At 70.6% G+C, this 56,031-nt stretch carries 57 protein-coding genes and 2 pseudogenes (2 of these 59 only partly in view); 41 read left to right on the top strand and 18 right to left on the bottom strand.

Going from position 1 to position 56,031, the window contains the following annotated elements; all coding sequences use genetic code 11:
* Positions 1-194 carry the 3' portion of a ribonuclease J gene (locus tag EL493_RS25875; protein WP_019048072.1) on the top strand. The gene continues 1,840 nt to the left of window position 1, outside the view, so the window shows 194 of its 2,034 coding nt (coding positions 1,841-2,034); the start codon falls outside the window, past its left edge; the stop codon is at positions 192-194.
* A 52-nt stretch (positions 195-246) separates the two neighbouring features.
* Here the strand turns inward: EL493_RS25875 and EL493_RS25870 are convergent, their stop codons facing one another.
* Both EL493_RS25870 and EL493_RS32520 read right to left on the bottom strand, forming a co-directional pair.
* Positions 247-801, bottom strand: coding sequence for a hypothetical protein (locus EL493_RS25870; protein WP_019048071.1), 555 nt, complete (start codon positions 799-801; stop codon positions 247-249).
* Between the two features lie 29 nt (positions 802-830).
* Complete coding sequence (locus EL493_RS32520; RefSeq protein WP_170211472.1) at positions 831-1,277, bottom strand: DUF4189 domain-containing protein; 447 nt, start codon at positions 1,275-1,277, stop codon at positions 831-833.
* Positions 1,278-1,511: 234 nt separating this feature from the next.
* Here EL493_RS32520 and EL493_RS25860 point away from each other — a divergent pair, with 234 nt between their 5' ends.
* The gene (locus tag EL493_RS25860) at positions 1,512-4,073 is read left to right on the top strand and encodes a DNA translocase FtsK (RefSeq protein ID WP_036836336.1); all 2,562 of its coding nucleotides are present in this window, start codon (positions 1,512-1,514) and stop codon (positions 4,071-4,073) included.
* Between the two features lie 259 nt (positions 4,074-4,332).
* On the opposite strand, the gene EL493_RS25855 is transcribed toward EL493_RS25860, so the two are convergent.
* Positions 4,333-4,659 carry a hypothetical protein gene (locus EL493_RS25855; RefSeq protein WP_022565635.1) on the bottom strand — a complete coding sequence of 109 codons (327 nt, stop codon included), beginning with the start codon at positions 4,657-4,659 and terminating at the stop codon, positions 4,333-4,335.
* A 15-nt stretch (positions 4,660-4,674) separates the two neighbouring features.
* Here EL493_RS25855 and EL493_RS25850 point away from each other — a divergent pair, with 15 nt between their 5' ends.
* Positions 4,675-5,655: a TerC family protein gene (locus EL493_RS25850; protein WP_019048068.1), complete on the top strand. Its 981-nt coding sequence runs from the start codon at positions 4,675-4,677 to the stop codon at positions 5,653-5,655.
* A 55-nt stretch (positions 5,656-5,710) separates the two neighbouring features.
* Here the strand turns inward: EL493_RS25850 and EL493_RS25845 are convergent, their stop codons facing one another.
* A complete protein-coding gene (locus EL493_RS25845; protein WP_019048067.1) occupies positions 5,711-5,995 on the bottom strand; it encodes a YciI family protein in 285 nt (94 codons plus the stop codon).
* A gap of 56 nt (positions 5,996-6,051) precedes the next feature.
* Positions 6,052-6,618 (bottom strand): amino-acid N-acetyltransferase, encoded by a 567-nt coding sequence (locus EL493_RS25840; protein ID WP_019048066.1) that lies wholly within the window; start codon positions 6,616-6,618, stop codon positions 6,052-6,054.
* Positions 6,619-6,791: 173 nt separating this feature from the next.
* On the opposite strand from EL493_RS25840, the gene pgsA reads away from it, so the two are divergent.
* From pgsA to pspM, 5 genes are all read left to right on the top strand, one after another.
* A complete protein-coding gene (gene pgsA, locus EL493_RS25835) occupies positions 6,792-7,448 on the top strand; it encodes a CDP-diacylglycerol--glycerol-3-phosphate 3-phosphatidyltransferase (protein WP_019048065.1) in 657 nt (218 codons plus the stop codon).
* Complete coding sequence (locus EL493_RS25830; RefSeq protein WP_019048064.1) at positions 7,445-7,936, top strand: CinA family protein; 492 nt, start codon at positions 7,445-7,447, stop codon at positions 7,934-7,936. The genes pgsA and EL493_RS25830 overlap by 4 nt, the downstream gene beginning before the upstream one ends.
* 91 nt (positions 7,937-8,027) lie before the next feature.
* The gene (locus EL493_RS25825; RefSeq protein WP_030202849.1) at positions 8,028-8,480 is read left to right on the top strand and encodes a helix-turn-helix domain-containing protein; all 453 of its coding nucleotides are present in this window, start codon (positions 8,028-8,030) and stop codon (positions 8,478-8,480) included.
* 195 nt (positions 8,481-8,675) lie between these two features.
* Positions 8,676-9,500: a PspA/IM30 family protein gene (locus tag EL493_RS25820; protein WP_022566369.1), complete on the top strand. Its 825-nt coding sequence runs from the start codon at positions 8,676-8,678 to the stop codon at positions 9,498-9,500.
* 198 nt (positions 9,501-9,698) lie between these two features.
* Complete coding sequence (pspM, locus tag EL493_RS25815) at positions 9,699-10,553, top strand: phage shock envelope stress response protein PspM (protein ID WP_022566370.1); 855 nt, start codon at positions 9,699-9,701, stop codon at positions 10,551-10,553.
* 24 nt (positions 10,554-10,577) lie between these two features.
* Here the strand turns inward: pspM and EL493_RS25810 are convergent, their stop codons facing one another.
* Positions 10,578-12,065, bottom strand: a complete 1,488-nt coding sequence (locus tag EL493_RS25810) for a carboxylesterase/lipase family protein (RefSeq protein ID WP_019048060.1) — start codon at positions 12,063-12,065, stop codon at positions 10,578-10,580.
* Positions 12,066-12,263: 198 nt separating this feature from the next.
* Here EL493_RS25810 and EL493_RS32515 point away from each other — a divergent pair, with 198 nt between their 5' ends.
* The 5 genes from EL493_RS32515 (at position 12,264) to EL493_RS25790 (ending at position 15,912) form a co-directional block, all read left to right on the top strand.
* Complete coding sequence (locus EL493_RS32515; protein ID WP_019048059.1) at positions 12,264-12,440, top strand: hypothetical protein; 177 nt, start codon at positions 12,264-12,266, stop codon at positions 12,438-12,440.
* 25 nt (positions 12,441-12,465) lie between these two features.
* Positions 12,466-13,176, top strand: a complete 711-nt coding sequence (locus EL493_RS25805) for a PIG-L deacetylase family protein (RefSeq protein ID WP_030202847.1) — start codon at positions 12,466-12,468, stop codon at positions 13,174-13,176.
* Positions 13,177-13,242: 66 nt separating this feature from the next.
* Positions 13,243-14,394, top strand: coding sequence for a glycosyltransferase (locus tag EL493_RS25800; protein WP_022566371.1), 1,152 nt, complete (start codon positions 13,243-13,245; stop codon positions 14,392-14,394).
* Positions 14,395-14,483: 89 nt separating this feature from the next.
* Entirely contained in the window at positions 14,484-14,675 is a 192-nt protein-coding gene (locus EL493_RS25795) for a DUF3046 domain-containing protein (protein ID WP_030202846.1), read from the top strand.
* 7 nt (positions 14,676-14,682) lie between these two features.
* Positions 14,683-15,912 (top strand): aminoglycoside phosphotransferase APH(3'), encoded by a 1,230-nt coding sequence (locus EL493_RS25790; protein ID WP_019048055.1) that lies wholly within the window; start codon positions 14,683-14,685, stop codon positions 15,910-15,912.
* 19 nt (positions 15,913-15,931) lie between these two features.
* On the opposite strand, the gene EL493_RS25785 is transcribed toward EL493_RS25790, so the two are convergent.
* A complete protein-coding gene (locus tag EL493_RS25785; RefSeq protein ID WP_019048054.1) occupies positions 15,932-16,447 on the bottom strand; it encodes a CGNR zinc finger domain-containing protein in 516 nt (171 codons plus the stop codon).
* 126 nt (positions 16,448-16,573) lie between these two features.
* Between EL493_RS25785 and EL493_RS25780 the strand changes: the two genes are divergently transcribed.
* The 10 genes and pseudogenes from EL493_RS25780 to EL493_RS25740 all read left to right on the top strand — a co-directional run bounded on the left by EL493_RS25780 (position 16,574) and on the right by EL493_RS25740 (position 26,168).
* Positions 16,574-17,026 carry a nuclear transport factor 2 family protein gene (locus EL493_RS25780; protein ID WP_030202844.1) on the top strand — a complete coding sequence of 151 codons (453 nt, stop codon included), beginning with the start codon at positions 16,574-16,576 and terminating at the stop codon, positions 17,024-17,026.
* Between the two features lie 158 nt (positions 17,027-17,184).
* Positions 17,185-18,222, top strand: coding sequence for a recombinase RecA (recA, locus tag EL493_RS25775; RefSeq protein WP_019048052.1), 1,038 nt, complete (start codon positions 17,185-17,187; stop codon positions 18,220-18,222).
* A gap of 420 nt (positions 18,223-18,642) precedes the next feature.
* Positions 18,643-19,185: pseudogene (locus tag EL493_RS33330) on the top strand (regulatory protein RecX); the annotation flags it as partial.
* Positions 19,186-19,296: 111 nt separating this feature from the next.
* Positions 19,297-19,455: pseudogene (locus EL493_RS33925) on the top strand (recombination regulator RecX); the annotation flags it as partial.
* A gap of 329 nt (positions 19,456-19,784) precedes the next feature.
* On the top strand, positions 19,785-20,435 hold the full coding sequence (locus EL493_RS25765; protein ID WP_030202840.1) for an ABC transporter permease: 651 nt from the start codon (positions 19,785-19,787) through the stop codon (positions 20,433-20,435).
* A complete protein-coding gene (locus EL493_RS25760; protein ID WP_019048049.1) occupies positions 20,428-21,591 on the top strand; it encodes an ATP-binding cassette domain-containing protein in 1,164 nt (387 codons plus the stop codon). Before EL493_RS25765 ends, EL493_RS25760 begins: the two co-directional genes overlap by 8 nt.
* Complete coding sequence (locus tag EL493_RS25755; protein WP_019048048.1) at positions 21,588-22,352, top strand: ABC transporter permease; 765 nt, start codon at positions 21,588-21,590, stop codon at positions 22,350-22,352. Before EL493_RS25760 ends, EL493_RS25755 begins: the two co-directional genes overlap by 4 nt.
* Complete coding sequence (locus EL493_RS25750; protein ID WP_019048047.1) at positions 22,349-23,329, top strand: glycine betaine ABC transporter substrate-binding protein; 981 nt, start codon at positions 22,349-22,351, stop codon at positions 23,327-23,329. The genes EL493_RS25755 and EL493_RS25750 overlap by 4 nt, the downstream gene beginning before the upstream one ends.
* A 174-nt stretch (positions 23,330-23,503) precedes the next feature.
* Positions 23,504-24,364 (top strand): 3-hydroxyacyl-CoA dehydrogenase, encoded by an 861-nt coding sequence (locus EL493_RS25745; RefSeq protein WP_019048046.1) that lies wholly within the window; start codon positions 23,504-23,506, stop codon positions 24,362-24,364.
* A gap of 37 nt (positions 24,365-24,401) precedes the next feature.
* Positions 24,402-26,168, top strand: a complete 1,767-nt coding sequence (locus EL493_RS25740; RefSeq protein WP_019048045.1) for an oleate hydratase — start codon at positions 24,402-24,404, stop codon at positions 26,166-26,168.
* Between the two features lie 53 nt (positions 26,169-26,221).
* Here EL493_RS25740 and EL493_RS25735 read toward each other — a convergent pair whose 3' ends face one another.
* From EL493_RS25735 to EL493_RS25720, 4 genes are all read right to left on the bottom strand, one after another.
* Complete coding sequence (locus EL493_RS25735; protein WP_019048044.1) at positions 26,222-27,115, bottom strand: amino acid ABC transporter permease; 894 nt, start codon at positions 27,113-27,115, stop codon at positions 26,222-26,224.
* Positions 27,112-27,783, bottom strand: a complete 672-nt coding sequence (locus EL493_RS25730; RefSeq protein WP_019048043.1) for an amino acid ABC transporter permease — start codon at positions 27,781-27,783, stop codon at positions 27,112-27,114. Before EL493_RS25730 ends, EL493_RS25735 begins: the two co-directional genes overlap by 4 nt.
* Positions 27,784-27,874: 91 nt before the next feature.
* Entirely contained in the window at positions 27,875-28,711 is an 837-nt protein-coding gene (locus tag EL493_RS25725; protein WP_030202836.1) for a glutamate ABC transporter substrate-binding protein, read from the bottom strand.
* A 33-nt stretch (positions 28,712-28,744) separates the two neighbouring features.
* Positions 28,745-29,473, bottom strand: a complete 729-nt coding sequence (locus tag EL493_RS25720) for an amino acid ABC transporter ATP-binding protein (protein WP_126406511.1) — start codon at positions 29,471-29,473, stop codon at positions 28,745-28,747.
* A 303-nt stretch (positions 29,474-29,776) separates the two neighbouring features.
* Between EL493_RS25720 and miaB the strand changes: the two genes are divergently transcribed.
* Complete coding sequence (miaB, locus tag EL493_RS25715) at positions 29,777-31,240, top strand: tRNA (N6-isopentenyl adenosine(37)-C2)-methylthiotransferase MiaB (RefSeq protein ID WP_051719528.1); 1,464 nt, start codon at positions 29,777-29,779, stop codon at positions 31,238-31,240.
* Between the two features lie 137 nt (positions 31,241-31,377).
* On the top strand, positions 31,378-31,956 hold the full coding sequence (locus EL493_RS25710) for an Rv2732c family membrane protein (protein ID WP_019048039.1): 579 nt from the start codon (positions 31,378-31,380) through the stop codon (positions 31,954-31,956).
* A gap of 54 nt (positions 31,957-32,010) precedes the next feature.
* Here EL493_RS25710 and EL493_RS25705 read toward each other — a convergent pair whose 3' ends face one another.
* Positions 32,011-33,390: a DUF349 domain-containing protein gene (locus EL493_RS25705; RefSeq protein WP_019048038.1), complete on the bottom strand. Its 1,380-nt coding sequence runs from the start codon at positions 33,388-33,390 to the stop codon at positions 32,011-32,013.
* Positions 33,391-33,653: 263 nt separating this feature from the next.
* Here EL493_RS25705 and EL493_RS25700 point away from each other — a divergent pair, with 263 nt between their 5' ends.
* The 7 genes from EL493_RS25700 (at position 33,654) to EL493_RS25670 (ending at position 40,560) form a co-directional block, all read left to right on the top strand.
* Positions 33,654-34,427 (top strand): class III extradiol ring-cleavage dioxygenase family protein, encoded by a 774-nt coding sequence (locus EL493_RS25700; RefSeq protein WP_022566375.1) that lies wholly within the window; start codon positions 33,654-33,656, stop codon positions 34,425-34,427.
* Positions 34,424-35,359, top strand: coding sequence for a tRNA (adenosine(37)-N6)-dimethylallyltransferase MiaA (miaA, locus tag EL493_RS25695; protein WP_019048036.1), 936 nt, complete (start codon positions 34,424-34,426; stop codon positions 35,357-35,359). The genes EL493_RS25700 and miaA overlap by 4 nt, the downstream gene beginning before the upstream one ends.
* Positions 35,356-36,192 (top strand): TrmH family RNA methyltransferase, encoded by an 837-nt coding sequence (locus EL493_RS25690; protein WP_022566376.1) that lies wholly within the window; start codon positions 35,356-35,358, stop codon positions 36,190-36,192. The genes miaA and EL493_RS25690 overlap by 4 nt, the downstream gene beginning before the upstream one ends.
* 44 nt (positions 36,193-36,236) lie before the next feature.
* On the top strand, positions 36,237-37,127 hold the full coding sequence (gene dapF, locus EL493_RS25685) for a diaminopimelate epimerase (RefSeq protein WP_030202831.1): 891 nt from the start codon (positions 36,237-36,239) through the stop codon (positions 37,125-37,127).
* Between the two features lie 163 nt (positions 37,128-37,290).
* The gene (gene hflX / locus EL493_RS25680; protein WP_051719540.1) at positions 37,291-38,721 is read left to right on the top strand and encodes a GTPase HflX; all 1,431 of its coding nucleotides are present in this window, start codon (positions 37,291-37,293) and stop codon (positions 38,719-38,721) included.
* Positions 38,722-38,818: 97 nt separating this feature from the next.
* Entirely contained in the window at positions 38,819-39,721 is a 903-nt protein-coding gene (locus tag EL493_RS25675) for a lysophospholipid acyltransferase family protein (RefSeq protein ID WP_019048032.1), read from the top strand.
* A 95-nt stretch (positions 39,722-39,816) separates the two neighbouring features.
* The gene (locus tag EL493_RS25670; protein WP_022566377.1) at positions 39,817-40,560 is read left to right on the top strand and encodes a pirin family protein; all 744 of its coding nucleotides are present in this window, start codon (positions 39,817-39,819) and stop codon (positions 40,558-40,560) included.
* Positions 40,561-40,566: 6 nt separating this feature from the next.
* On the opposite strand, the gene lexA is transcribed toward EL493_RS25670, so the two are convergent.
* Positions 40,567-41,208 carry a transcriptional repressor LexA gene (lexA, locus tag EL493_RS25665; protein WP_378770441.1) on the bottom strand — a complete coding sequence of 214 codons (642 nt, stop codon included), beginning with the start codon at positions 41,206-41,208 and terminating at the stop codon, positions 40,567-40,569.
* 306 nt (positions 41,209-41,514) lie between these two features.
* On the opposite strand from lexA, the gene EL493_RS25660 reads away from it, so the two are divergent.
* The 3 genes from EL493_RS25660 (at position 41,515) to nrdR (ending at position 44,051) form a co-directional block, all read left to right on the top strand.
* Positions 41,515-42,153: a hypothetical protein gene (locus EL493_RS25660; RefSeq protein WP_022566379.1), complete on the top strand. Its 639-nt coding sequence runs from the start codon at positions 41,515-41,517 to the stop codon at positions 42,151-42,153.
* Positions 42,154-42,301: 148 nt separating this feature from the next.
* Positions 42,302-43,522, top strand: coding sequence for a hypothetical protein (locus tag EL493_RS25655; RefSeq protein ID WP_022566380.1), 1,221 nt, complete (start codon positions 42,302-42,304; stop codon positions 43,520-43,522).
* 58 nt (positions 43,523-43,580) lie between these two features.
* The gene (gene nrdR / locus EL493_RS25650; RefSeq protein ID WP_019048029.1) at positions 43,581-44,051 is read left to right on the top strand and encodes a transcriptional regulator NrdR; all 471 of its coding nucleotides are present in this window, start codon (positions 43,581-43,583) and stop codon (positions 44,049-44,051) included.
* Between the two features lie 27 nt (positions 44,052-44,078).
* Here nrdR and hrpA read toward each other — a convergent pair whose 3' ends face one another.
* Positions 44,079-48,266, bottom strand: a complete 4,188-nt coding sequence (gene hrpA / locus EL493_RS25645; RefSeq protein WP_019048028.1) for an ATP-dependent RNA helicase HrpA — start codon at positions 48,264-48,266, stop codon at positions 44,079-44,081.
* Positions 48,267-48,457: 191 nt separating this feature from the next.
* Between hrpA and EL493_RS25640 the strand changes: the two genes are divergently transcribed.
* Together EL493_RS25640 and EL493_RS25635 are read left to right on the top strand one after the other, a co-directional pair.
* Positions 48,458-49,099: a Pr6Pr family membrane protein gene (locus EL493_RS25640; RefSeq protein WP_019048027.1), complete on the top strand. Its 642-nt coding sequence runs from the start codon at positions 48,458-48,460 to the stop codon at positions 49,097-49,099.
* Between the two features lie 54 nt (positions 49,100-49,153).
* On the top strand, positions 49,154-50,377 hold the full coding sequence (locus EL493_RS25635; RefSeq protein ID WP_019048026.1) for an aminotransferase family protein: 1,224 nt from the start codon (positions 49,154-49,156) through the stop codon (positions 50,375-50,377).
* 34 nt (positions 50,378-50,411) lie between these two features.
* Here the strand turns inward: EL493_RS25635 and EL493_RS25630 are convergent, their stop codons facing one another.
* On the bottom strand, positions 50,412-50,906 hold the full coding sequence (locus EL493_RS25630) for a GNAT family N-acetyltransferase (RefSeq protein ID WP_051719527.1): 495 nt from the start codon (positions 50,904-50,906) through the stop codon (positions 50,412-50,414).
* Positions 50,907-51,022: 116 nt separating this feature from the next.
* On the opposite strand from EL493_RS25630, the gene EL493_RS25625 reads away from it, so the two are divergent.
* Together EL493_RS25625 and EL493_RS25620 are read left to right on the top strand one after the other, a co-directional pair.
* Entirely contained in the window at positions 51,023-51,613 is a 591-nt protein-coding gene (locus EL493_RS25625) for a DUF5134 domain-containing protein (RefSeq protein WP_019048024.1), read from the top strand.
* 58 nt (positions 51,614-51,671) lie between these two features.
* A complete protein-coding gene (locus EL493_RS25620) occupies positions 51,672-52,685 on the top strand; it encodes an RskA family anti-sigma factor (RefSeq protein WP_019048023.1) in 1,014 nt (337 codons plus the stop codon).
* 1 nt (position 52,686) lies between these two features.
* Here the strand turns inward: EL493_RS25620 and EL493_RS25615 are convergent, their stop codons facing one another.
* From EL493_RS25615 to EL493_RS25605, 3 genes are all read right to left on the bottom strand, one after another.
* On the bottom strand, positions 52,687-53,388 hold the full coding sequence (locus tag EL493_RS25615; protein WP_019048022.1) for a PhzF family phenazine biosynthesis protein: 702 nt from the start codon (positions 53,386-53,388) through the stop codon (positions 52,687-52,689).
* 118 nt (positions 53,389-53,506) lie between these two features.
* Complete coding sequence (locus tag EL493_RS25610; RefSeq protein WP_019048021.1) at positions 53,507-54,046, bottom strand: carboxymuconolactone decarboxylase family protein; 540 nt, start codon at positions 54,044-54,046, stop codon at positions 53,507-53,509.
* A 43-nt stretch (positions 54,047-54,089) separates the two neighbouring features.
* Complete coding sequence (locus tag EL493_RS25605) at positions 54,090-54,677, bottom strand: peroxiredoxin (protein WP_019048020.1); 588 nt, start codon at positions 54,675-54,677, stop codon at positions 54,090-54,092.
* Positions 54,678-54,783: 106 nt separating this feature from the next.
* Between EL493_RS25605 and EL493_RS25600 the strand changes: the two genes are divergently transcribed.
* Both EL493_RS25600 and EL493_RS25595 read left to right on the top strand, forming a co-directional pair.
* The gene (locus EL493_RS25600) at positions 54,784-55,692 is read left to right on the top strand and encodes a hydrogen peroxide-inducible genes activator (protein WP_022566382.1); all 909 of its coding nucleotides are present in this window, start codon (positions 54,784-54,786) and stop codon (positions 55,690-55,692) included.
* A 113-nt stretch (positions 55,693-55,805) separates the two neighbouring features.
* A protein-coding gene (locus tag EL493_RS25595) for a hypothetical protein (protein ID WP_126405887.1) crosses the window boundary here: on the top strand, positions 55,806-56,031 show its 5' portion. 5 nt of this gene lie beyond the right edge of the window; the window shows 226 of its 231 coding nt (coding positions 1-226); the start codon lies at positions 55,806-55,808; the stop codon falls past the right edge of the window.

The following is a 56,031-nucleotide window of genomic DNA, read 5'->3' as shown; positions in this document are numbered from 1 at the left end:
GTGGCTTCTCCGACGACCCGAACGCCATCAACGGCGCGAACGAGCTGGTCGAGGCCGAGCTGCTGCGCCTGGCCGGCGAGGGCATCACCGACACCCACCGCATCGCCCAGGGTGTGCGCCGGGTGGTCGGCCGCTGGGTCGCCGACACCTACCGCCGTCGCCCGATGATCGTGCCCACGGTCATCGGCGTCTGATCCGCTACGCGAGAACCGCCGGGAGACAAGGTCTCCCGGCGGTTTCGTCGTCTCAGGCCTGGCAGGCCGCGGAGTCGAGCTGGGCCGACTTCACGATATTGCAGGCGAAGGTGTGCGAGACCTTCCACGAATCGTCCTCGGCGACGAAGTCGACGAAGGCGTTCTGGACCGGCTTGCCGTCGATGGTGACGTCGGCGTCGGCCTTGAGCTTGCCGTCGGCGGGTTCCCCGACGGTGGTGATCGCGACGGTCACCTTGTTCTTCTTCGCGGCGTCGACGAACTTGTCGACCAGCATCGGGTCCTGGTCGGCGTCCTCGATGTAGGTCTTCTTCTCGTCCCCGGTGAGCTGACCGGCCAGCGCCTTGTTGATCCGGCTGTTCAGCTCGGCCGCGGTGGGCTTGGGCAGATTCGGCGGGGTGGTGGGCGCGGGCTCGCCACCCTCCTCCTTGCCCTGCTTGGTGTTGCCCGATTCGAACGCTCCGCCCGCGGCGGTCGTGCTCTGGCCACCGGTCGCGGTGGTGTCGGAGCCGGAACCGCAGGCGGTGAGCCCGAGTGCCGCGACGATCGCGACGAGGGCGGCGGCGGTCTTGAATGGACGGTTGTTCACTACAACTCCCCGGGTCGTGGTCGAAAGATTCACAGCTGGTAACCGCTCGTGCAGTTCCAGTGCTTGATGGAGGCGTTGCCCGGATTGCTGTTCAGTGCTTCACGTTTGGCGCCGCCGATGGTCGCGGCGTTGCCGTAGCTCCACCAGCCGCGCGAGATCGCGATGGCGCCGCAGCCGTTGCGATAGGACACCTTCACATCGCAGCCACCGCCGCCACCGCCGCGCCGGCAGGCCGCCATGGCGCCCGCCTCGGCATCGGCGTAACTGCCGTAATCGGTGGCGTACCCGTAGACCCCCGCCCGGACCGATGCCGCGATGGCACCGTAGTAGCTCGCTTGCGCGTTCGCCGGCGCGATGTGCCCCGCGAACAACGCCGCGGTCGTGGCACCGAACACGGCAGCGCTGGTGAGCAGTCTCTTCACTTGTAGGTTCCCCTTCACAAAACACGGGCCGTCGGCCCGATCGAGCGCAGTCAACGTACCGAGCCGATCGGCGCCCGCGCCAGCGCTGCGGCGGTCCAACGGCCGAAATACAGGCGTTCGCCAAGGTTTCGATAAGCCGACACCCGCGAAACGCGGTTCCGGGCGAGTTTTCCGCGCGCTGACCGGGGCCCCGCTACCTGCGACTCCGGGTGAGATCAGCGTCGCAACCGGGGTGGGGCCAGTGTTGCGGATGGTCCGGACGGTGCCCGAGCGGCTAGCCTGATGGTCATGGCAGGTAAGTCCCGCAGCACCACCACCTCTCGGGCGCGGGCGGGAACGAGCCGGGGGCAGACGCCGCCGGCGCGCTCCCGTGCGGCGGCTCCGCGAGCGTCGGCGGCGCCGCGTGGGCGCGCCACCCCCGCGCGCAAACCGGTCAAACGCGCGTCGAACACGGCGCCATTGGCGGTGATCGGACGCGGTGTCGGCAGCGGCTGGACCATGCTGGCCCGCGGTGTCGGCGCCACCACTCGCACGCTCAGCCGTGCCGGCGAGATCGAGCACGGGCACCGACGCGACGGCATCGGCCTGGCCCTCATCGCGCTGAGCGCGATCATCGCGGCCGCCATGTGGCTGTCGGCGGGCGGGCCGGTCGGCCGGTTCCTCGAAGACATCGTGCGCGCCGTCGCCGGTACCGCCGGTGGGCTCGCGCCGCTGCTGTTCATCGGCCTGGCCGTGGTCCTCATGCGCACCGAACCGCACCCCGAGATCCGGCCGCGCCTGGTCCTGGGCGGCCTGCTGGTGGTGCTGCCCGCGCTCGGCGTGTGGCACCTGGCGGCCGGTTCGCCCACCGACGCACACGGGCGCTCGCGGGCGGCGGGCGTGCTCGGCTACGCGATCGGCGGCCCGCTCGGCCAGGGCCTCACGCCCTGGCTGGCCTTGCCGATCCTGCTGCTGGCCATGATGTTCGGCGTGCTGCTGCTCACCGGCACCACCGTGCGCGAGGTCCCCTCGGCGCTGCGCGAGTACTTCGGCCTCGGCGAGCACCACGACGACGACCCGTACGATCCGGCGAACTACGACGAGGACGGATTCCCGGTCCACCGCAGCCGAACCCGCCGCCGTGGCCGCACCCCGGACGACAATTACCCACCCGACGAGTTCGCCGGCTCCGACGCGCTCACCGAGTCGCTGGGCGAACCGCCGCTGCGCGAGGCCAAGCAGCTGCAGTTCGACGAGCAGCCCCCCGCGCCCGAACCGGCGCCCAAGCCGGCCCGGAAACGCCCGCCCGCCAAGGCCGTCGACCAGACCCCGCCGCCGCCCGCGGAACCGGAGTTCGTCACCGACCGCGTCGTGGACGGCGACTACACACTGCCGCCGCTGACCCTGCTGCTCGACGGCGACCCGCCCAAGAAGCGTTCGGCCGCCAACGAATCGATGATCGAGGCGATCACCGAGGTGCTGGTGCAGTTCAAGATCGACGCCGCGGTCACCGGTTTCGTGCGCGGCCCGACCGTCACCCGCTACGAGGTGGAGCTCGGCCCCGGCGTGAAGGTCGAGAAGATCACCGCGCTGCACCGCAATCTGGCCTACGCGGTGGCCACCGAGAACGTGCGCCTGCTCGCGCCGATCCCGGGCAAGTCCGCGGTCGGCATCGAGGTGCCCAACTCCGATCGCGAGCTGGTCCGCCTGGCCGACGTGCTCAAATCGCCGCACACCCGCAACGACCACCATCCGCTGGTGATCGGGCTCGGCAAGAACATCGAGGGCGAGTTCGTCTCGGCGAACCTGGCCAAGATGCCGCACCTGCTGGTGGCCGGTTCCACCGGTTCCGGTAAGTCGAGTTTCGTCAACTCGATGCTGGTCTCGCTGCTGCACCGGGCCACCCCCGACGAGGTCAGGATGATCCTGATCGACCCGAAGATGGTGGAACTCACCCCGTACGAGGGCATTCCGCACCTGATCACGCCCATCATCACCCAGCCGAAGAAGGCCGCCGCCGCGCTGGCCTGGCTGGTGGAGGAGATGGAGCAGCGCTATCAGGACATGCAGGCCAACAAGGTCCGCCACATCGACGACTTCAACAAGAAGGTCAAGTCGGGCCAGATCACCGCGCCGCTGGGCAGCGAACGCGTGTACCGGCCGTACCCGTACATCCTGGCCATCGTCGACGAGCTCGCCGACCTGATGATGACCGCGCCGCGCGACGTCGAGGACGCGATCGTGCGGATCACCCAGAAGGCGCGCGCCGCGGGCATCCACCTGGTGCTGGCCACCCAGCGCCCCTCGGTCGACGTGGTCACCGGTCTGATCAAGACCAACGTGCCCTCCCGGCTGGCCTTCGCCACCTCCTCGCTCACCGACTCGCGCGTCATCCTGGATCAGCCGGGCGCGGAGAAGCTGATCGGCATGGGCGACGGCCTGTTCCTGCCGATGGGCGCCGGTAAGCCGACCCGGTTGCAGGGCGCGTTCATCTCCGACGAGGAGATCCACGCGGTCGTCGAGTTCAGCAAGACCCAGGCCGAACCGGAGTACCAGGAGGGCGTCACCGCCGCCAAGGCGGGCGAGGCCAAGGACGTCGATCCCGATATCGGCGACGACATGGACGTGCTGCTGCAGGCCGTGGAGCTGGTGGTCACCTCGCAGTTCGGGTCCACCTCGATGCTGCAGCGCAAGCTGCGCGTCGGCTTCGCCAAGGCGGGCCGGTTGATGGACCTGATGGAGACGCGCGGCGTCGTCGGCCCCAGCGAGGGCTCGAAGGCACGCGACGTGCTGGTCAAGCCCGACGAGCTGGACGGGCTGCTGTGGTCGATCCGGGGCGGCGACCCCGGCGCCGGTGCCGAGGACGAGTAGGTCTGCGCGCGCCGGGCGGCGCGCGTTGCTGGTTTGCTCTGACCGTGCCGGGAGCAGTCGGCGACGAACGAGGAGGGACCGTGGCTCACCGCGGAGTCGAACCGCGCGTCCGGGCCTTATGAGAGCCCGTCGGCACCTGCGTGAGCCGAGAAGGGATGGGTGATCGCCCCGGCCGCGGACACGAGTCGGGGGAGGGGTGGCCACGGCGGGCCGCAACGGGAAAAGGAACGGTGCCTGGGTCAGGCCGGGACGGTGCCGGTCAGCAGGCGTCGGCCGCGCGCGAAAGGCGCTGCGGCGGCACGGCACCCGGGGAGTGCCGGAACATGTCGACACGACGTTCGTTGTACGCGGTGGATCCGATCACGGCTCGCTCCTCTCGTGGTGCGGTGGTTGGTGTCTGGCGATGCGACGACGGTAGCAGCGCGCGGGCCCGCCGGTAAACGGCTTTTTTCGCGCCTGCCCTCGCGACGCGCCGACCGGCCCGTGCGCTGGTCAGCGGGCGTGTGTGTGAAATCATGACGGGCAAGCGTTCCGCAAAGCCGACTGAAACGGACATTTCGGGCATGATGGACGGCATGAACTTCATCGATCGGACCACCACATGCAGGTGACCACGCTCGAGTGGGTGATCACCGGACTGGTGATCCTCGGCTTGTTCGTCTTCGACTTCTTCGCCCATGTCCGCACGCCGCACGAACCCACCTTCAAGGAATCGGGTTTCTGGTCGGCGGTCTACATCGGCCTCGCCCTGCTGTTCGGCCTGTTCGTCGCCTGGAAGTGGGGCGGCACGTACGCGGGGGAGTACTACGCCGGCTTCGTCACCGAGAAAGCCCTCTCGGTGGACAACCTGTTCATCTTCCTGATCATCATGAGCACCTTCGCGGTGCCCCGGATCTACCAGCAGAAGGTGCTGCTGATCGGCATCGTGCTGGCGCTGGTGATGCGCGGTGTGTTCATCGCCGTCGGCGCGGCCGCGATCAGCGCGTTCAGCTGGGTGTTCTACCTGTTCGGCGCGTTCCTGATCTACACCGCGTTCAACCTGCTGCGCGAGAGCGGGCACGAGGTCGAGCACGAACAACAGCGCGACAGCCGCATCGTCGCGCTGGCCAAGCGGATCCTGCCCACCACCGACCAGTACGACGGTGACAAGCTCATCACCCGGATCGACGGCAAACGGGTGGTCACCCCGCTGCTGCTGGCGCTGCTGGCCATCGGCTTCGCCGACCTGCTGTTCGCGCTGGACTCGATCCCGGCCATCTACGGCCTCACCGAGCAGCCGTACCTGGTGTTCACCGCCAACGCCTTCGCCCTGATGGGTCTGCGCCAGCTGTACTTCCTCATCGGCGGCCTGCTCGACCGCCTGGTGTACCTGTCCTACGGCCTGGCGGCCATCCTCGCGTTCATCGGCATCAAGCTGGTGCTGCACGCGCTGCACGAGAACACGCTGCCGTTCATCAACGGCGGTGAGCACGTGAGCGTGCCGGAGATCTCCACCCCGGTCTCGCTGAGCGTCATCATCGGCATCCTGGTGGTGGCGACGGTGGCGAGCCTGCTGCGCACCCGCAACGCCGAGAAGGCCTGACCGCGCACTGCCCGGAACCGTTGAGGTTCCGGGCAGTGTCGTGTCCCTGGCTTCGCTACTCGGCGAAGGCGCCCATCACCGGCAGCCACTCCACCACGCGCACGGCCTCGATCAGGCCCTTCAGCGCGAACGGGTCCTCGCCGAGCAGTTCGGTGAGCGAGGCGGCATCCGCGGCGCGGAAGATCAGCAGCGCGCCGGTGCCGTCCGGGTAGGGGCCGCTGGTGAGCACCGTGCCCGCGTCGACCAGGGCGTGGAGCCAGCCACGATGCTCGGGGCGGTGCGTGGCGCGGTCGGCCGCGGTGGCGTCGGTGTAGGTGTAGTGGACGGCAAAAATCGGCACGGGCGTATCACTTTCTGGTGAGTGCCCGGTGACGCCGGGCGCGGTCGAGCGGAATCTCAGAGCGTCAGCAGCATGCGGGTGTTGCCGAGGGTGTTCGGCTTGACGTAGCTCAGGTCCAGGAATTCGGCGACGCCGGTGTCGTAGGACCGGCACATCTCCGCGTACACCTCGGCGGTGACCGGCGTGCCGTCGATCTCGACGAAACCGTGCCTGCCGAAGAAGTCGGTCTCGAAGGTCAGCACGAACAGCCGCTGCAGCTGCAACTCCCGCGCGACCGTGATCAGCCGGTCCACGACCGCGCCGCCCACCCCGCGGCCCTTCACGACCGGGTCGACGGCGACCGTGCGCACCTCGCCCAGATCGGCCCACAGCACGTGCAGCGCACCGCAACCGACGACCTGCCCGTCCAGCTCGGCCACCCAGAATTCCTGGACCGACTCGTACAGCGTGACCAGGTTCTTCTCCAGCAGGATGCGACCCGCGTACTCGTCGACCAGACGCTTGATCTCGGGGACGTCGGAGGTTCGCGCTCGTCGCACGATCACGCCGGGAACGTGCGCCGCGGTGGGCGCGGCGGATTGCGCGTCGCTGGTCGAACCACTCCGTGGTCCCCGTGAGGTCATGGGGTGCACAGTAGTCGGCCCGGTTACCGATAGTCTGAACATGTGCCGCACATCCTGTCGTTCCGCTCACCGCATCGCGCCGGGCTCGACGACCGGGTGGGGCGGTGTCCCCGGCGTGAGCAAACCGCGCGCGATCCGGGTCGATGTCGGCGCAGTGCCGGAGAGGGTGGGGCATGAGCGTGCGACCGGAAGAGATCGATCGTGGGTGGGAGGCCGCCGCGCCGCCGGGCGCGCTACCCGAGCGTGCCGAGGCGCACGTTCCCCTGCTCAACATCGCCAATGTGCTGACCATCGCGCGGATCGCGCTGGTCCCGCTGTTCGTCCTCGCGCTGTTCGCCGAGGGTGGGCACGACACCCGCTGGCGCTGGGCGGCCGCGGCCCTGTTCGGGCTGGCCGCGATCACCGATCGCTTCGACGGGCAACTGGCCCGCAAATACGGTCTGGTCACCGACTTCGGCAAGCTCGCCGACCCCATCGCCGACAAGGCGCTGATCGGTTCGGCCCTGATCGGGCTCTCGATCCTGGGCGATCTGCCCTGGTGGATCACCCTGGTCATCTGCGGCCGTGAGATCGGCGTGACGCTGCTGCGGCTGGTGGTCGTGCGCCGGGGCGTCATCCCGGCCGGGCGGGGCGGCAAGCTCAAGACGCTGGTGCAGTCGATCGCCATCGCGATGCTGCTGCTGCCGCTGTCGGGCGCCTTCGCCACCGCGGGCATGGTGCTGATGTACGTGGCCGTGGCGCTGACGGTGATCACCGGCCTGGACTATGTCGGGCAGGCGGCCCGGCTGTGGCTGGCCGGTGGACGCTCGCGGGGCGAGTCGCCCGCGTGAGCGATCCCCTCGTCGACGGCGCGCCGGTCGCCGAGCTGGTCAGGGCACTGAACGCGGCCGGGCAGACGGTCGCCACCGCCGAATCGCTCACCGCGGGCCTGCTGGCCGCCACCGTGGCCGGTGTGCCCGGGGCCAGCACGGTGCTGCGCGGGGGCCTGATCGTCTACGCCACGGACCTGAAGAACCGCCTGGCCTGCGTCGACGACGAGATCCTGCGGACCGATGGGCCGGTGGCCGCGTCGACCGCCGAACAGCTGGCCGTGGGAGCTCGGCAGTGCTGCGGCGCCGACTGGGGTGTCGGGTTGACCGGGGTCGCCGGACCCGATTCCCAGGACGGGCACCCGGTCGGGACGGTATACCTCGGATTGGCCGGTCCACAGCACAGTGAGGTGGTCCGGTTGAAACTGCACGGCGACCGGTGGACGATCAGGATCGGTGCCGCGCACTGCGCGGTGCGGGAGTTGCTGCGCTGTGTGACGACGAACTAGCCGCGGCCGGGAACCACCGGCCGATGCTCGACGTTGTGCCAGAAAGAGGTGAACACCGCTGCGGCGGTGACACGAGGTGGAGGAGAACGAGATGACGCTGCTGCGGGAGGCAATCGGGGACAGTCTGCGGCGTGCACGTCTCGCCCAGCATCGAACGCTGCGCGAGGTGTCCACCTCGGCGCGCGTGAGCCTCGGCTATCTGTCGGAAGTGGAGCGCGGCCGCAAGGAAGCCTCCAGTGAACTGCTCGCCGCCATCTGCGAGGCGCTGGACGTGCCGCTGTCGCGGGTGCTGTGGGACGTGAGCACCATCATGGCGGGCGCCGACGGTTCGGCGCCGCGCGAGCCCGCGCTGACCGGCCCCGCCGCCGAGCGCGAGGCACCCGCGGCCGAGCCCGCCGCCGCCGAGCCCGCCGCCACGCCGGAGCCCGCCGCCACGGCGAGCGCGTCGGCGGACCAGGGCGCCCGGATCGGCATCGCCGAGGACACCCGGATCGTCATCCCGGCGCCGAGGGCCGAGATGCTGGTACTGGTGAAGGGAATGTGACGCGGCGAACCACGCGCCCGGGGCGCGAGACGCTGCGCGCAGTTGGTGAGAACGGATAGATTCTCATCAGGCGTCGATCGGGCCGGTCGCACCGGCCCGGGTGCCGCATGGTGAAGGATAAGCACATATCTGGTGCGTGACGGTCGCGCACCACACGTCGCACACGCGACGCACAGATGGAGGCGGGATCAATCGATGGCTAATCCGTTCGTGAAGGCCTGGAAGTACATGATGGCCCTCTTCGACTCCAAGATCGAGGAGCATGCGGATCCGAAGGTCCAGATTCAGCAGGCTATCGAGGAGGCGCAGCGTCAGCACCAGGCGCTGTCGCAGCAGGCGGCGTCGGTGATCGGTAACCAGCGCCAGCTGGAGATGAAGCTGAACCGCCAGCTCGACGAGGTCGAGAAGCTCAACGCCAACGCCCGTCAGGCCGTCACCCTGGCCGATCAGGCGTCCGCCGCGGGCGACACCGAGAAGGCGATCCAGTACACCAACGCCGCCGAGGCGTTCGCCGCGCAGCTGGTCACCGCCGAGCAGTCGGTGGAAGACCTCAAGGTGCTGCACGACCAGTCCCTGCAGGCCGCCGCGCAGGCCAAGAAGGCGGTCGAGCAGAACGCGATGATGCTGCAGCAGAAGGTGGCCGAGCGCACCAAGCTGCTCAGCCAGCTCGAGCAGGCCAAGATGCAGGAGCAGGTCTCGGCCTCGCTGCAGCAGATGGACTCCACCCTGTCCGCACCCGGTTCCACCCCCAGCCTCGACGCGGTGCGCGACAAGATCGAGCGGCGCTACGCCAACGCGCTCGGTGCCGCCGAACTGGCACAGAACACCGTGCAGGGCCGCATGATGGAGGTCCAGCAGGCCAGCATCCAGATGGCGGGCCACAGCAAGCTCGAGCAGATCCGTGCCTCGATGCGCGGCGACGCCCTGCCCACCGGCAACAACGCCCAGGCGATCGACCCGGCCAAGCCGCAGCCCGCCCAGGCACCGCAGATCAACAAGGGCCAGACCGCGCAGCAGTGACCTGACCGTCGTGGCCCCCGGGTCCCGCCGAGCAGGCGCCGTCGTCCAGACCACGGCGCCCGGTCGGCGGGGTCACCGCGATCGCCGACCCGTCCGGGTCGTCGCCGGGGTCGTGCGGTCGGCCCGCGGTGGGTTGTCAGGGGTAGGTGGTAGACCTGGGCGCTGCGGAGCTTGTCGGTGCGACGGAAGAATGAGGGCATGAGCGGGAGAACACGGCGCGAGCGGGCCGAGATCGCCGAGTCGACGGGGCCTGCGCTGCCCGCCGCGCCCGGTGGGGTGCCCGCCACCCTGCGGGAGGTCGGTGAGCAGGCGATGGTCGCCGTGCGGCGCTGGGCCGACCCGCGCGAACGCGAACTGCGCCGGCGGCGCCGCGCCCGCCGGCGCAGCTTCCAGCTCGGCACCGCGTCGGGCATCACCACCGTCGGCGCGGTCGGGCTGGCCGTGGTCTCGGCGCCGGCCTGGGCGGTCGTCGTGATCGGCGGCGGCGCCGTCGCATTCGTCACCGGTACCGCGCTGAGTGCCCGCCGGTATCTGCAACTGCGCGGGCAGCCGCTGCCGCAGGCGGCGTTCGTCGCCCGGAAGTCACCGGGCCTGCGCTCGGTGGCCCGCGGTCCGGTCCAGCGCCTGATCCGCGCCGAACGCGCGCTGCACGGCCTGGGCGCCCAGATCGCCCGCACCCGGCGCCTGCCCGAGGACGAACTGCGCGACCTGCTCGAGACGGCCCGCTCGGGCTCGGCCGCCCTGCACGCGCTGGCCGCCGACATCGTCGCGATGGAACAGGCCGCCGACACCGTCGGGCGCGCCAATCCCGAGACCGTGACCGCACTGAAGACCACCGTCACCGGTGTGCTCGCTCGCCTGGAGACCGGCGTGCTGGAATACGAGCAGCTCGTCGCCGCGGCGGCGCGCATCCTGGCCGTGCCCGAGGACACCGTGGTCGCCTACCAGTTCAACGGGATCGTCGCCGACCTGCGCGAGGCCGCCGACCGGCTCGACGGCTGGGCCCAGGCACTGGCCGATCTGGCCGACGGAACCGTGCACCGGCCGCGATAGCCACGGCCGCACCGCCGGCGCGCGTCAGGCGATGGTCTGGCGCAGCGCGTCGAGTTCGGCGCCACGGGGATTCGCCACCGTCGACGATTCCGGCACGTCGAAGATCCGGACCCGCTTGTCCGCGCTGTCGAAGGCGGCCCAGCCCGGCTCGCCGTCGGTCGCGAAAGCTACCCAGGCCGCGTGGATCTCGTCGGCCAGCGCCTGTGGCGGATGCGGCCCGGTCAGCGAATGCGCCCCGGCGAGCGCGTCGAAGACGAACGGCACCTCCAGCACATGGCAGGCGCCCAGGCCGGGAAGTCCGGTGGGCCAGGCGAATTCGTAGACGTGAGTCGGCGCGCTCGCCGCGTTGGCCTCGGCGAAGTCCATGGTGCCCGCGCGGAAGCACCAGTCGGTGAGGATCGCGTTGAAGATCTCCGCCGGGGTCGCGTCGGGTCGCCCGGCCGAATAGGTCTGCGCCACCGCGGGATCGATGCCGTAGCGGGTGAGCACGAAGGGCAGGGTGTCGGCGGTGACGGCGGCGGCGATGCCGGTCGGCACGGTGAAGAACCGGAACTCGTCGGCGGTGGTGCCCGCGATGAGCGGCACCGCGCGTTCGGGATGGGCGGCCAGCACCGCGGCCGCGCCGCCGGGCACGATGTCGTCGTCGATCACCGGGAACAGGCTCATGATGCTCAGTCCCTGTGCGATCACCGACGGGCCCCAGCGCTGCGGGTCGGGATCGGTCATCAGCGCGAGCGCCACCGCGTTCTGCGCGGTCCGCAGCTGGTCGGGGCCGAGCTCGCCGAACGCGGCGGCCGTGGGTTCGATGCCGAGCTCGGCGGCCACCGCGGCCGCGACATTCCTGGCGTCGCGTGCGTCGGCGGCGACCGAGCCGTTGCCGCTCTGCATGATCGCGCGCCGGAACAGCCCGGTGGTCTGCGGTGCGGCGATGAGCGCGGCCACGCTCATCCCGCCCGCCGATTCCCCGAAGATGGTCACGTTGTCCGGATCGCCGCCGAAAGCCGCGATGTTCTCGCGCACCCACCGCAGCGCGAAGATCTGGTCGTGCAGGCCGCGATTGAGCGGCGCGCCGTCGATGACGGCGAACCCGGAGATGCCGAGCCGGTAGTTGATCGACACCAGCACCACACCGTCGCGGGCGAAGGCGGCGCCGTCGTAGATCGCGCGGGCGTTGGAGCCGCGCACGAACGCGCCGCCGTGGATCCACACCAGCACCGGCAGGCCGCTCGCGGCCGGATCCGGGGTCCACACGTTGGCATTGAGGTAGTCGTCGCCGGGGATGCCGTCACTGCCGATCAGGGCGTGGATCGGCGCGGGGTACGGCGACTGCGCGCAGGTCGCGCCCATGTCGGTGGCCTCGCGGACGCCGTCCCAGGCCGGGGCGGGCTCGGGCAGCTGGAAACGTTTCGCCCCGACCGGCGCCGCGGCGTAGGGCACTCCGAGGAACCGGGTGACGCCTGCCTCGGTCCGGCCGCGCACCGCGCCGCTGGTGGTCGTGACGATGGGTTCCATGGGTCCTCCTCGCGGTCGAGTCCCGATTATGGCCGTCGGCCCTGATCGCTGTCGGTCGTTTGCGGGCCGAAGGTCTCGGGGTGAACCCTGAGATCGTCCCCGATATCGGTGCTGACCTGGTGATTTATCGGATTCCGGGTGGGAGCATCGAAGGTGTCGGATCGCCGGAGGCGGTCGTGGAACGGACGAGGAGACATCATGGTCTGGAAAGTCATCGGCATCGTCGTGGTCGGACTGATCGCGTTCTGGATCATCGGGGCGCTGATCAAGGCGCTGCTGCCGGTCCTGGTGCTCGCGGCGCTCGGCGTCGGGGCCTACCTGCTGTTCAAGGCGGTGTCGGGGGCGAACGACCGGACCACGCTCACCAAGCCCTAGCCCCGCTGCGCCTAGCATGGGCCGGGTGGATCAGGTACCCGAGGACTGGCAGCGCGGCCTGGTGATCGTCGCGCATCCCGACGACATCGAATACGGTGCGGCCGCCGCCGTGGCGCGGTGGACGGCGCAGGGCAAGGACATCCGCTATCTGCTGGTCAGCCGGGGCGAAGCCGGGATCGCGGGGATGTCGCCCGCGGTGGCGGGGCCGCTGCGGGAGGTCGAGGAGATCGCCGGGGCGCGCGAGGTCGGGGTGCACACCGTGGAGTTCCTCGGCCACCCCGACGGCCGGATCGAAGGCGGGTTGGCGCTGCGGCAGGAACTGGCCGCCGCGCTGCGCAGGCACCGTCCGGAGCTGGTGGTGCTGTTCAACTTCGGTGACACCTGGGCGCCCGGGTTCGTCAACAGCGCCGACCATCGCGCGGTGGGCCGCTCGGCGCTGGACGCCATCTCCGACGCGGGCAACGAATGGATCTTCCCCGAGATCGCCGATCTGGAACCGTGGTCGGTGCGCTGGGCGGCCGTCGTCGGCCCGGTGATGACCCACGCCGTCGACGTCGGCGCGCAGTTGGACAAGGCGCGGGCCTCGCTCGCCGCGCACCGGCGCTACCTGCAGGTGCTCAGCGATGTGCCGGTCGAACAGCAGGTCGACGAGATCGTCACCCGTGCAACGGGTCCCAAGGACGGGTTCCCCGCCGAGCACGCGGTGGGCTTCGAATTGTTCACCTTCGCGGGCTGAGCCCGGCGGGCCGCCGCGGTTCGGCTGGGCGGCCCCCGGTGCCGAGGGGTATGGCAGTCTGGCCGCATGCGAGTAGCTGTGGTGGCCGGGCCCGATCCGGGGCATGCGTTTCCCGCGATCGCGTTGTGCCTGCGATTACTGGAAGCGGGAGACGAGCCGGTGCTGTTCACCGGTCCACGCTGGCTGGATCCGGCCAGAGACGCCGGAATCAGTGTGCGCAGACTCAAAGGGCTCGCGCCACGGCCCACCGACGACGACACCGACGCGGGCGCGCGCATCCACGAACGCGCCGCCCACATCGCGACCGAGAACCTGCCGGAGCTGAGCGCGATGCTCCCGGATCTGATCGTCTCCGACGTGCTCACCGCGGGCGGCGGCATGGCCGCCGAACGTCTCGAGCTGCCCTGGGTGGAACTGTCCCCGCATCCGCTGTACCTCCCGTCGAAAGCGTTGCCGCCCATCGGCAGCGGCCTCGCCCCCGGCGAGGGCGTGCGCGGTCGCATGCGCGACAACGTGCTGCGCACCATGACCGCGCGCGCGGTCCGCGCGGGCAACCGGCAGCGCGGCGCGGCCCGCGAGAGCATCGGCCTGCCCGCAGACGACCCCGGCCCCACCGCCCGGCTGGTGGCCACCCTGCCCGCCCTCGAGGTGGAGCGCCCGGACTGGCCCGCCGACACCCACGTCGTCGGGCCGCTGCTGTGGGAACCGACCGACGCGATCCTGCCGCGCCCGCCCGGCGCCGCGCCCCTGGTGATGGTGGCCCCCTCGACGGCGCACACCGGAGTGGCCGGCATGGTCGAGACGGTGCTGGCCGGCCTGGCGGGACAGGATGTGCGCGTGGCCGTCTCGATGCTCGACGCCCCACCGGCCGACCTGCCGGACTGGGCCACCGCGGGCCTGGGCCGCCAGGACGAACTGCTCACCCACGCCGCGGTCGTCGTCGGCGGCGGCGGGCACGGGCTGCTGGCCAAATCGCTGGCCGCGGGCGTGCCGGTGGTGACCGTGCCCGGCGGCGGCGACCAGTGGGAGCTGGCCAATCGCGCCGTCCGCCAGGGCAGTTCGGTGCTGGTGCGCCCGCTCACCGCGGAGGCGGTCGGCGCCGCGGTGCGGCAGGTCCTCGACGATCCCGCCTACGCCGCGGCGGCGGGCCGGGCGGCGGCGGGGCTGGCCGAAGTCGGGGACCCGGTCGAGGTCTGTCACGAGGCGGCCAAGCGGTAGCACCCCGCCGACGGCGTGTCGCCCGCGGCGCACCTGTGCGGGACCGGCGGCCCTGCCGGGGGTCGCCGAACGCGAGTATGTTGGGCAGCGTGCGGTTGACCGAATTCCAGGAGCTGATGCACACCGAGTTCGGCGTGGCGCGCGCCGACGCCATGCTGGCCGATCACGTGATCCCGGCCCTGGGCCGGACCGGCGCCGCCGCGATCGAGGCGGGCACCGACCCGCGTGACGTGTGGCGCGCCCTGTGCGCCGACTTCGATGTCCCCCGAAACCGATGGTGAGCAGGTCATGGCTGTGACAGCGCAGAACCCGGACACGCGTCCGTATCGGTTCGACGAGCGGTTGCGGATGATCCCGGTCGACCCCGAATCGCTCGCCGCCCGGGTCGCGGTCGCCGACCCGCGCGACTTCGGCGGGCTGCGCCGCCTCGGCATCGCCCTGATGCTGCTAGGCCGCCACGATGAGGCTCTGGACCGCCTCGACCAGGCGCTGGAACTGGCCGACACCGAACGCCGCCGGATCACCGTCTGGATCAATCTCGCCGACGTCTACCGCTATCAGGGCGAGCCGGCGCCCGCCGAGATCCTGTACCGCCGTGCCCTGGACGCCAGCCGGGCGCTGGACCCCGAACTCGTCTCCTTCGCCGCCCACCACCTGGGCAAGTCGCTCGCCGAGCAGCATCGTCCGGAAGAGGCGCAGGAACTGCTCAACGAGGCCATGCGGTTGCGGGTGGCCGACGGTGACGCCGAGCTGATCGAGTCGACCCGGGCCGCCCTCGAACACCTCGACGAACTGGCGCTCCCGCTGCCCCCGGCGGTCGCCGCCCTGCTCGGACCCGCGCCCGCGTGGTCGGGCGCGCACGCGGGCCGCGGCGGCAATCTCGTGCGGGCGGGCCGCTACTACGTCAAGCGCGGCCCGCGCGCCGTGGCCGAACACGACCGGCTGAACTGGCTGCGCGGCAGCGCGATTCCGGTGCCCGTGGTGGCCGCCTTCGCCGAGGACGTGCTCGTCCTGGCCGACGCGGACGCGGCGGCGCTCGCCGAGCGGACCACGGCCGAGGCCGCCGCGGTCGGGGAGCGGATGGGCCAGACGCTGCGGGCCCTGCACGCGCTGCCCGTCACCGGCTGCCCCTTCGACGGCAGGCTCGACGTGACGCTCGCGCAGGCCCGGCGCAATGTCGTCGAGGAACTCGTCGACGCCGCCGATTTCGACCCCGACCATCGCGATCTCACCCCGGCCGCGATCCTCGAACGCCTGCGGACCGAGCGCCCGGACCGCGAGGACACGGTGGTCGCGCACGGCGACTTCACGCCGGGCAATGTGCTCGACAATGGTGTGCTCCTCGACGTGGGCGCGCTGGGCACCGCGGATCGCTACCGCGACCTGGCCCTGGCCGAACGCGACCTGGCCGAGGATTTCGGTCCCGCCGCGGTGACGGCCTTCTTCACCGCCTACGGCCTGACCGCACCCGACCGCGCCAAGCTCGACTACTACCGCCTGCTCGACGAATTGTTCTGACGCCGGGACGGATTCGCGGTCAGCTGGTCCTGGCGTAGTGGCGCGCGGCCTTGGCGCGATTGCCGCAGGTGGCCATGGAATGCCAGCGGCGGGTGCCGTTCTTGGAGGTGTCGTAGAAGAACAGCACGCAGTCGGGGTGCGCGCACTGGCGGATCCGGTGCGGGGCCTCGCCGATCAGGCGCAGCAGATCGTCGGCGGCCAGCCAGCCGGGCAGCCAGGCCGGGTCGTCGACCTCGGGGATGTCGCGGGGGCCCTCGTCGGTGAGTTCGCGGCGGACGCGCCCGTGCGCGAGCACCCGGTTCAGCGCGGCGTGATCGGCGGCGGTGACCGCGGCGTGCACGGCGTCGCGGGCGGTGTGCAGCGCGGTGAGGGTGTGTTCGTCGGCGGGGACGCGGTCGGCGAGCCCGGTCAGCTCCAGCCACAGCCGCAGGCCGTCGAGATCGGTGAGCAGATCGCCGGGGGTGGCGCCGGCCCAACGGGTGTTGAGCAGGTCCAGAGCCGGTGGTTCGCCGGTGTGCGGCCGGGGATCGCGCATGCCTGAGGTTATCAACCCGACTCCTAACCACTGTGGTGACTTCACCGGTTGACGGCGGTGTGCCGTCGCTCTACTGTCTAACCTGTCAACGCGAGATAGATAGTTAACATTCCGGGAAGAGGTTCCATCGTGCGACCGCCACTGCCACCCTTCGACCTCGAGTCCGCGCGCGCCAAGGTGCTCGCCGCCGAAAACGCCTGGAACACCCGGGATCCCGAGCGGGTCGCCGCCGCCTACACCGAGGACTCGGTGTGGCGCAATCGCGACGAGTTCTTCACCGGCCACGCCGCGATCGTCGAGTTCCTCACCCGCAAATGGTCCACCGAGAACGGCTACGCCCTGCGCAAGGACCTGTGGGCGTTCCACGACAACCACATCGCCGTGCGCTTCCAGTACGAGTGGCACGACGAGACCGGGCAGTGGTGGCGCAGCTACGGCAACGAGCAGTGGGAGTTCGCCCCGGACGGGCGGATGGCCCGGCGCGAGGCCAGCATCAACGACGTCCGGATCGCCGAATCCGAGCGGCGGATCTTCGGTTCGCGCGCCGAGGGTGACGACTGGGTGCTGCCGCAGCGGTAGCCGGTGTGCGCCGGGATTGCCGGTCCTCGCGTGTTGCCGGGCGCGTCGCTTGACTCGAACAGGTGTTCGTCTAATCTGGTCGCCAGAACTTGTCGGTGCCGGCCTCTACTGTGGGCGCCAACCAGAGAGATACTCACCTCGAGAAGGGGACCAACATCATGGCACCGCAGGCCTACGATCGCGACAAAGCGCTGGAGCTGGCACTGGCGCAGGTGGAGAAGAGCTTCGGCAAGGGCGCGGTCATGCGTCTGGGCGAGGAGGCCCGCCAGCCCATCTCCGTCATCCCCACCGGCTCCATCGCCCTCGACGTCGCGCTCGGTATCGGCGGGTTGCCGCGCGGTCGCGTCGTCGAGATCTACGGTCCGGAATCCTCGGGTAAGACCACCGTCGCGCTGCACGCGGTGGCCAACGCCCAGGCCGCGGGCGGCGTCGCCGCCTTCATCGACGCCGAGCACGCGCTCGATCCGGACTACGCCCGCAAGCTCGGTGTCGACACCGACGCCCTGCTGGTCTCCCAGCCCGACACCGGTGAGCAGGCGCTCGAGATCGCCGACATGCTGGTGCGGTCCGGCGCCATCGACATCATCGTCATCGACTCCGTCGCGGCCCTGGTGCCGCGCGCCGAGATCGAGGGCGAGATGGGTGACAGCCACGTCGGTCTGCAGGCCCGCCTGATGAGCCAGGCGCTGCGCAAGATGACCGGTGCGCTCAACAGCTCGGGCACCACCGCCATCTTCATCAACCAGCTGCGCGAGAAGATCGGCGTGATGTTCGGCTCGCCGGAGACCACCACCGGTGGTAAGGCGCTGAAGTTCTACGCCTCCGTCCGCTTGGACGTGCGCCGTATCGAGACCCTCAAGGACGGCAGCGACGCGGTCGGCAACCGCACCCGCGTGAAGGTCGTCAAGAACAAGGTGAGCCCGCCGTTCAAGCAGGCCGAGTTCGACATCCTCTACGGCCAGGGCATCTCCAAGGAGGGCTCGCTGATCGACATGGGCGTCGAGCACGGCTTCATCCGCAAGTCGGGCTCCTGGTACACCTACGAGGGCGACCAGCTGGGCCAGGGCAAGGAGAACGCCCGCAAGTTCCTGCTGGAGAACACCGACGTGCGCGACGAGATCGAGAAGAAGATCAAGGAGAAGCTGGGCATCGGCGCCGACCTCACCGCCGAGGCCGACGCTCCCGCCGACTTCTAGCCGATGGGCTCGCCGACCTCCAGCGGCCGGGCGCCCCGCGACGCGGTGGATCCGGTCGAGGACATGCGCAGGCAGCTGGCCCGCCTCGGCATCGAGGTGGCGCCGGAGGCACCGGGTCGGCGGGACTCCGACCGCGGCGACGCGGACACCGAACTCGTCCGACCGGCTCGGGAACACCGAGCCGGCCCGGACGCCAGGGGAATTCGGTCGGGTGCGGGCGATCCGCAGCGCGCGCACCCGACCGGATTCGCCGATCATGATCAACCACACGATTCCGCTGCGCGGAGTGGGGTCGATCATGAAGAGTGGGGAAGCGGGGCACGGCCCCGTGGCGCCCGGCGCGGACGCAAGTCCGGCCGGCGCGCGACAGACTCCCTGTCGACCGGCGTCGGTGGTGACGACGGGCGACAGGTGGATCCGGTGGCGGCCGGATCCCAGCCGGGAGAGCCCGACAGGCGGGCCGGCACACGCCGGCTCGCCCCGGGCGACCGTCCGAAGGCGACCGTCGACCAGGCCAAGGACGCCTGCCTGAATCTGCTGGCCGTGCGCGCGCGCAGCCGGGCCGAGCTGGAGAAACGCCTCGGGGAAAAGGGCTTCCGGCTCGAGGTGACCGCAGCCGCGCTCGACCGCCTCGCCGAAGTCGGCCTCGTCGACGACGATTCCTTCGCCGAACAGTGGGTGCACGAGCGCCACACCTACTCCGGCCGGGGCAAGAAGGCACTGCACCGCGAACTCCGCGAGAAGGGCGTCGCCCCCGACGCCGCCGAGAACGCGCTCGCGATCGTCACCGACGACGCCGAGCGCGCCCGCGCCACCGACCTCGTCCGCCGCAAGCTGGCGACCCTGTCCCGGGACCTGGACCGCGACAAGGCCGTTCGCCGCCTCGTCGGCATGCTGGCTCGTCGCGGCTACGACCAGTCCACCGCCTTCGCCGTCGTCACGGCCGAACTCGCCGACGCCGGGTTCACCCAGGCGCCCGCCCTGGCCCCTCGAGCCGGCGAACCCGAGCCGGACCCGGGCGGAGAACCCGACCGGCGCTCACCGCGCCGCCCGGTCCCCGGTGACGAGGAGGCCGCTGCCGAGCTGGTCCGCCGCAAGCTCCGCGCGATGCCCGCCGACCTCGACCGCGCCAAGGCCACCCGCCGCCTGGTCGATCTGCTCGCCCGTCGCGGCTACAGCCCGTCGGTCGCCTACGCGGTGGTGAAAGCCGAACTGGCCGACGCCGATCGCTGACGTCACCGCCTGCTGTCTGCCGGCCAACGTGCTCGCGGAGGTGTGGCGGCGGCAAGGTGACCGGCTTTCGGCGACCCAGCCCTCCGAGCACCGAGCACCGAGCACCAAGCACCGGGCACCGGCGCGGGGGCCGAGTATGCGAACGGGTCCGCGCGGGATGCTCGAAGCGTAGGATGTGTCAGCGCCGGTGAAACGTGGTTTCGCGCAGGTTGTTTCATGCGTCGCCTGGTGCGGCGGGGGTGTGGGAACGGGGTGTTTCACCCGAGGTCGGGGTGGGCATCCCCGGGGACAGGGCCTGGTGTGGCCGCCGAGCTACGGGGAGGTGGACCCTGGACGCGTTGTGGTCGTTCGTGGTGAATCGGCGCGAGCAGTTGCTCATCGATTCGTATCTGCATGTGTCGGCGGTCGTGCAGTCGCTGGCGCTGGCGACGCTGGTCGCGGTGGCCGTCGGCATCCTGGTGTACCGCAGCCCGCTCGGCTCGGCGGCCGCGACCGCGACCGCGGGCGCCATTCTCACCGTGCCGTCGTTCGCCCTGCTCGGGTTGCTGATCCCGTTCCTCGGGCTCGGGGTGGGCCCGACCATCGTGGCGCTGGTGCTCTACGCCCTGCTGCCGATCCTGCGCAATACGGTGCTGGGCCTGTCGTCGGTGGATCCGGCGGTGGTCGACGCGGCGCGCGGGGTGGGGATGAACCGGCTGCGGCTGCTGACCGCGATCGAACTGCCGCTGGCGTGGCCGTCGATCCTGGCCGGGATGCGGGTCAGCACCCAGATGATCATGGGCATCCTGGCCCTGGCCGCGTACGCGAAAGGCCCCGGCCTGGGCAACCTCATCTTCTCCGGGCTCTCGCGCCTGGGCAGCCCGAACGCGGTGCCGCAGGCGCTGACCGGGACCGTGCTCATCGTCGTGCTCGCACTCGCCCTCGACGGCGTGCTGCTGCTGCTCGGCCGGCTCACCATCTCGAGGGGTATTCGTGACTGACATCGACACCAGCGCCACCGCGGTCTCCGGAGTCGAGATCGTGCTCGACCGGGTCACCAAACGCTATCCGGACCAGGCGGATCCGGCGGTCGAGGAGGTCAGCATGACCATCCCGGCCGGGGAGATCGTGGTGCTGGTCGGGCCGTCGGGGTGCGGCAAGACCACCACCATGCGGATGATCAACCGGCTCATCGAACCCACCTCCGGCACCGTCACGATCGGTGGCCGCGACGCCGCGGCCATCGACGCCGACGAATTGCGCCGCGGCATCGGCTATTCCATCCAGCAGGCGGGTCTGTTCCCGCACCTGACCGTCGCCAGGAACATCGCCACCGTCCCGGGTCTGCTCGGCTGGGACCGCAAACGCACCACCGCCCGGGTCGACGAGATGCTCAGCCTCGTCGGCCTCGACCCCGCCACCTACCGCGATCGCTATCCCCGCCAGCTCTCCGGCGGCCAGCAGCAGCGCGTCGGCGTGGCCAGGGCGTTGGCCGCCGACCCGCCGGTACTGCTGATGGACGAGCCGTTCGGCGCCGTCGACCCGATCACCCGCGCGCTGCTCCAGGACGAATTGCTGCGCCTGCAGGGCGAACTCGGCAAGACCATCGTCTTCGTCACCCACGACTTCGGCGAGGCCGTGAAACTCGGCGACCGGATCGCGGTGCTGGGCGACCGGTCCCGCATCCTCCAGTACGACACCCCGGCGGCGATCCTGGCCGCGCCCGCCGACGACACCGTCGCGGGCTTCGTCGGCGGCACCGCCACCATCGACCGCCTCGGCCTCGCCGTGCTCGCCGACCTCGACCTGGACCAGGGCATCGCCGTCACCGAGGACACCGCACCGGCCGACCTCGTCGACCGCCTGCACACCGCGCACCAGGACTGGGGCATCGTCCTGGCTCCCGACCGCACCCCGGCCCGCCGGATCACGGCAGGCGAACTCGCCCACGCGGATTCGCTGAGCGAACTCGGCACCCCCATCCAGACCACGCTGCCCACCGAAGCCACCCTGCAGGACGCGCTGGCCATCCTGCTGACCGAACGCACCGCCTCGGCGGTCGTCGTCGACGACACCGGCGCGTTCGCGGGCGTGGTCACCGTCGACACGCTGATCAGTCACCTGGCCGCCGGTCCCGCCGAGACGGTCCGGGCATGACCGCGGCCGTCGTCACGCCCGCCGCCCAGCGGCGGGCCGAGTTCCTGCGGTTGCTGGTCCAGCCGGTGATCGTGCTGATCCTCACCGTCGGCGTGCTGGTGTGGGCGTTCCGGCGCGATCTCACCCTCACCCAGCAGGCCAGCATCAGCGTCGGCAATATCGCCGAGGTCACCTGGCAGCACATCCTGATCACCGCGGCGGTGGTGATCATCGTCGTCGCGGTGGCCGTGCCGCTGGGGACGGTGCTCACCCGGCCCGGATTCCGCGGGCTCGCACCGATCTTCGTCGGCATCGCCAATATCGGCGCCGCCGCGCCCGCGATCGGCCTGATCGTGCTGTGCTATCTGGTCACCCGGACCACCGGGTTCTGGATCGGCGTCGCGCCCATCGCCTTCTGCTCGCTGCTGCCGGTGCTGCGCAACACGATCCTGGGCTACCAGGAGGTCGACCCCACCCTCGTCGACGCCGGGCGCGGACAGGGCATGTCGGCGCTGCAGGTGTTGCGGCGCATCGAGTTCCCCCTCGCGGTGCCCTACATCCTGGCCGGGCTGCGCACCTCGCTGGTGCTCGCCGTCGGCACGGCGACCCTGTCGTTCCTGGTGAGCGCGGGCGGGCTCGGCATCCTCATCGACACCGGCTACAAACTGCGCGACACCGTCACCCTCACCGTCGGTGCGGTGCTCGCCGTCGCGCTGGCCCTGCTCGTCGACTGGCTCGGCGCACTGGCCGAACAGTTCCTCGGACCGAGGGGGTTGCGATGAGGATCACCCGCTGGATGCGCGCGCTCGCGCCGGTGGCCGGGGTGCTGCTGCTCGCGAGTTGTGGTCTGCAGTCGGGCAGTTCGGTGCCGCTGCCGGTGGGACCGGGCAGCATCGTGGCCGTGCCCGCCCTCGACGGTGTCGCGGTCACGGTGGGCTCCAAGGACTTCACCGAGGCCAACATCCTCGGCTACCTCATCGAGTTCGCGCTCACCGCCGCCGGCGCGAACGTGCGCGACCTGACCAATATCCAGGGCTCCAACAGCCTGCGCGACGCCCAGCTGCACGGCCAGGTCGACATCGCCTACGACTACACCGGCACCGGCTGGATCAACTACCTGGGCAACGAGACACCCGAGCCGGACGAGGCGCGTCAGTTCGAACTGGTCCGCGACGCCGACCGCGCCGAACACGACATGGTGTGGGCCGCGATGGCGCCGATGAACAACACTTATGCCCTGGTCACCAGCAGGCGCACCGCCGAGGAGACCGGCGTGCGCACCCTGTCCGACTACGCCGCCCTGATCGCGAAGGACCCCGCCGCGGCGGCCACCTGCGTGGGCACCGAGTTCAATGTCCGCCAGGACGGCTACCCCGGAATGGCTCGCAAGTACGGCATCGATGTCGCCAGGGTGCCGAAGCAGATCGTCCAGGACGCGCTGGTCTACCAGGCCACCGCCGACGCGAAGCAGTGCCGGTTCGGCTCGGTCGCCGCGACCGACGGCCGCATCCCCGCCCTGGACCTGGTGCTGCTCGACGACGACCGTGGCTTCTTCCCGAAGTACAACGCCGCGCTCGTCCTGCACGGCCCGTTCGCCGACGCGCACCCCGAGGTCGTCTCGATCATGGCGCCCATCTCCGCGCGCCTGACCAACGCGGTGATCACCGAGCTCAACCGCCAGGTCGACATCGGCGGCCGCGAACCCGCCGACGTCGCTCGCGACTGGATGGTCGCCGAAGGACTGGTCACCGCGGGCTGATCTCCCCGGGGTGGTTTGCTGAACTGTTACCCCAGCCCGCCCGAGATGTCCGAAACGCGGGGCTCGTTCACACCATGGCCTCAGCTTCCCGGGCCATGATGGACGGCGGTGGTGACACCGGCAACCGCAACGCGGAGCGGCACGGGGGTCCGCTTCCCGACTGGGAGGAGACGCATGACCAGCGAATTCCGCAAGGTGACGGTCCTGGGGACGGGGGTGCTCGGATCCCAGATCGCCTTCCAGACGGCGTTCCACGGATTCGACGTGACCTCCTACGACATCGACGACAAGGCGATCACCGCCGCGCGCGCCCGCTTCGACGACCTCGCCAAGGTGTACCAGCGCGACGTCGACGGCGCCGACGCGAGCAACACCGCAGCGACCGCGCAGGGCATCGCCCTCACCACGGATCTGGCCGCCGCGGCCGCCGACGCCGACCTGATCATCGAGGCGGTGCCCGAGGTCCTCGACATCAAGCGCGACCTCTACGGCAAGCTCGGCGACCTCGCGCCCGAACGCACCGTGTTCGCCACGAACTCCTCGACCCTGCTGCCCAGCGACATGGTCGACTACACCGGCCGCCCGGACAGGTTCCTGGCGCTGCACTTCGCCAACCACGTCTGGCAGTTCAACACCGCCGAGGTGATGGGCACCGACCGCACCGACCCGGCGGTGTTCCAGGCGGTCGTGGCGTTCGCCAAGGACATCGGCATGGTGCCGATCGAACTGCACAAGGAGAAGGCGGGCTACGTCCTCAACTCGCTGCTGGTGCCGTTCCTGAACTCCGGGATCGAGCTCGCCGCCGGCGGCTACGCCGAACCCGCCGCGGTGGACGAGACCTGGCGCATCGCCACCGGCGCGCCCATGGGCCCGTTCCAGATCCTCGACATCGTCGGCCTCACCACCCCGTACAACATCCTGATCAACGGCAACGACGCGCACAAGAAGCTCGCGGCGTGGCTGAAGGAGAACTACATCGACAAGGGCAAGCTCGGCGCCGCCACCGGAGAGGGCTTCTACCGCTACACCGCCTAGGACGACTGGACCTTCCCGGATCGGACGAAGGAGACGGATGTACTACAGCAGTGGCAACTACGAAGCGTTCGCCCGTCCGCGCAAACCCGCGGGTGTCGACGGCAAGGCGGCCTGGTTCGTCGGCGCCGGTCTGGCCTCGCTGTCCGGCGCCGCGTTCCTGATCAGGGACGGGCAGCTGGCGGGGGACCGGATCACCGTGCTGGAACGGCTGAAGCTGCCCGGCGGCGCCCTCGACGGCATCAGGGAACCGAAGAAGGGATTCGTCATCCGCGGTGGCCGCGAGATGGAGAATCATTTCGAGTGCCTGTGGGACCTGTACCGCTCGGTGCCCTCGATCGAGATCGAGGGCGCCAGCGTGCTCGACGAGTTCTACTGGCTCAACAAGGACGACCCGAACTTCTCGTTGCAGCGGGCCACGGTGGAGCGCGGTCAGGACGCGCACACCGACGGCCTGTTCACCCTCACCGATCGCGCGCAGAAGGACATCGTGAAGGTGTTCCTGGCCACCCGGGAGCAGATGGAGAACAAGCGCATCGACGAGGTGTTCGGCAAGGACTTCCTGGCGAGCAACTTCTGGCTGTACTGGCGCACCATGTTCGCGTTCGAGGAATGGCACAGCGCGCTCGAGATGAAGCTGTACCTGCACCGGTTCATCCACCACATCGGTGGTCTGCCCGACTTCTCCGCGCTGAAGTTCACGAAATACAACCAGTACGAGTCACTGGTGCTGCCGCTGTACCGGTGGCTGCTCGACCAGGGCGTGAACTTCCGGTTCGGCACCGAGGTCACCGACGTCGACTTCGACCTCAGCGGCTCGCGCAAGCAGGCCACCCGGCTGCACTGGGTGTCCGAGGGCGTCGACGGCGGCGTCGACCTGAGCGCCGAGGACCTGCTGTTCGTCACCATCGGCTCGCTCACCGAGAACTCCGACGAGGGCGACCAGCACACCCCGGCGAAGCTGAACGAGGGCCCGGCGCCGGCCTGGGATCTGTGGCGGCGCATCGCGGCGAAGGATCCGGCGTTCGGTCATCCCGACGTCTTCGGCGGGCACATCCCGGAGACGAAATGGGAGTCGGCCACGGTCACCACCCTCGACGAACGGATACCGCGCTACATCCAGAAGATCTGCAAGCGGGACCCGTTCAGCGGCAAGGTGGTCACCGGCGGCATCGTCACGGTGGAGGACTCGTCCTGGCTGATGAGCTGGACCGTGAATCGGCAGCCCCATTTCAAGCAGCAACCCGCCGACCAGATCGTCGTGTGGGTGTACGCGCTGTTCGTCGACCGGCCCGGTGATTTCGTGCGGAAGCCGATGCAGGAGTGCACCGGTGCGGAGATCACCCAGGAGTGGCTCTACCACTTGGGCGTGCCCGAGGCCGAGATTCCGGAACTGGCCGCCGACGCCGCGACCTGTGTGCCGGTGATGATGCCGTACGTGACGGCGTTCTTCATGCCGCGCAAGGCGGGCGACCGCCCCGAGGTGGTGCCCGCGGGCGCGGTGAACTTCGCCTTCATCGGCCAGTTCGCCGAGACCACCCGCGACTGCATCTTCACCACCGAGTACTCGGTGCGCACCGGCATGGAGGCGGCCTACCGGCTGCTCGACATCGAACGCGGCGTACCGGAGGTGTTCGCCTCCACCTACGACATCCGCTCGCTGCTGGCCGCCACCAGCCGCCTGCGCGACGGCGCCGAGATGAGCCTGCCCGGACCGGAATTCGTCCGGCACCGGCTGCTGAACAAACTCGACGACACCGAGATCGGGCCGCTGCTGCGCGAATTCGGCCTCGTCGGCGAGGACTGAGAAACGATGATGGGCCCGATCCGCGCGGATCGGGCCCATCATCGTGGTCCGGACTACTTCTTGGTGATGTCGACGCCGGGCGCGGCATCGGTGACGATCGAATCGGCGGCCAGCACGGTACCGCCGCCCTTCTTGCGCCGCGAGCGCAGCCGCTTCTCGAGCGTGGTCGCGAGGAAGGTCAGCGCCAGGTTCAGCGAGATCATGATCAGCGCCACGACCATCAGCGCGGGGATGGTGTTCTGCTGCGCGGCGCCCTCCTGCTGACCGGCACGCACCAGTTCCACATAGGTGATCTGGTAACCCAGCGCGGTGTCCTTGAGCACCACCACCATCTGCGAGACCAGCGCGGGCAGCATCGCGGTGATCGCCTGCGGCAGCAGGATCAGCCGCATCAGCTGGGTCTTGCGCAGGCCCAGCGCCACCGCGGCCTCGGTCTGGCCCTTGGGCAGCGACCGGATTCCAGCGCGCACGATCTCGGCGATGACCGAGGCGTTGTAGATGGTCAGCGCGATGACCACTGCGGCCAGCGCCAGATCGTCGGAGCGGAAGACCTTGTACTCGCCGAATACGGCGAACAGGAAGATCATCAGGATCAGCACCGGGATGGCCCTGGCCAGCTCGACGATCGCACCCGCGGTCCAGCGGATCCACCGGTGATCCGACAACCGCAGGATGCCGAAGATCATGCCGAAGATCAGCGCGAAGACGATCGAGATGGCCGCCGCGGTCAGGGTGCCTCGCAGACCGGGCAGCAGGTAGGTCTCCCAGACGCCCGCCTCCAGGAACGGCTTCCACTTGGCGGCGGTGAACTGGCCCTGCTCGGCGAACGCGTCGTACAGCAGCCAGCCGAAGAAGGCCAGCGCTACGACGACCAGGACCGAGTAGAAATGATGCCGGACGCGCGCGCGGGGGCCCGGCGCGTCGAACAGGACCGACGCTGCGCTCATCGGGCTACCTCGAATCGCTTGGCCAGCCAGCCGAAGAACAGGCCGGTCGGCAGGGTCAGAATGACGAAGCCGAGGGCGAAGATCGCGCCGATCGCCAGCAGTGCGGCCTCGTTCTCGTTCATCTCGCTCATCAGGAACGCGGCCTCGCCGACGCCGATCACCGAGGCGATGGTCGAGTTCTTCGTCAACGCGATCAGCACGCTGCCCAGCGGGGCGATGACCGCGCGGAACGCCTGCGGCAGCACCACCAGGCGCAGGTTCTGGGAGAAACCGAAGCCGAGCGAGCGGCCCGCCTCGGACTGGCCCAGCGGCACCGTGTTGATGCCCGCGCGCAGCGACTCGCAGACGAACGCGGCGGTGTACACGCTCAGGCCGACGATCGCCCAGCGATAGTTGTTGTCCGACAGCGAATCGCCGGCCAGCTTCCAGCCCAGGGTGGTGTACAGGCCGAGCGAGCAGAACACGATGATCAGCGTCAGCGGGGTGTTGCGGAAGATCGAGACATAGGCGGAGCCGACCCAGCGCGCGACCGGGATCGGGGACACGCGCATGCCGGCGACGAGGGTGCCGAGGACCAGGGCGCCGATCGCGGAGAAGAACGTCAGCTTGATGGTCACCCAGAAGGCGTCGAGGATTTCGGAGTCGTACCTCGAGATCAGGTCGAACACGGACGCGCGTCCTCCGATCGATGTGGAAGGGCCAGCGGGACTTCACCCGCGATGGCGGCCCGGGAGTCCCGGGCCGCCATCGCGGTGGTGATCAGTAGCGGTCGACGGTCGGCGGCTGCGGGATCGCGAAACCGGTACCGGCGAAGGACTTCTCCAGTGCGGCCTTCCACGAACCGTCGGCGATCATCGCCTCGATCGCGTCGTTGATCTTGGTGCGGCCCTCGGTCTCGCCCTTCTTGATACCGATGCCGTACTTCTCGGTGGTGAAGGGCTTGTTCACGAGCTTGTAGGTGCCCGGCGACTGCGCGGCGTAACCGGCCAGGATCACGTTGTCGGTGGTGACCGCGTCCATCGCGCCGCCACGCAGCGCCTCGATGCACAGCGAGTACGTGTCGTAGGTCTGCAGCTGCGCCTGCGGGTACTTGTCCTTGATGGTCTGGGCCGGGGTGGAACCCTTCACCGAGCAGACCTTCTTGCCCGCGAGCGAGTCCGGGCCGGTGATGTCGGTGTTGTCGGCGCGCACCAGCAGGTCCTGACCCGCCACGTAGTACGGGCCGGCGAAGTCGACCTTCTCCTTGCGCTTGTCGGTGATCGAGTAGGTCGCGACGACATAGTCGACCTGACCGTTCTCGAGCAGCGTCTCGCGCTGGGCCGACGGCGCTTCCTTGAAGGTGATGTTCTCCGGCTTCACGCCCAGCTTGTCGCCGACGTACTTGGCCACCTCGACGTCGAAACCGCTGTAGGTGCCGTCGGTGTTGCGCAGGCCCAGGCCCGGCTGGTCGAACTTGATGCCGACGGTGAGCTTGCCGTCCTGCGCGTGGTCGAGCACCGACCCTTCGTCACCGCCGCCGCAGCCCGCGGTGAGCGTGGCAGCCAATGCCAGTGCCGCGGCGCCGATTCCGACCCGCATCGCACGATTGATCCTCATCGAGTGTCCTTCTCCTGGTGATGGGTGGGTGGGTCAGTGACTGAGAATTTTGCCGAGGAAGTCCTTGGCGCGATCGGAGGCGGGCGCGGTGAAGAACGTCTCCGGCGCGGTGTCCTCGACGATCTCGCCGTCGGCCATGAACAGCACCCGGTCGCCTGCCCGGCGGGCGAAGCCCATCTCGTGGGTCACCACCAGCATCGTCATGCCCTCCTTCGCGAGGGAGACCATCACCTCGAGCACTTCGTTGACCATCTCCGGGTCCAGCGCCGAGGTGGGCTCGTCGAAGAGCATGACCTTCGGGTCCATCGCCAGCGAGCGGGCGATGGCGACGCGCTGCTGCTGGCCGCCGGAGAGCTGGGCGGGGTACTTTTCGGCCTGGTTGGCGATGCCGACCCGGTCGAGCAGGGCCAGGGCGTTCTTGCGCGCCTGGTCCTTCTTGATACCGCGCACCTTCAGTGGCGCGAGCATCACGTTCTCCAGAATCGTCTTGTGCGCGAACAGGTTGAACGACTGGAACACCATGCCGACCTCGGCGCGCAGCGCGGCCAGGGCCTTGCCCTCCGCGGGCAGGGCGACACCGTCGACGGCGATATCGCCGGAGTCGATCGGTTCGAGGCGGTTGATGGTGCGGCACAGGGTCGATTTCCCCGAGCCCGACGGGCCGAGGACGATCACGACCTGCCCGCGGGGGACTTCGAGATTGATGTGGCGCAGGACGTGGAGATCACCGAAGTGTTTGTCCACGTTGCGCATCGAGATCATCGGCGGCGCGCCGGCAGCGGCTGCGGCGTCGGCGTTCCCGGTCGCGGGTGCGGCGTCGTCGGTCATGGTCAGAAACCTTAGGCGTTCTTCGGAGATTTGCCCCGCTTTCCGCGACTCGCCGTCACGGCACGCCGAAACGACACCGGCCGGTAACCTACCGGTCCCGCGAGCGTCTCCCGACCGCGACGCAGACCACCCGGGGTGGGCCCGTACCCTGAACAGGTGGATTCGAACGGACAGAACGCGACGGAGCGCGCGGCGACGCAGGCGCGCAGTTACGAGGTCCGCACCTTCGGCTGCCAGATGAACGTACACGACTCCGAACGCTTGTCCGGCCTGCTCGAAGACGCGGGCTATGTGAAGGCCGCGCCCTCCGACACCCCCGACCTGGTGGTGTTCAACACCTGCGCGGTGCGCGAGAACGCCGACAACAAGCTCTACGGCACCCTCGGTCACCTGGCGCCGGTGAAGCAGGGCAGGCCGGGCATGCAGATCGCCGTCGGCGGCTGCCTGGCCCAGAAGGACCGCGAGACCGTCGTGCGCAAGGCGCCGTGGGTCGACGTGGTGTTCGGCACGCACAACATCGGCTCGCTGCCGGTGCTGCTGGAGCGCGCCCGGCACAACGAGGAAGCCCAGGTCGAGATCCTGGAGTCGCTCGAGGCGTTCCCCTCGACCCTGCCCGCCAAGCGGGAGTCGGCCTACGCCGGCTGGGTGTCGATCTCGGTGGGCTGCAACAACACCTGCACCTTCTGCATCGTGCCCTCGCTGCGCGGCAAGGAGGTCGACCGCAGGCCCGGTGACGTGCTCGCCGAGGTGCAGGCGCTGGTCGACCAGGGCGTGCTCGAGGTGACCCTGCTCGGCCAGAACGTCAATTCCTACGGCGTGAACTTCGTCGACCCGGAGCAGCCGCGCGACCGCGGCGCCTTCGCCCAGCTGCTGCGCGCGACCGGGCAGATCGAGGGCCTGGAGCGGGTGCGCTTCACCTCGCCGCATCCGGCGGAGTTCACCGACGATGTCATCGAGGCGATGGCGCAGACCCCGACCGTCTGCCCGCAGCTGCACATGCCGCTGCAGTCCGGTTCGGACCGGGTGCTCAAGGCCATGCGCCGCTCCTACCGCAAGGAGCGCTTCCTCGGCATCATCGACAAGGTGCGCGCCGCCATGCCGCACGCCTCGATCACCACCGACATCATCGTCGGCTTCCCCGGCGAGACCGAGGAGGACTTCCAGGAGACCCTGGACGTGGTGCGACGGGCGCGGTTCACCAGCGCGTACACCTTCCAGTACTCCAAGCGCCCCGGCACCCCGGCCGCGGAACTGCCCGACCAGCTGCCCAAGGCGGTGGTGCAGGAACGCTACGACCGGCTGATCGCGCTGCAGGAACAGGTGTCGCTGGAGGCCAACCAGGCACTGATCGGCACGGAGGTGGAACTGCTCGTCGCCGAGGGCGCGGGCAAGAAGAACGCCGCCACCGCCCGGATGAGCGGTCGCGCCCGCGACGGCAGGCTGGTGCACTTCCGGCCCGGCACCGATGCCGGGATCCGGCCGGGCGACTTCGTCGTCGTCGACATCACCGAGGCGGCGCCGCACCACCTCATCGCCGACGGCGTGGTGAAGTCGCATCGGCGCACCAGCGCCGGTGACGCGCACGAGCGCGGCGTGACGCCCAAGACCGCCCCGATCGGGGTCGGCCTCGGCCTGCCCCGCATCGGCGCGCCGGTCGCGGTGGAGCCGGTGAGCAGCGGCTGCTCGACCGGCTGCTCGTGACCTCGCCCGGCGACGAACCCGACCCTACTACCGGTCGTAGTGGGTCGGGTGCGGACGCCACCTCCGGAGATGGCACAGTAGAGCCCAGGGCACACGAGACCGGCAACGATCAGCCTGCGGACAGGAGCGAGAACGCGGTGAACCGGGTGGACGAGGACAAGCAGTTCGAGCAGTTCCGCGGCGAACTCGACGCGGTGGAACGCCGCATCGCCGGCGAGATCGATCCCGGCGCGCGAGCACTGGTGGTGGCGGGCGCGGTCTTCGCGCTGCTGATCTCGCTGGTGCTGCCCACGGCGGGCACCGCGCGCGGCTTCGACGTGCTGCTGAACACCCAGGCGGCCGGCGTCGAGCACATCGGCCTGCCCTCGCGGATCTTCGTCTGGCTCGTCATCGTCTTCGGCGTCGGCTTCTCGCTGCTGGCGCTGACCACCCGCCGCTGGGTGCTGGCCTGGCTGGCCTGCGCGGGCTCGGCGGTCGGCAGCGTGTTCGGCGTGCTGTCGATCTGGCATCGCCAGACCCCCGGCCTGGGCAACTACGAGGGCGCGGGTCCGGGCATCGGGCTGATCCTGGGCACCCTCGCCATCATGGTGCTGACCTTCCACTGGGTCCGCGTGGTCTGGAGCCGCACCGCGGTGCAGCTGGCGGCCGAGGAACAGCGGCGCAACGCGGCCCGCGAGGCCGAGGAACGCGACCGCAAGCGGCTGACCGGCGAATAGGCCCCGCAACGACGAAACCCCCGACCAGCCTGGTCGGGGGTTTCGCGTTGTCGGCTAGCGGTTGCTGACCGCGCCCTCGGCGGCCTCGGCCCACTCGCGCCACTGCTTGGCCTGCTCGAGCGCCTTCTCCGCGTCGCGCTTCTTGCCCGCCGCGGTGGCCTTGGCGGCCTGCTCCTCGAACTGGGCCACCCGCTCGCGGAACTGCGCGGCGCGGGCCACGGCCTCGGGGTCGGTGCGGCGCCACTGCTGGTCGGCGGCGTCGCGCACCTTCTTCTCGATGGCGCGCAGCTTGCCTTCCAGCTCCTGCATGCGCTCGCGCGGAACCTTGCCGATGGCGTCCCACTTGTCCTGCAGCTCGCGCAGCGCGGACCGGGCGGCCTCGAGTCCGGCGGCCGGATCGATGTGCTCGTAGGCGCGCAGCAGCTCCTGCTTGGCGGTGGCGTTGTGCTCGAATTCGGCGTCACGCTCGGACACCGCCGCGTTGCGGGCGGCGAAGAACACGTCCTGGGCGCTCTTGAACCGGCGCCACAGCGCCTCGTCGGCCTCGCGCGGGGCGCGGCCCGCGGCCTTCCATTCGGTGAGCAGGTCGCGGAACACCGCGGCCGTGCCGGTCCAGTCGGTGGAGCCGGACAGCTCCTCGGCGCGCACGCACAGCTCTTCCTTGCGGGTCTTCGCCGAGGCGCGTTCCCGGTCGAGCTCGGCGAAGTGGGCGCCACGGCGGCGGTTGAACGCCTCGCGGGCCTTGGAGTACCGCTTCCACAGGGCGTCGTCGACCTTGCGGTCGACCCCGCGGATGGACTTCCACTCGTCGAGGATCTCGCGCAGCCGGTCGCCCGCGGCCTTCCACTGGGTGGACTCGGCGGCGATCTGCTCGGCCTCGGCGGCGAGGGCTTCCTTGCGCTCGGTGTGCTCGTGCCGGGCGCGCTCCTTCTCCTCCTTGGCGTGCGCGGCGGCTTCCTCGGAGTGCTCGGTGATGGCCTGTAGCCGGGCGGACAGACCGTCGATATCGCCGATGACGGCCGCGGTGGGCAGCGTCTCGGCCAGCGCCAGCGCGGCGGCCTTGGTCTTGCGGGCGTCGGCGCCCGCGGCCAGCCTGGCCTCGAGCAGCGCGACCTCGGTGGCCAGGTCGTCGAAGCGGCGGCCGAAGTGGGCCAGGCCCTCGGCGGCGTCGCCCGCCTGCCAGGAACCGATGACGCGCTCGCCCTCGGCGGTCTTCACCCACGCGGTGCCGTCCTCGTCGACGCGGCCCCACTTGCCGGGGTCGGTGACGGTCGGGACGACGACGGCGTGCGGGTGCGGTTGATCGGGGCCCGGCGCCGGTTTGACGGCGTGTGGCTTCGGCGGACGCGCAGTCGTGCCGCCGGGCTTGGGGGTACCGGAGGGTCGCGGGCCCGGACCGGGGGTGGGCTTCGCGGTTCCGTTGCTGTCGGTCATTGCTCTCCGTCCCTGCCGCGCGTCACGGCTGCCTGGTTACGCCCTAGCACATCCCATTGAACCCGGTTCGAGCCGAGGAAACCATCGATCCGCGCGATCGGATGCCGGATTTCCTGGGATTTCGTCCCGTGCGACGTGGGTGGTCGCACCTGAAAACACTAGCAATCTCACCGGGCATCACCGCGCCGGACACTCGCAGACCACACCCCGCTCGCGCGGCGGCGGGTGGCGCCGGGTGCCGGTGCTCCGGCTACGGTTACCGCGTGTTCTCGATAGCGGCCCTGGTCCCGTCGCCGCCGATGCTGGTGCCCGAGCTGTGCGGGCGGCCCGCGGCATCCGGTGGTGATCCCGACGACCCGACCGTCGCGCTGCGCGCCGCGGCGCTCGACGCCGCGGCCGCGCTGGCCGCCGCCGCGGACCGCTGGACGGTCGTCGGCGTCGGCGCGCACGACCAGAACTTCGCGCCGGCGACCAGAGGGACCTTCCGTGGTTTCGGCGCCGACGTCGTCGTCGGCCTCGGTCCGGCGGGCCGCGCCGAGCCGCCGGCAGACGCCCAGCTTCCGCTGCCGGTGCTGATCGCCGGATGGTTGCGCGAGCGGGTCGCGCCCGGGATCACGGTGTCGGCGCGACTGCTCGCCGCCGACACCGCCCCGGCCGAGTGCGCGGCGGCGGGTGCCGCGCTGCGCGCCGAACTCGACGCCGAGCCCGCGCCGCACGCGGTGCTCGTCGTCGCCGACGGCGCGGCCACGCTGACCGTGGCGGCGCCGGGCTATCTGGACGAGCGCGCGGCGCCGGTCCAGCACGCGCTCGACGCCGCGCTGCGCACCGGATCGCGCGCCGGACTGGCCGCGCTCGACCCCGCGTTGAGCGCGGAACTGCTGCTCGACGGACGCGCCGCCTACCAGGTACTCGGCGGTCTGTTCGCCGCTGATCCGGCCGATCCGCGGGTGCGTACCCTCTATCAGGGCGCACCCTATGGCGTCGGCTACGACGTGAGCGTGTGGCAACCGGTCGGACAGGAAGGGACGCAGGAGTGACGAGCTGGGCGAAGCGCCCCATCGCGGTCGTCGGCCCCACCGCCACCGGCAAATCCGATCTCGCGCTCGACCTGGCCGAACGGCTCGGCGGCGAGATCGTCAACATCGACGCGATGCAGCTGTACCGCGGCATGGACGTGGGCACCGCGAAACTGCCGCCCGCGCAGCGTCGTGGCATTCCCCACCACCTGCTCGACGTCCTCGACGTCACCGAGACCGCGACGGTCGCCGCCTATCAGAGCGCCGCCAGCGCGATCGTCGAGGACATCATGGCGCGCGGGCACACCCCGGTGGTCGTCGGCGGCTCGATGATGTACGTCCAGGCGCTGCTGGACCAGTGGGACTTCCCGGCCACCGACCCCGAGGTCAGGGCCCGCTGGGAGGCGCTGCTGGCCGAGGGCGGCACTCCCGCCGTGCACGCGGCACTGCGCGCGGCCGACCCGGTCGCCGCGGCGACCATCCTGCCCACCGACGGCAGGCGGATGGTGCGCGCGCTCGAGGTGGTCGAGCTGACCGGGCAGCCGTTCGCGGCGTCGGCGCCGACCATCGGCCCGCCGCGCTGGGACACCGTCATCCTCGGCGTCGACCGCGAGACCGCGGCGCTGGACGCGCGCATCGAGGCGCGCACGGCGCTCATGTTCGACACCGGCCTGGTCGAGGAGGTGCGCGCGCTGATCGAGGTCGGGCTGCGCGACGGCCAGACCGCCCGCCGCGCGATCGGCTACGCCCAGGTGCTGGCCCATCTCGACGGCGAGTACGACCTCGCCCACGCCCGCGAGCGCACCCTCATCGGCACCCGCCGGTATGTGCGCAGGCAGCGGTCGTGGTTCCGCCGCGATCCCAGGGTGCGCTGGGTCGACGGCGCCGATCCCGAGCTCGCCGCGACCGCGCTGGCACAGCTCGACGAACCGACAGGACGGACAGCGCAGTGACCCGACGAGTGAGTACCCGCAACGCCTCGGTGCAGGTGTGGCAGGCCTATCTCAACAACCGGACCAAACGTCATCGTGACGGCCGGTTCCTCGTGCAGGGCGTGCGCCCGATCACCCAGGCGCTGGCCAACGACTGGCCGTTGGAGACGCTGCTGTATCGCCTCGGCACCCCCGAGCTGTCCAGCTGGGCCCGCGAGGTCCTCGACACCGCCGACGTCCCGCAGGTGGGGCTGGTGCCCGAGCTCATGGCCGAGCTGGGGGAGAAGACGGCCGGTTCGCCCGAGATCGTGGCGGTCGCGGTGTCGCGCCAGCCGGATCTGGCCGACTACGCGCCGGGTGAGCCGGGCGAGGACGCCCCGGTCGTGGTCGTGTTCGACCGCCCGAACTCGCCGGGCAACCTGGGCACGCTCATCCGCTCGGCCGACGCGTTCGGCGCGTCGGGCGTGATCGTCACCGGGCACGGCGCCGACCAGTTCGACCCGCAGGCCGTGCGCGCCTCCACCGGCTCGCTGTTCGCGGTCCCCGTGCTGCGTGCCGCCGGCCCGGGGCAGGTACTCGAATTCCGCGACCGGCAGGTGGCCCGCGGTATCCCGACCCGCATCGTGGGCACCGACGAGCACGCCCCGAGCACCATCTACGACTACGACTTCACCGAGGCCACCATCCTGGTGGTCGGCAACGAGACCAGCGGCATGAGCCAGGCCTGGGCCGAGGCCTGCGACGACCTGGTGACGATCCCGATGGGCGGTACCGCCAGCTCCCTCGGTGCGCCCTCGGCCGGCGCGATCAGCCTCTACGAGATCGCCCGTCAGCGACGCACCTTCGCCCGGTAACCGGCCCCGCGGACCCGCAGGGAAGAATGGACGACGTGTCCGACATCGAATTCAGCAAGGGCCACGGCACGCAGAACGATTTCGTCGTGCTGCCCGACCCGCAGGGCCGCCTCGACCTGACCGTCGAGCGCGTCGCGGCGCTGTGCGACCGGCAGCGCGGTCTCGGCGCCGACGGCGTGCTGCGGGTGGCCAGGGCGGGCGCGCTCGTCGCCGCCGGTGTGCTCGCCGAGCTGCCCGCGGGCGTCGCCGAAACCGACTGGTTCATGGACTACCGCAACGCCGACGGCTCGATCGCCGAGATGTGCGGCAACGGTGTCCGGGTGTTCGCGCACTACCTGAACGCCTCGGGCCTGGAGACCCGCACCGAGTACATCGTCGGCAGCCGGGCCGGTGCGCGGCCGGTCGTGGTGCACGTGGCGGGCCCGGTCGACGGCGAGGTCACCGTCGACATGGGCCTCGTGCGCGAACTCGGCCCGTCGACCGCGACCCTGGGCGGCTGGGCCCTGGCCGGCATCGGCATCGATGTCGGCAATCCGCACCTGGCCTGCGTCGATCCCGCGCTGACCGCCGACGCGCTGGCCAAGCTGGATCTGGCGGTGTCGCCCGGCTTCGACCCCGACCTGTTCCCGCACGGCGTCAACGTCGAGATCCTCACCGCGCTCGACGCCGACAACGCCGTGGACATGCGCGTCTACGAACGCGGCGTCGGCGAGACCCGCTCCTGCGGCACCGGCACGGTGGCCGCCGCGGCGGCCGCGCTCACCGCGGCCGGTGTCTCGGTGGCGACCGGATCCGGCGAGGTCACGGTGCGCGTGCCCGGCGGCCGCGTGCGGGTCACCGTCGACCAGGGCCGGGCGTGGCTGCGCGGCCCGTCGGTGCTGCTGGCGAGCGGCACGCTGTCGGCGGACTGGTGGAACGCGCAGGAGACCCGATAACCGGATGCGTGCCGTCACCGTGACGTGGCAGCATGGAAGGCGTATGACGAAACCAGAAAACCCCACAGAACCCACCTCGGCCGAGCACACCACCGCGGCCGAGCCCGACGTGGCCGCCGATCGCGGCGACGTCGACGACGCGCTGGCCCGCCACGCGGCGCGCATGCAGCGTCCCGGCTGGTCACCCGAACCCACCGTCGGCGAGATGCAGCTCGACGAGCGCTCCTCGCTGCGCCGCGTGGCCGGGCTGTCCACCGAACTCACCGACATCACCGAGGTCGAATACCGGCAGCTGCGCCTGGAACGGGTCGTGCTGGTCGGTGTCTGGACCACCGGCAGCGCCGCCCAGGCCGAGAACAGCATGGTCGAGCTGGCCGCGCTGGCCGAGACGGCGGGCTCGGAGGTCCTCGAGGGCCTCATCCAGCGTCGCGACAAGCCGGACCCGGCCACCTACATCGGCTCGGGCAAGGCCGAGGAACTGCGCACCGTGGTCCTCGAGACCGGCGCCGACACGGTGATCTGCGACGGTGAACTCACCCCGGCGCAGCTGACCGCGCTGGAGAAGGTCGTCAAGGTCAAGGTCATCGACCGGACGGCGCTGATCCTCGACATCTTCGCCCAGCACGCCACCTCCCGCGAGGGCAAGGCCCAGGTCGCGCTCGCGCAGATGGAATACATGCTGCCGCGCCTGCGCGGCTGGGGTGAGTCCATGTCCCGCCAGGCCGGTGGCCGGGCGGGCAGCAACGGCGGTGTCGGTCTGCGTGGTCCCGGTGAGACCAAGATCGAGACCGACCGCCGCCGCATCCGCGAACGGATGGCCAAGCTGCGCCGCGAGATCCGCGAGATGAAGACCGCCCGCGACACCATGCGCGCCCGCCGCACCGGCAGCGGTGTGCCCGCGGTCGCGATCGTCGGCTACACCAACGCGGGCAAGTCCAGCCTGATGAACGCGCTCACCGGAGCGGGCCTGCTGGTGCAGGACGCGCTGTTCGCCACCCTCGACCCGACCACCCGCCGGGCCGCGCTCGACGACGGCCGCGAGATGGTGTTCACCGACACCGTCGGCTTCGTCCGGCACCTGCCGACCCAGCTGGTCGAGGCGTTCCGCTCGACGCTGGAGGAGGTGACCGGCGCCGACCTGCTGCTGCATGTCGTCGACGGGTCCGATCCGCTGCCGCTCGAGCAGATCAAGGCGGTGCGTGAGGTGATCACCGACGTGATCAAGGAGCAGGGCACCACCGCGCCACCGGAACTGCTGGTGGTCAACAAGATCGACGCGGCCGACCCGAACGAGCTCACCCGGCTGCGCGGGCTGCTGCCCGACGCCGCGTTCGTGTCCGCGCACACCGGCGCGGGGGTGGAGGAGCTGCGCGAGCGGCTCTCGGAGGTGCTCGGCGGCCTCGACGTGGACATCAGCGTGCTGCTGCCCTACAGCCGCGGCGACCTGCTGGCCCGCATCCATGCCGACGGCCGGATCATCTCCTCCGACCACGAGGAGGGCGGCACCAGGGTCCGCGCGCGGGTACCGCACGCGCTGGCCGCGGCGCTGTCGGAATTCGCGCATGCGGGTCCGGCGGAGGCTGTGCCGAGCTGATCCGGTCGGCTCGGGTTGCCGCCCGGTAGCGGCCAACATCGATGCGACACAATCATTTACGGGCGCTATGGTCGATTGTCGACAGCAGGAGGGTGTTATGTCGAATGACCAGCGGGGTCCAGGAACAGGGAACGAGAACAAGGCGGGATCGGTCGGGCAGGGCGACCGGACCCTGTCCGACAACGCGCCGCTGAAGCCGACGCCGAGCGAGTGGGAGATCCGCGCGTTCGAGGCGGTCTTCGCACCGGTGCGCGCATGGGCGAGCCCGCGGTTCTACGGCCTGGACAACATTCCGGCCGAGGGCCCGGTGCTCATCGTGGCCAACCACAATCTGCTCGGCGGGATCGACGCGCCGCTGCTGATGCCGGCGATCCTGCGCGAGCGGGGCAGGCTGGTGCGCGGCCTGGCCGAGCACGTGCTGATGGTGCCCGGCGTGCGGGAGATCCTGCATCGCTTCGGCGCGGTGCGCGGCACCAGGACCAACTGCCTGACCCTGCTCGAACAGGGCGAGGCCGTGGTCGTGTTCCCCGGCGGTGGGCGCGAGGCGATCCGGCGCAAAGGCGAGAAGTACGTGCTCAAGTGGGAGGGCCGCACCGGGTTCGCGCGGATGGCCATCCAGGCCGGCGTGCCGATCGTGCCGCTGGCCATGATCGGCATCGACGACGCGCTCGACATCGTCTTCGACGGGCAGCATCCGGTGATGCGTCCGCTGCGCTGGACGTGCAGCCTGCTCGGGATCAACCCGGAGCTGAATCCGCCGATGGTCAAGGGCATCGGCCCGACGCCACTGCCGCGTCCGGAACGGTTCTACTTCTCCGCCGGTACGCCGATCGACCCCACTCCCTGGCTCGAGGCCGACGATCTCGACGCCGCGGCGGCCGATCTGCGCGATGTCGTGCGCAAGGGCCTCGAGGAGGAACTGCAGTTCCTGTTCACCGAGCGGGACCGCGACTCCGGTCGCACCCTCGCCGGGCGCCTGCGCGAGGCCCTGCCCTTCTGACCCGGACCGCCGGTCGGCGTCGTGGAATGTCCACGGCGCCGACCGCGTTGTCGGAGCTATACGGACTCAGGTCCGGATAGCGGAAGGTGGCGGTGATGGCGACAGCGAATGTCCGGGTGGTCCCCGGTGCGGACCGTTTCCACTGGTGGAACGAGTGGCTCGACTCCCGCCAGTCCTTCCCGGCGACCGGCAACTTCGTGCTCGAGGACAACGCGCACGGCCTGCTGCTGGTGCACAACGAGGACACCGTGGGCCCCGGCGAGGGCTTCGACACCCACCAGCATCGCGACACCGAGATCCTCACCTGGGTGCTGGAGGGCACCGTGGTGCACCAGGACTCGGCCGGGCACTCCGGGGTGATCCATCCCGGCCTGGCGCAGCGGATGAGCGCGGGCACCGGCATCCGGCACTCCGAACGCAACGGCGCGGGCTATCGGGAACGCGAGCGCCTGCACGTCGTGCAGATGTGGATCCCGCCGGACACTCCCGGCGTCGCGCCGAGCTACCAGGAGCTCGACATCGCCGGCGAGCTGCGCCGCAACACGCTGGTCCCGGTCGCTTCCGGGATGCCGCGCTACCGGGGCGAGGCCGCGATCGGGATCGGCAACCGCCACGCCACCTTCCATGTGGCGCGCCTGGATCCCGGACAGTCGATCACCGTGCCGGACGCGCCGTACGGCCATGTGTTCCTCGCGCGCGGCGCGGCCGACTTCGAGGATCACGGCCCGCTCGCGCAGGGTGACGCCGTGCGCCTGACCGCGTCCGGCGGCCATCGCGTCACCGCGACGACCGCCGCCGAACTGCTGATCTGGGAGATGGACGCGTCCGTGCGCGGCTGAGCGCGCTCAGATCTTGCGGATGACGGTGACGACCTTGCCCAGGATTTGCGCGTCGTTACCGGGAATCGGTTCGAAGTGCGGGTTGTGCGGCATCAGCCACACGTCCTTGCCGGTGCGCTTGAAGGTCTTCACCGTCGCCTCGCCGTCGATCATGGCGGCCACGATGTCACCGCCCTCGGCGACGTTCTGCTGCCGCACCACGACCCAGTCGCCGTCGCAGATGGCCGCGTCGACCATCGACTGGCCGACGACCTTGAGCAGGAACAGCGACCCGTCGCCGACGAGCTCGCGGGGCAGCGGGAAGACGTCTTCCACCGCCTGCTCGGCGAGGATCGGCCCACCGGCGGCGATCCGGCCGAGGACCGGGACGAAGGTCGGGGTCGGCCTGCTGGGGTCGACCTCGTCGGCCGGTTCCACCGGCAGCGTCGTCACCGAGCGCACCGCCTCGTCCAGACCGCGGACATTCACCGCGCGCGGACGATTCGGGTCGCGGCGCAGGTAGCCCTTGCGTTCGAGAGCCCGCAGCTGATGGGCCACCGAGGAGGTGGAGGTGAGGCCGACGGCGTCGCCGATCTCGCGGATGCTGGGCGGGTAGCCGCGTTCGGTCACCGAGGTGCGGATGACGTCGAGGACCGTGCGTTGACGCACGGTGAGATCCGCCCCGGATCCCGATGTGACGGTGCCGGTAGCGCTTTCGTCACCCGTGTCGTCTGTGTGGGTCACCGTGTCCCGCCCTTCCGCTGGTCGAATTCGCGTTTCCGAGGCTAGTCGTGCCACGCCGAAGTATCAAACATCTGTTCGAGCATGTCGGGCGTTTCGTGCTGACATCGCCGCCGCCGCGTGGTAGAAATCGAACATCAGTTCGTCGCACACATGTTCGAACAATGTGTGACACAGCGGCTTCACCAGCTCTTTCCCACGGCAACGGAGCACACCACCCCGGAGGTTCTTCCGATGAGCACAGCGACCAGCGCCCTGCAGTCCTACGAGTCCGTCGCCTACCCCGAACCCGTCGTCCGGCGCCGTCGCGGCGCGCGGCCGCGGCGCCCGTTCGCGCTCGTGCGCGGCGCGGGCTCGCCGGTGCGTCCCGCCGCTCCCGCGCCCCGGCCGCCGGCTCCGCGGCCCGAGTTCTCCCGTGGTCCCGTGGCGGAGGTGTTCGCCGCGTACGGCGCGAGCGGTCCGGCCGCGGCCAGGAAGGTCCTCGCCGCCGCGGCCACCCGGCCCGCCGACGCCGAGCTCGATCACGCCTTCGCCACGGTGCCGCAGACCGATTCGCCTCGACCACGGCGGGCGGCGGTTCGTTCCGATCGCGGTCCGCGCGCGGTGGGGTCGCGCGGAGCTGTGCTGTACGCGAGTGTGTCCGGGGTCGGGCGGGCCAGGGGCGCGCATCCGGTGCGCCGGGTCGAACAGGCGCAGTGGGGGTTCGCCGCACTGGCGGTGACCGCCTTGCTGACCGCCCTCGTCGTGGTGGGGCTGCTCGGCTTGGCGCACATGCGGTCCGGTGGGTTCGCCGATCGGGTCGAGCCCGTCGTGCCCGGGATCTCCGCACCGGTGGAGGGTGCGGCGACCGAACTGTCCGGGACAGTTCGGTGAGCTGAAAACCGCTGTACAGGTGATGTTTTCGCGATGATTCAGCGCGGTTCCGGGTGCCGGACTCGCCGAATCGCACACCAAAATTAGAACGTGTTGTTACGGTGACGGGCATCCTGAACCGAGGCGGGTAGGGCCTCGGCACCGCTGGATGCGAGGTCATGTGCGCCGCTTCTCGATCGTTGTGCTGCTCGGTCTGTTCCTCGGCGCGCTGCCGTCGCCGCCGGTCCAGGCCACTCCCGTCTACGCGGAGTATCTCGACCTGCCCGCGCTCAACGCCGACGGCGAGTTCGGCGGCGGACTCCACCCGGCGCTCCCGCTGAGCGCCCCGCCTCTGCTCGCCGCGCTCACCGCGGCCCGCGCCGACGGAATCGCCCCGACCCGCTATGCCACGCTGCTGCACCAGTATTGGCTCGTCGTCGCCACCGACAACGCGGGCGTCGACTACGCGGACTGGGAGCCCTACCGCGGTATCGCCGCCAACACCGGCACCTTCACCCAGGTGTATGTCAACTACTTCCGGATCGCCGCCGCGCGCCCCGACTTCTACTGGGCCGGACTGGCCGGGATCGCGGGCGGCTCCTTCGCCTCCGGCTTCTTCGACGTCGGCGACATCGGCGGCGTGCTGTCGCTGGCCGGCATCCACGAACTCGGCACCGTCGTCGCCGACCTGCTGCGGGCCACCCCGCCCGACCTCGTCGCGGCGGTGCCGGCCGACATCGCGGCCCTGGCCCTGCACGCGCCCCGCCTGACCGAGGCCGACCTCGCCTGGTATCAGACCCGGCTGATGATCATGCAGAAACACATCTTCATCGATCTGGTGCCCCAGCACGAGGCCTACCTCGCCGAGGGCATGGCCGGCATCGAGGAGCTCTACGCGGCGGGCCTGATCGACGCGGGCATGCACACGGCCTGGACCGGGATCGACAGCGGCACCGCGGCGGGCCGCGTCGACGCGCTGCTGCGGATGACCGACCGCGAACAGAACCACATCGTCCCCGACCAGTGGGATCAGACCGCCCTCGGCCGCGGCGGCCTGGGCCGAGTGCTCACCTACGTCACCACGGTGGCGGGCAAACCCGCGGTCCCCGGCACCCGCGCCCCCGGCGTGTACGCCCCGGCGACGGTCCGCGCGGGCGGCCTCGGCCTGCGGATTCCGCTGCCCGACTTCAACTGGGCCGATCGCGACAGCCGCTGGGCCTACCTCACCGCCGACCTGGTCCCGCGCCATCTCGACCTCACCGCGGACCCGGCGCGCGCGGTCTCGGTGTACACCGACCCGTTCCCCGACAAACTCGCCCGGGGCCGGATCCTGGCCCGGTTGCCGGAGCTGATCGCGGACCTGACCACGCAGTGGCAGGTGGTGCAGTAGTGACAGGTATTCTGTCAAGTGCCATGGAGTAGCGTCGCATCGACGAAGGAACCCTCGGATGCATTGCCCGTATTGCCGACACCCTGACTCGCGAGTCGTCGACTCGCGTGAAGTCGAGGAGGGCACGGCCATCCGCCGTCGGCGGTCCTGCCCGACCTGCGGCCGCCGGTTCACCACCGTCGAGACCGCGATCCTGTCGGTGGTCAAGCGCAGCGGCGTCACCGAGCCGTTCAGCCGCGAGAAGGTGATCGTGGGTGTGCGCCGGGCCTGCCAGGGCCGCGAGGTCGACGACGACGCGCTGAACCTGCTCGCCCAGCAGGTCGAGGACGCGGTGCGCGCCAAGGGATCTCCCGAGGTGCCCAGCCACGAGGTGGGTCTGGCCATCCTCGGACCGCTGCGCGATCTGGACGAGGTGGCCTACCTGCGTTTCGCCTCGGTGTACCGATCCTTCACCAGCGCCGCCGATTTCGAGCGCGAGATCACCGAGATGCGCAAGGCCCGGTCCGCGGCCGGGGCGACGACCGACTGACCGTCGCCGCCCACCCGCAATTCCGGATCAGCGCCGGATCGCGCCGATCGCCTTCTCGATCCGCTTGGCCGACACCGGGTACGGCGTGCCCAGCTTCTGCGCGAACAGGCTCACCCGCAGCTCCTCGATCATCCACCAGATCTCGGTGACATCGCGCGCGTTCTTCCGCCCCTCGGGCAGGCTGCGCACCAGCTTGTCGTAGGCGGCCAGCATCCGGTCGATCTCGACCATGCCCTGGCGGTCCCGGACCGCCGAGCCGGGCAGCGACTCCAGGCGTTGCGCGGCGGCGAGCAGGTAGCGGGGCAGTTCCCGCAGCCGGGCCCGGCCCCATTCGGCGACGAAGCCGGGGAACAGCAGGTCGTCCAGCTGGTGTCGGACATCGTCGGCGATATCGGTCTCGGTGGTCTCGGCCAGCGCCGCACGCGCCTGGTGCGCGGCCGACAGGACCGGCGCCACGGCCCGGATGAGTCCGGTCACCGCGGTCGTCAGCTGGGGCCGCACGGTGGCGACCAGCGCGTCGAACTCGGCGGGGGTGCGGACCGGACCGCCCGCAGCGGCGATCAGCTCGTCGGCGGCGGCGATCCGGCAGTCCTCGACCAGTGTGTCCAGTGAGCCGTCCGGGTTCTGGCTCAGCGCGAGCCGGTCGGCGGCGGGCAGTCCCGCGGTGACCGCGCGGGTGGAGGTGGGGATCGCGGCCAGCAGCAGGGTGCGCACGCCGGCGCGCATGGCGGCGGCCTGCTCGGCGGGTGAGCTGAGCACGCGGACCGCCACGCCTTCGGCCTCGGGCACCAGCGCGGGATAGCCGGTCACCGTCTGCCCGGCGACCTTGCGCTGCACCGTCTCGGCCACCGCGCCGAGCGACTCGGAGGTCCACACCGTGGCCGGGGCGCGTTCGGCGCCCGCCGTGACCCGGGCGACCGAGGCCGACACCTGTTCGGCCAGTTGAGTTTTCAGCTGGGCCAGGTTCTTGCTCTTGGCCAGCACCGCACCGCGCCGGTCGACGGCGGCGAAGGTCATCCGCAGATGATCGGGCAGCGCGGTGGGGGACAGGTCCTCGGCGGCGATGGTCACCGCGCCCAGCCGCGACAGCTCCCTGGCCAGGCCGGTGCGCAGCGGTTCGGACCGTGGCACCAGCTCGCGCAGCGCCGCGGCCGCGAAATCCGGGGCCGGAACGACGGTGCGGCGCAAGGTCTTCGGCAGCGTCTTGATGAACGCCGCCGCCAGTTCCTCGCGCATACCGGGCACCAGCCAGTCGAAGCCGACCGCGCGCACGTGCGCGAGCTGCTCGACCGGAATGCGCACGGTGACGCCGTCGTCGTCCTGGCCGGGCTCGAACTGGTAGGTCAGCGGGAAGCTGAGCTCGCCCTGGCGCCACGAGTCGGGGAAGTCGGTCGGGTCCAGCGCGGCGGCGCCCGCGTTGACGACGGTGTCGGTGGAGAAGTCGAGCAGCGTGGGGTCGCCGCGTTCGGCCTTGCGCCACCAGCTGTCGAAGTGCCGCACCGAGACGATGTCGGCGGGCAGGCGCCGGTCGTAGAACTCGAACAGCACCTCGTCGTCGACGAGGATGTCGCGGCGGCGGGCCCGGTGCTCGAGATCGGCGACATCGTCGATCAGGGCCCGGTTGCGGGCGAAGAAACCGTGCCGGGTCTGCCATTCGCCCTGCACCAGGGCATGCCGGATGAACAGTTCGCGCGACAGTTCCGGATCGATGCGGCCGTAGTCGACGGGACGGCCGGTCACCAGGGGCACACCGTAGAGCGTGGCCCGCTCGTAGGCGCGGGCGGCGCCGCGCTTGGCCGACCAGTGCGGCTCGGAGTAGGTGCGCTTGACCAGGTCACCGGCGAGGCGCTCGGCCCACTCCGGTTCCACCTTCGCCGCGATCCGGCCCCACAGGCGGGAGGTCTCCACCAATTCGGCCGCCATCACCCAGCGCGGGGGCTTCTTGGCCAGCGAGGAGCCGGGGAAGATCATGAACTTCGCGTTGCGCGCGCCGAGGAACTCCCGCGATTCCGCCTCGCGCACACCGATGTGCGACAGCATGCCCGCCAGCAGGGACTGGTGGATCTGCGCGCTGGGCCACGGCATGGCCGCCTCGGCGTCCGCGACGGCCGGCTGCGCGGAGGTACCGCCGCGCGAGCGGTCGGTGTCGCGCCGCGAACGTCCGCCGCGTCCGTCCTTGCCGGGGTTGCCGCCCTGGCCGGACGATTCGGGAAGTGCCCGTTCGGTGTTCGACCGTCCGCGCCGTCGCCGGCTCCCGCGTTCCGCCGTGGGCTGTTGTTCGTTCCCCTGGCCGCGTCCGTCCTCGGTGCCGCGGTCCGCGCCGGTCGCCGTGTTCCAGCCGAGCCCACGGGTGATGGTGCGCAACTGGCCGTGCAGGTCCTGCCATTCCCGGATCCGCAGGTAGTGCAGGAACTCGTCGCGGCACATGCGACGGAACTGGTTGGACGACAACGACTTGCGCTGTTCGGTCAGATAGTCCCACAGCCGCAGGTAGGCCAGGAAGTCCGAGCCGTCGACGGTGAAGCGCGCGTGCTGGGTGTCGGCCGCCTGCTGGTGCTCGACCGGGCGTTCGCGCACATCCTGGATCGACAGCGCCGCGACGATCACCAGCACCTCGTCCAGGCAGCCGTTGCGCTGCGCCTCGACCAGCATGCGCGCCATGCGCGGGTCGACCGGCAGCTGCGACATCTCCCGGCCGATCGGCGTCAGCGTCAGGTGACCACCCGAATCCGCTTCCGCGTCCACGGTTTTGGCGCTGCCGTGGGCCAGCGCGCCGAGTTCCTCCAGCAGCGCGATGCCGTCGCGGATGGCCCGGCGATCGGGCGCCTCGACGAACGGGAAGCTCTCGATGTCGCCCAGGCCCAGCGCGGTCATCTGCAGGATGACCGCCGCCAGATTGGTGCGCAGGATCTCCGGTTCGGTAAACGCGGGCCGCGACTCGAAATCGTCCTCGGAGTACAGCCGGATACAGATGCCGTCGGCGACACGGCCACAGCGGCCGGACCGCTGCCGCGCCGAGGCCTGCGAGACCGGTTCGATCGGCAGCCGCTGGACCTTGGTGCGCATCGAATAGCGCGAGATGCGGGCGGTACCGGGGTCGACGACGTAGCGGATGCCCGGCACCGTCAGCGAGGTCTCGGCGACATTGGTGGCCAGCACCACCCGGCGGCCGGTGTGCGGGGCGAAGACCTTGTGCTGCTCGGCGGCCGACAGGCGCGCGTAGAGCGGCACGATCTCGGTGCGGGCCAGCTTCAGGTCGCGCAGCGCGTCGGCGGTGTCGCGGATCTCGCGCTCACCGGACAGGAACACCAGCACGTCGCCGTCGCCCTCGGCGAAGAGTTCGGTGACGGCGTCGGCGATGGCGTCGGTGGGGTCGCGGTCGACCACCCGGGTGTCCTCGTCGTCCTCGTCACCGGTGCCGGGCAGCTCCAGCGACAGCGGGCGATAGCGCAACTCCACCGGATAGGACCGGCCCGAGACCTCCACGATCGGCGCCGGAGTCCCGTCCGCGCCGGCGAAATGCCGGGCGAACAGTTCGGGATCGATGGTGGCCGAGGTGATGATCACCTTCAGGTCGGGACGCCTGGGCAGCAGCTGTTTGAGATAGCCGAGCAGGAAGTCGATGTTGAGGCTGCGTTCGTGGGCCTCGTCGATGATGATCGTGTCGTAGCGGCGCAGCAGCCGGTCGCGCTGGATCTCGGCCAGCAGGATGCCGTCGGTCATCAGCTTGACCAGGGTGCGATCGGAGGCCTGGTCGGTGAAGCGGACCGTGTAGCCCACCACGTCGCCGAGCTCGGTGCCCAGCTCCTCGGCGATGCGTTCGGCGACGGTGCGCGCGGCGAGGCGGCGCGGCTGGGTGTGGCCGATGGTGCCGCGCAGGCCGCGGCCGAGCTCGAGGCAGATCTTCGGGATCTGGGTGGTCTTGCCGGAGCCGGTCTCGCCGGCCACGATCACCACCTGATGCGCGGCGATGGCGGCGGCGATGTCGTCGCGGCGCGCGGACACCGGGAGCTGTTCGGGATAGGTGATCGCCGGGACCGCCGCGCGGCGGTTGGCCACCTTGGTCTCGGCGGCGGCTATCTCGGCCTCGAGGGCGGGCAGGTCCTCGGGGCGCGTCCGGTCGAGCTTGCGCCGGAGCCGGTGTTCGTCGCGCAGCGAGACCTCCGCCAGGCGGGTGCGCAGCGCGCGGGTTCCGGTGCTAGCTGTCCTGGTCATTGCGCCTACCAGCGTAGCGAAGCCCGCCACCGAATTTCCCGCCGCGCCCGCCGGGACGGCGGCGGGGGAGACCGACGACACACCAGGCGGGTCGGGTGGTCGGCCTGGCGCGTCGGGCGATCCCGGCGACGCGAGGACCGAAACGGGCTCGGTACCGGGGAGATCGGGCCCGCGCGTGCGAAGATCCGGGCATGGACGCAGCGGTGAGGACGGCGTGGTGGATCAGCGCGTACCGGCTCGGGTTCGGCGTGCTGGGGCTGGTGACGCTGCTGTGGATTCCGTTGCGCAACATCGACTCGGCGACCTTCTCGCTCACCAACTACCTGAGCTACTTCACCATCGAATCGAACGTCCTCGGTGTGGCGGTGCTCCTGGTGGGCGGCCTGGCAGCCCCGCAGAGCCACCGCTGGCAGGTGATCCGCGGCGCGGTGACGCTGTACATGCTCATCACGATGGTGGTCTACGCGGTGCTGCTGGCCAATATCGACGTGATGCTGACCGACAAGTGGATCAACGACGTCATGCACCGCTACCTGCCGCTGGTGCTGGTCCTGGACTGGGCACTGGTGGCGATGCCGCGGCGGTTGCGGGTCACCCCCGAGCTGATCGGGCAGTGGCTGATCTTCCCGCTGATCTACGGGATCTACACCCTGATCCGCGGCCCGATCGTGGACTGGTACCCCTACCCGTTCATCGACCCCCGCGGTCAGGGCTACCTGTCGATGACGCTGGGCCTGGTGGTGCTGACCCTGGTGTTCGCGGTGCTCGCGGTAGCCATGGCGTCGCTGGGTGACCTGCCCGCCTGGTGGCGGGCGCGCAAGTCCGCGGACTGAGACGTGCGCGAGTCCGGCGAGCGCGACCCGGCCGGTTCGGGTAAGTGTGGAGCCATGAACGCGCTCTGGCATGGATTCGCCGATATGGGTGCCGTCACGCGTGACGGTGCGTTCGTCGTCGCCCGCGGCGACGGCGCCTACATCTACGACACCGCGGGTACCCGCTATCTCGACGCCACGGCCGGGCTCTGGTTCGCCAACGTCGGGCACGGCCGCGCCGAGATCGCCGACGCGGTCGCCGCGCAGTTGCGCACCATCGCCCACTACTCCAACTTCGGTGACCTCACCGAGCCGCCGACCCAGGAACTCGCCGAGAAGCTGTCGGCGATCGCGCCGGTGCCCGGCAGCAAGATCTTCTTCACCTCGGGCGGCTCGGACTCGGTGGAGACCGCGGCCAAACTGGCCCGCCGGTACTGGCACGAACTGGGCCGCACCGACAAGAAGATCCTGGTCGGCCGCAGGCTGGCCTATCACGGCATGCACTACGCGGGCACCGCGATCGGCGGCCTGGCGGGCAACAAGGAGGGCTACGGCGAATTGGTCGCCGACACCCGCACCGTCGAGTGGAACGACGCGAAGGCACTGCTGGCGCTGATCGAGGAGATCGGCGCCGAGCAGATCGCGGCGTTCTTCTGCGAGCCGGTCATCGGCGCCGGTGGCGTCTACCTGCCGCCGGACGGCTACCTGGCCGAGGTGCGCCAGATCTGCCGCGACCACGACATCCTGTTCGTCGCCGACGAGGTGGTCACCGGGTTCGGGCGGATCGGCGGTTCCTGGTTCGCCTCCACCCGGTTCGGGCTCGAACCCGATCTCGTCACCACCGCCAAGGGCCTGACCTCGGGCTATCTGCCGATGGGCGCGGTGTTCATCGCGCCGCACCTGGCCGAGCCGTTCTTCGCGGGCGGCGTGTGGTGGCGGCACGGCTACACCTACGGCGGGCACGCGGGCGCGGCGGCCGCGGCGCTGGCCAACCTCGCCATCATCGAACGTGAGGGCCTGCTCGAGGAGGCGGCCCGGCTCGAGGCCACCCTGCACACCCTGCTCGCGCCGTTGGCCGAGCATCCGCGTGTAGCCGAGGTCCGCAGCGGTGTCGGCGCGGTCGCCGCGGTGCAGCTGGCCGATCCGTCCGAGGGGCCCGCGCTGGTGAAAACCCTGCGCGAGCACGGTGTCTCGGGTCGCGCGGCCGGGCAGGGCGCGATGCAGATCTCCCCGTCGTTCGTGATGACCGACGCCCAGGTCGGCGAGCTCGTCGACGGCTTCACCCGAGCTCTGGGCTGACCGCGGACGAGGCCCGCCGCGAGCCGGCGGGCCCTCAGTCCAGCACGCGGGTGAAGAAGCGGCTGTGCGGGTCGGGCACATAGCCCGCGAACGGCCCGCACTCGACGAAGCCGTGGCGTAGGTAGAGCCGGTGCGCGGGCGCGAAGAACGCGGCCGAGCCGGTTTCCAGGCTCAGGCGGGCGTAGCCGCGTCGCCGGGCCTCGTCGACGATCTCGGTCAGTACCGCGGCGGCCACCCCACGGCCGGTGAATCCGCCGGCGGTGCGCATGGATTTGATCTCCCCGTGCCCGCGGTCGAGTTCAGCCAGCGCCCCGCAGCCGGCCAGCTCGGTGCCCGCCCATGCGCTCCACACGGTCACCGCCGGATCGCGCAGGGCGGTCAGATCGAAGGCGTGCATGCTGCAGGCCGGGGAGTTCGCGGCCATCTCTCGGTGATGGCCGGTGAGCAGGTCGCGGGTCGCGGCACCGGACAGATCGTCGATCACGACGCGGAGGGCGGGTGCAGGGGCAGGCGGCACTGGATCGGGCATGTGTCCATGATCTGTCATCTGCCCGGCGCCACCGGCGGCCAGGTGCAAACTCGCCCGCGCGCGCCCCGGTGATGCGAGCATGGATGCACCGGGTGGTGACGCGAAGGTGGTGGGGTGTGGCCGAATTCGTCGAGCAGTACGCACTCGTGCGCTGGCCGGTGGTCGCGGCGTTCCTGCTCGCCACCGGCATCGTGGCGGCCCGGCTGACCCGGCGACCACCACCGGCCCATCGGGTCGACACCGCCTCCGACAGCGCCCACCTGCTGATGTGCCTGGTGATGCTGGCGATGCTGGTCTTTCCCGCCGCCACTCATCCGCTGGCCGTGCGCGGCCTGCTCACCGCCCTCACGGTGGCCTTCGCGCTGCTGCTCACCGAACGCGTCGTGGCCTGGCGCGCGGGCCCGGTGACCAGCACCGACGGGATCGCGGCGGTCGGATATCACACGGTGGCCGCGGCGGCCATGCTCTACGCGATGGCGGGGCACGGGGGCGATCACACCGGCGGGCCCGCGCCCTGGCTCGCGCTGGTCCTGGCCGCGTTGTTCACCCTCGACGCCCTGGTCGCGCTCGGTACGGCCGGTCACGGGACGCGCTGGCACCGGTTCACGCACCCGGCCGGCGCCCATCCGCTGACCTCGGCGCTGGTGCCGCACGTGGTGATGGATATCGGTACCGCCTTCATGCTGATCGCCGCGATCGGCCGGTGAATACCGATCCACAACCGCTCGCGCTGCGAATTGCCGTTGTGTGGACAGGAATTCGACGATGAACCGGCACCGTGGTTCCGGCCCGGCCGGCGGTGCCGGACCGCCGGTCCCCGAGATCCCGTCCGAGGCCGCCGACCGCGACGCGCTGCGCGGCCTCTACCAGGCCACCGGCGCCGCGGCCTTCGGCTTGGCGCTGCGGGTGCTGCACCGGCGGGGCGCCGCCGAAGACGTTGTCCGCGAGGGCTATCGACGGGTCCGCGGCACACCGTGGATCACCGACACCGACGACACCGAGCTGGTCGCCGGTCCGGCGCCCACCCCGGAACCGCCGCCCGACCTCGGGACGCCGTGGGGGCGTTCGGCATTCGCGGCCGGGCTGCGAACGGAGCCCGACGACTCCGCCGAGGACACCGCCGGCACCGACGACACCCGCTTCGCCGAACCCGCCACGCCGCCGCCGGATTGCGGGATCTTCAGCGCCGAGCAGACCTGGCTGCTCGCCCAGGTGCACCGGCTCGCGGTCCAGCGGCTGCGGCTGGACCGCCACGACCGCGACGACATCCCCTGGCTGGCCGCCTCGGCGCGCCTCGGCTTCGCCGACCCGCTCGACAGCCACTGCGAGGTGTTCGTGCTCGCCTACTACGGTGGACGGACCTACCGGGCGATCAGCCGGGAACTGGGGTTGCGCGTTCCGGTGGTCGTGCGGCTGCTGGCCGAAGGGGTGGACCGGCTCGCCGAGCAGCGGATCATCCGGTTCGGTACCGCCCAGCGCTGGCGGCCACCGGGCTCGCTGCTGACCCTGGCCGACGCCTACGCCCTGGACGCGGTCGCCGAACTCGAACACCACCACATCGAGAACAAGCTCGCCGCGATCAGCCCGCACACCCTCGCGGAGTTCGCGACCCGCGTCCGCGGTGTGCACGACGTGCTGGCCCACCTGGCCGCCGACGACCAGCGCACCCCGCCCCGGCACCTGGAGACCCGGATCCTGGCCGACGCGTCCGGTACCGATCCGGCGCGGCGCGCGCACTGGACCAGCAGGCCACCGTGGCTGCGCCGGTTCGGCGGTTAGCTCAGAGCACCACCACGTGGTCCTCGGCGACCCGGCCACCCAACCGGACCCAGCCGTCGGAATCCCACTCGGTGTAGAGCTGGGAGCCCCGGCCCTGGGTCACCACCAGCCCGCGCCGCAGCTGCGCGGTGAGCGCGACCGCCGCCGCACCGGTCGCCTCGTCCTCAGCGATGCCCATGGCCGGGGCGAACATCCGCGAGCGCAACGCGCCGCGCGGTTCGTCGGTCCAGGCCCAGAAGTAGTGCTGCCCCTCGGTGAAGCCGTCGGGGCGCAGCAGGGCCAGTTCCTGGGCCGAGTCCAGCTGGTGGAACACGAAATCCGGCGTCCACTCGGCGCGGGCCGTGATCCAGGTCAGGCCGTCGATCTGGGTGACGGCGACCGGTCCCGCGGGCACCTGCAGGGTGTGTACCGGCGTGCGCTGCACGGCCAGCCACCACGCGGTGCCGACACTGGGATGCCCGGCGAAGGGAAGTTCCACGGTGGGGGTGTAGATCCGGATGTCGGCGATGCCGTCGACCGGATCCTGCACGACGGTGGTCTCGCTGAAGCCCAGCCGCGCGGCCAGCTCCTGCTTGTCCAGCGCGACGACGTCGCCGGCGCGGGCGATGCCGAGCGCGTTGCCGAGCTGCCCGGCCGGATCGGTGAACACGCGGACGACCTCGACCTGGATGTCCGGGGCATCGGGCACATCATGTGCGTTCATGGGCGCGAGCCTACCGGCCCGGACAGGGCGCGGCCCGGACCGCGCGGCCGGGTCGTGTCCTCGGGAAACGATCGCGGCCCCGACCGGAAAACCGGTCGGGGCCGCGTCGAGAGCTCGCTCAGACGGCGGCGGTGGCCAGCGCCTCGGTGGACTGCACCGCCTGGCCGACACCGGCGACGATGGCCGCGGCGCGCAGCGACTCGAAGATCACCTCGCGCGAGGCACCGGCCTCACGCAGGGTCTTCTCGTGCGCCTCCAGGCAGTGGGCACACCCGTTGATCGAGGAGACCGCGAACGACCACAGCTCGAAATCGGCCTTGTCCACGCCCGGGTTGCCGATGATGTTCATCCGCAGACCGGCGCGCAGGTCGTCGTAGCGGCCGTCCAGGAACGCCTTGCCGCGGTAGAACACGTTGTTCATGCCCATGATCGACGCGGCGCCCAGCGCGGCCTCGTAGGCCTCGGCGGACAGCACGTCGGCGGCTTCCTCGGCGATCTCGCGCAGCGTGGTCGCCGAGCGGGTCGCGGCGGCCGAGGCCAGCAGGGTGCCCCACAGCTGCTGCTCGCTGAGCACCGTGGTGCGCGCGATCGAGGACAGGTTGAGCTTGAGGTCCTTGGCGTACTCGGGAAGTGAGTTCTTCAGGTTCTCGATGCTCATGACAGTGGGGCTCCTCTGGGGTGTTTCGGGGGTGAACGGTGGATCAGACGCTGGCCGAGAGCAGTTCGCCCGCGTTGATGGTCGGATCGCCCTTCTTCCAGTTGCAGGCGCACAGCTCGTCGGACTGCAGGGCGTCGAGCACGCGCAGCACCTCGTCGACATTGCGGCCGACCGAACCGGCGGTCACCGAGACGAACTGCACCTCGTTGTTCGGGTCGACGATGAAGGTCGCGCGGTCGGCGACACCGTCGGCGTTGAGAACCCCGGTGGCGGCGGCCAGTTCACGCTTGAGGTCCGACAGGATCGGGAAGGGGAGGGTCTTGAGATCCTCGTGCTGGGCACGCCACTGGAAGTGCACGAACTCGTTGTCCACCGAGGCGCCGAGCACCTGGGCGTCACGGTCGGCGAACTCCTCGTTCAGCTTGCCGAACGCGGCGATCTCGGTGGGGCACACGAAGGTGAAGTCCTTGGGCCAGAAGAACACGATGCGCCACTTGCCCGCGTGGTCGTCGCTGGTGATCTGGGTGAAGTAGTCGTCGGGCTGCTGCGCGTCGACCTTCGACAGGTCACCTCCGATGACGGCCTTGAGGTTGTATGCCGGGAACTGGTCGCCGATCGTCAGCAGAGCCATGCGCGTCTCCTCGTTCGTGGTTGGTCGCTCGTCGTGTGAGCTCGGGGTGATCTTGCCGAAAGCGTACTGAAAGGTAAAGCCGATCGCTCGTCGTACACTGATAGGCGTGACTGATCAGACTTATCAGCCAACCCTGTCGCAGCTGCGTGCGTTCGTCGCGGTGGCCGAGTATCGGCATTTCGGGACTGCCGCAGCGCGTTTGAGTGTGAGCCAACCCACGTTATCGCAGGCACTGGCATCATTGGAAAACGGACTCGGACTGCAGCTGATCGAGCGCAGCACCCGGCGCGTGCTCGTCACCGCGGCGGGCATGCGCCTGCTGCCCCAGGCCAAGGCGACCTTGGAGGCGGCCGACCGTTTCGTCGCCTCGGCCGTGGGGGACGGCCTCGGCGGCGTGCTGCGCCTGGGCATCATCCCGACCGTCGCGCCCTACGTGCTGCCCGAGCTGCTGCCCGAGCTGCGTCGCAAGCTCCCGGGCCTGGTGCCCCAGATCGTGGAGGACCAGACCGCCCGGCTGCTCGACGGCCTGCGCACCGGCGTGCTCGACGTGGCCCTGCTCGCGCTGCCCACCGAGGCGCCGGGGCTCACCGAGATCCCGCTCTACACCGAGGAATTCGTTCTGGTCACCCCGCGCGGGCACGAGCTGGCCGGGCGCACCGACCTGGCCGCCCCGGTGCTGGCCGACATGCCGCTGTTGCTGCTGGACGAGGGGCACTGCCTGCGCGACCAGACCCTGGACCTGTGCCGGACCGCCGAGATCCACCCCGGCGCGGTGGGCGACACCCGCGCGGCCTCGCTGACGACCGTGGTGCAGTGTGTCGCAGGCGGTCTCGGCGTGACGCTCATCCCGGAGATGGCCGTGGCCGCCGAAACCGCGCGCGCCACCCTCGACACCGCGCGCTTCGCCGAGCCCGCTCCCGGCCGCACGATCGGGCTGGCATATCGAGGGTCATCCGCGCGGGCCGAGGATTACGAATACCTCGCGGCGGTGATCCGATCGAAGCGGCCTTTTTAGATCTCATCTGTTCGTGCGACGAAATTCCGGGCCGTCGGTGCTGTCCTTTATAAGGTGACGATTCCGCCATGGGATCGGCACGGCAAAAGTGGGAGACAGACGAAGGAATGGCCATGTACAAAGTACGTTCAACCATCGCGGTGCTCGCTTGTGCGCCGATGATTGCCCTAGGTGCCGGCGTAGCCGGCGCAGCACCCGCAGAGGACCCGGTCCCCGTCGCACCCGCGCCGGTTCAGGTCGAGCCCGTTGTGTTGTCACCGTTCATCACGATCCCCGGTGCCTTCCTCGCGTGCGGCATCGTCTTGATCACGGTTCCCTTCTTGTACCCGGTCTGCGTGG

The sequence above is a fragment of the Nocardia asteroides genome (assembly GCF_900637185.1).
GTDB classification, from domain to species: Bacteria; Actinomycetota; Actinomycetes; order Mycobacteriales; family Mycobacteriaceae; genus Nocardia; species Nocardia asteroides.
The sequence above is the reverse complement of the archived record's forward strand: the minus strand, read 5'-3'. Positions and strand labels throughout refer to the sequence as shown.

What these genes read in the sequence shown, in the direction of transcription:
- EL493_RS25660 (WP_022566379.1), top strand. Translation starts at nt 41,515, where the DNA reads ATGAGCACAGCGACCAGCGCCCTGCAGTCCTACGAGTCCGTCGCCTAC.
- EL493_RS25705 (WP_019048038.1), bottom strand. Translation starts at nt 33,390, where the DNA reads ATGACCGACAGCAACGGAACCGCGAAGCCCACCCCCGGTCCGGGCCCG.
- EL493_RS25785 (WP_019048054.1), bottom strand. Translation starts at nt 16,447, where the DNA reads ATGCGCGATCCCCGGCCGCACACCGGCGAACCACCGGCTCTGGACCTG.
- hflX (WP_051719540.1), top strand. Translation starts at nt 37,291, where the DNA reads ATGCAGCGTCCCGGCTGGTCACCCGAACCCACCGTCGGCGAGATGCAG.
- EL493_RS25840 (WP_019048066.1), bottom strand. Translation starts at nt 6,618, where the DNA reads ATGACCTCACGGGGACCACGGAGTGGTTCGACCAGCGACGCGCAATCC.
- EL493_RS25750 (WP_019048047.1), top strand. Translation starts at nt 22,349, where the DNA reads ATGAGGATCACCCGCTGGATGCGCGCGCTCGCGCCGGTGGCCGGGGTG.
- EL493_RS25745 (WP_019048046.1), top strand. Translation starts at nt 23,504, where the DNA reads ATGACCAGCGAATTCCGCAAGGTGACGGTCCTGGGGACGGGGGTGCTC.
- miaB (WP_051719528.1), top strand. Translation starts at nt 29,777, where the DNA reads ATGAACGTACACGACTCCGAACGCTTGTCCGGCCTGCTCGAAGACGCG.
- EL493_RS25615 (WP_019048022.1), bottom strand. Translation starts at nt 53,388, where the DNA reads ATGAACGCACATGATGTGCCCGATGCCCCGGACATCCAGGTCGAGGTC.
- EL493_RS32515 (WP_019048059.1), top strand. Translation starts at nt 12,264, where the DNA reads ATGGTCTGGAAAGTCATCGGCATCGTCGTGGTCGGACTGATCGCGTTC.
- EL493_RS25675 (WP_019048032.1), top strand. Translation starts at nt 38,819, where the DNA reads ATGTCGAATGACCAGCGGGGTCCAGGAACAGGGAACGAGAACAAGGCG.
- EL493_RS25740 (WP_019048045.1), top strand. Translation starts at nt 24,402, where the DNA reads ATGTACTACAGCAGTGGCAACTACGAAGCGTTCGCCCGTCCGCGCAAA.
- EL493_RS25630 (WP_051719527.1), bottom strand. Translation starts at nt 50,906, where the DNA reads ATGCCCGATCCAGTGCCGCCTGCCCCTGCACCCGCCCTCCGCGTCGTG.
- EL493_RS25640 (WP_019048027.1), top strand. Translation starts at nt 48,458, where the DNA reads ATGGACGCAGCGGTGAGGACGGCGTGGTGGATCAGCGCGTACCGGCTC.
- EL493_RS25635 (WP_019048026.1), top strand. Translation starts at nt 49,154, where the DNA reads ATGAACGCGCTCTGGCATGGATTCGCCGATATGGGTGCCGTCACGCGT.
- EL493_RS25620 (WP_019048023.1), top strand. Translation starts at nt 51,672, where the DNA reads ATGAACCGGCACCGTGGTTCCGGCCCGGCCGGCGGTGCCGGACCGCCG.
- recA (WP_019048052.1), top strand. Translation starts at nt 17,185, where the DNA reads ATGGCACCGCAGGCCTACGATCGCGACAAAGCGCTGGAGCTGGCACTG.
- pgsA (WP_019048065.1), top strand. Translation starts at nt 6,792, where the DNA reads ATGAGCGTGCGACCGGAAGAGATCGATCGTGGGTGGGAGGCCGCCGCG.
- EL493_RS25790 (WP_019048055.1), top strand. Translation starts at nt 14,683, where the DNA reads ATGGCTGTGACAGCGCAGAACCCGGACACGCGTCCGTATCGGTTCGAC.
- EL493_RS25860 (WP_036836336.1), top strand. Translation starts at nt 1,512, where the DNA reads ATGGCAGGTAAGTCCCGCAGCACCACCACCTCTCGGGCGCGGGCGGGA.
- EL493_RS25825 (WP_030202849.1), top strand. Translation starts at nt 8,028, where the DNA reads ATGACGCTGCTGCGGGAGGCAATCGGGGACAGTCTGCGGCGTGCACGT.
- EL493_RS25655 (WP_022566380.1), top strand. Translation starts at nt 42,302, where the DNA reads ATGCGAGGTCATGTGCGCCGCTTCTCGATCGTTGTGCTGCTCGGTCTG.
- pspM (WP_022566370.1), top strand. Translation starts at nt 9,699, where the DNA reads ATGAGCGGGAGAACACGGCGCGAGCGGGCCGAGATCGCCGAGTCGACG.
- EL493_RS25725 (WP_030202836.1), bottom strand. Translation starts at nt 28,711, where the DNA reads ATGAGGATCAATCGTGCGATGCGGGTCGGAATCGGCGCCGCGGCACTG.
- EL493_RS25670 (WP_022566377.1), top strand. Translation starts at nt 39,817, where the DNA reads ATGGCGACAGCGAATGTCCGGGTGGTCCCCGGTGCGGACCGTTTCCAC.
- EL493_RS25855 (WP_022565635.1), bottom strand. Translation starts at nt 4,659, where the DNA reads ATGAAGTTCATGCCGTCCATCATGCCCGAAATGTCCGTTTCAGTCGGC.
- EL493_RS25610 (WP_019048021.1), bottom strand. Translation starts at nt 54,046, where the DNA reads ATGAGCATCGAGAACCTGAAGAACTCACTTCCCGAGTACGCCAAGGAC.
- EL493_RS25735 (WP_019048044.1), bottom strand. Translation starts at nt 27,115, where the DNA reads ATGAGCGCAGCGTCGGTCCTGTTCGACGCGCCGGGCCCCCGCGCGCGC.
- nrdR (WP_019048029.1), top strand. Translation starts at nt 43,581, where the DNA reads ATGCATTGCCCGTATTGCCGACACCCTGACTCGCGAGTCGTCGACTCG.
- EL493_RS25605 (WP_019048020.1), bottom strand. Translation starts at nt 54,677, where the DNA reads ATGGCTCTGCTGACGATCGGCGACCAGTTCCCGGCATACAACCTCAAG.
- EL493_RS25810 (WP_019048060.1), bottom strand. Translation starts at nt 12,065, where the DNA reads ATGGAACCCATCGTCACGACCACCAGCGGCGCGGTGCGCGGCCGGACC.
- EL493_RS25720 (WP_126406511.1), bottom strand. Translation starts at nt 29,473, where the DNA reads ATGATCTCGATGCGCAACGTGGACAAACACTTCGGTGATCTCCACGTC.
- hrpA (WP_019048028.1), bottom strand. Translation starts at nt 48,266, where the DNA reads ATGACCAGGACAGCTAGCACCGGAACCCGCGCGCTGCGCACCCGCCTG.
- EL493_RS25820 (WP_022566369.1), top strand. Translation starts at nt 8,676, where the DNA reads ATGGCTAATCCGTTCGTGAAGGCCTGGAAGTACATGATGGCCCTCTTC.
- EL493_RS25850 (WP_019048068.1), top strand. Translation starts at nt 4,675, where the DNA reads ATGCAGGTGACCACGCTCGAGTGGGTGATCACCGGACTGGTGATCCTC.
- EL493_RS25800 (WP_022566371.1), top strand. Translation starts at nt 13,243, where the DNA reads ATGCGAGTAGCTGTGGTGGCCGGGCCCGATCCGGGGCATGCGTTTCCC.
- EL493_RS25755 (WP_019048048.1), top strand. Translation starts at nt 21,588, where the DNA reads ATGACCGCGGCCGTCGTCACGCCCGCCGCCCAGCGGCGGGCCGAGTTC.